This window comes from Parabacteroides provencensis (assembly GCF_900232875.1).
In the GTDB taxonomy this organism is placed as follows: Bacteria; Bacteroidota; Bacteroidia; order Bacteroidales; family Tannerellaceae; genus Parabacteroides; species Parabacteroides chinchillae.
This window is the reverse complement of record NZ_LT960488.1, coordinates 545514-603184: the sequence shown is the minus strand read 5'-3', so window position 1 is coordinate 603184 and position 57671 is coordinate 545514. Positions and strand designations below refer to the sequence as shown.

At 41.6% G+C, this 57671-nt stretch carries 41 protein-coding genes (1 of these 41 only partly in view); 24 read left to right on the top strand and 17 right to left on the bottom strand.

The window, feature by feature from the left end; translation table 11 throughout:
* Positions 1-198: 198 nt before the first annotated feature.
* From CTY47_RS02595 to CTY47_RS02555, 9 genes are all read right to left on the bottom strand, one after another.
* Complete coding sequence (locus CTY47_RS02595) at positions 199-1902, bottom strand: acyl-CoA dehydrogenase family protein (protein WP_099463279.1); 1704 nt, start codon at positions 1900-1902, stop codon at positions 199-201.
* Positions 1903-1905: 3 nt separating this feature from the next.
* Positions 1906-2925, bottom strand: a complete 1020-nt coding sequence (locus CTY47_RS02590; RefSeq protein WP_099463278.1) for an electron transfer flavoprotein subunit alpha/FixB family protein — start codon at positions 2923-2925, stop codon at positions 1906-1908.
* A gap of 4 nt (positions 2926-2929) precedes the next feature.
* Positions 2930-3823, bottom strand: coding sequence for an electron transfer flavoprotein subunit beta/FixA family protein (locus CTY47_RS02585; protein ID WP_099464051.1), 894 nt, complete (start codon positions 3821-3823; stop codon positions 2930-2932).
* A 492-nt stretch (positions 3824-4315) separates the two neighbouring features.
* A complete protein-coding gene (locus CTY47_RS02580; protein ID WP_099463277.1) occupies positions 4316-5704 on the bottom strand; it encodes an MFS transporter in 1389 nt (462 codons plus the stop codon).
* 174 nt (positions 5705-5878) lie between these two features.
* Entirely contained in the window at positions 5879-6985 is a 1107-nt protein-coding gene (locus tag CTY47_RS02575; RefSeq protein ID WP_099463276.1) for a glycoside hydrolase family 10 protein, read from the bottom strand.
* Positions 6986-7091: 106 nt separating this feature from the next.
* Positions 7092-9944 (bottom strand): aminomethyl-transferring glycine dehydrogenase, encoded by a 2853-nt coding sequence (gene gcvP / locus CTY47_RS02570; protein ID WP_099463275.1) that lies wholly within the window; start codon positions 9942-9944, stop codon positions 7092-7094.
* An 11-nt stretch (positions 9945-9955) separates the two neighbouring features.
* Positions 9956-10594: an MBL fold metallo-hydrolase gene (locus tag CTY47_RS02565; RefSeq protein ID WP_099463274.1), complete on the bottom strand. Its 639-nt coding sequence runs from the start codon at positions 10592-10594 to the stop codon at positions 9956-9958.
* Entirely contained in the window at positions 10591-11259 is a 669-nt protein-coding gene (gene rsmG / locus CTY47_RS02560) for a 16S rRNA (guanine(527)-N(7))-methyltransferase RsmG (protein WP_099464050.1), read from the bottom strand. Before rsmG ends, CTY47_RS02565 begins: the two co-directional genes overlap by 4 nt.
* A gap of 28 nt (positions 11260-11287) precedes the next feature.
* Positions 11288-12142: a DUF3298 and DUF4163 domain-containing protein gene (locus tag CTY47_RS02555; RefSeq protein ID WP_099463273.1), complete on the bottom strand. Its 855-nt coding sequence runs from the start codon at positions 12140-12142 to the stop codon at positions 11288-11290.
* Between the two features lie 113 nt (positions 12143-12255).
* Here CTY47_RS02555 and CTY47_RS02550 point away from each other — a divergent pair, with 113 nt between their 5' ends.
* Positions 12256-14274 carry a beta-L-arabinofuranosidase domain-containing protein gene (locus tag CTY47_RS02550; protein ID WP_099463272.1) on the top strand — a complete coding sequence of 673 codons (2019 nt, stop codon included), beginning with the start codon at positions 12256-12258 and terminating at the stop codon, positions 14272-14274.
* A gap of 291 nt (positions 14275-14565) precedes the next feature.
* Here CTY47_RS02550 and CTY47_RS02545 read toward each other — a convergent pair whose 3' ends face one another.
* The gene (locus CTY47_RS02545; protein ID WP_233202077.1) at positions 14566-18600 is read right to left on the bottom strand and encodes a hybrid sensor histidine kinase/response regulator transcription factor; all 4035 of its coding nucleotides are present in this window, start codon (positions 18598-18600) and stop codon (positions 14566-14568) included.
* Positions 18601-18669: 69 nt separating this feature from the next.
* On the opposite strand from CTY47_RS02545, the gene CTY47_RS02540 reads away from it, so the two are divergent.
* From CTY47_RS02540 to CTY47_RS02530, 3 genes are all read left to right on the top strand, one after another.
* Entirely contained in the window at positions 18670-21204 is a 2535-nt protein-coding gene (locus CTY47_RS02540) for a glutaminase domain-containing protein (protein ID WP_099464048.1), read from the top strand.
* A 154-nt stretch (positions 21205-21358) separates the two neighbouring features.
* Positions 21359-23173, top strand: a complete 1815-nt coding sequence (locus CTY47_RS02535) for a glycoside hydrolase family 2 protein (protein ID WP_099463271.1) — start codon at positions 21359-21361, stop codon at positions 23171-23173.
* A gap of 113 nt (positions 23174-23286) precedes the next feature.
* Complete coding sequence (locus CTY47_RS02530; RefSeq protein WP_099463270.1) at positions 23287-24495, top strand: DUF418 domain-containing protein; 1209 nt, start codon at positions 23287-23289, stop codon at positions 24493-24495.
* A 99-nt stretch (positions 24496-24594) separates the two neighbouring features.
* On the opposite strand, the gene CTY47_RS02525 is transcribed toward CTY47_RS02530, so the two are convergent.
* On the bottom strand, positions 24595-27183 hold the full coding sequence (locus CTY47_RS02525; protein ID WP_099463269.1) for a glycoside hydrolase family 2 protein: 2589 nt from the start codon (positions 27181-27183) through the stop codon (positions 24595-24597).
* Between the two features lie 165 nt (positions 27184-27348).
* Here CTY47_RS02525 and CTY47_RS02520 point away from each other — a divergent pair, with 165 nt between their 5' ends.
* The 6 genes from CTY47_RS02520 to rseP are packed head-to-tail and all read left to right on the top strand — an operon-like array spanning position 27349 to position 33196.
* A complete protein-coding gene (locus CTY47_RS02520; protein WP_099463268.1) occupies positions 27349-27951 on the top strand; it encodes a DUF4290 domain-containing protein in 603 nt (200 codons plus the stop codon).
* Complete coding sequence (gene murA, locus CTY47_RS02515) at positions 27948-29252, top strand: UDP-N-acetylglucosamine 1-carboxyvinyltransferase (RefSeq protein WP_099463267.1); 1305 nt, start codon at positions 27948-27950, stop codon at positions 29250-29252. Before CTY47_RS02520 ends, murA begins: the two co-directional genes overlap by 4 nt.
* Before the next feature lie 12 nt (positions 29253-29264).
* On the top strand, positions 29265-29786 hold the full coding sequence (gene rimM / locus CTY47_RS02510) for a ribosome maturation factor RimM (protein WP_099463266.1): 522 nt from the start codon (positions 29265-29267) through the stop codon (positions 29784-29786).
* Between the two features lie 15 nt (positions 29787-29801).
* Entirely contained in the window at positions 29802-30677 is an 876-nt protein-coding gene (locus tag CTY47_RS02505) for a M23 family metallopeptidase (protein ID WP_099463265.1), read from the top strand.
* 6 nt (positions 30678-30683) lie between these two features.
* Entirely contained in the window at positions 30684-31835 is a 1152-nt protein-coding gene (locus CTY47_RS02500; protein WP_099463264.1) for a 1-deoxy-D-xylulose-5-phosphate reductoisomerase, read from the top strand.
* A gap of 32 nt (positions 31836-31867) precedes the next feature.
* Positions 31868-33196, top strand: coding sequence for an RIP metalloprotease RseP (rseP, locus tag CTY47_RS02495; RefSeq protein WP_099463263.1), 1329 nt, complete (start codon positions 31868-31870; stop codon positions 33194-33196).
* A gap of 142 nt (positions 33197-33338) precedes the next feature.
* Here the strand turns inward: rseP and CTY47_RS02490 are convergent, their stop codons facing one another.
* The 6 genes from CTY47_RS02490 to CTY47_RS02465 all read right to left on the bottom strand — a co-directional run bounded on the left by CTY47_RS02490 (position 33339) and on the right by CTY47_RS02465 (position 43125).
* The gene (locus CTY47_RS02490; RefSeq protein ID WP_099463262.1) at positions 33339-34079 is read right to left on the bottom strand and encodes a tetratricopeptide repeat protein; all 741 of its coding nucleotides are present in this window, start codon (positions 34077-34079) and stop codon (positions 33339-33341) included.
* A gap of 241 nt (positions 34080-34320) precedes the next feature.
* Positions 34321-35421, bottom strand: a complete 1101-nt coding sequence (ald, locus tag CTY47_RS02485) for an alanine dehydrogenase (RefSeq protein WP_099463261.1) — start codon at positions 35419-35421, stop codon at positions 34321-34323.
* 177 nt (positions 35422-35598) lie between these two features.
* Positions 35599-38961, bottom strand: a complete 3363-nt coding sequence (secA, locus tag CTY47_RS02480) for a preprotein translocase subunit SecA (protein WP_099463260.1) — start codon at positions 38959-38961, stop codon at positions 35599-35601.
* Positions 38962-39019: 58 nt separating this feature from the next.
* On the bottom strand, positions 39020-40609 hold the full coding sequence (locus CTY47_RS02475; protein WP_099464047.1) for an alkaline phosphatase family protein: 1590 nt from the start codon (positions 40607-40609) through the stop codon (positions 39020-39022).
* Between the two features lie 31 nt (positions 40610-40640).
* A complete protein-coding gene (locus CTY47_RS02470) occupies positions 40641-41831 on the bottom strand; it encodes a lipoprotein N-acyltransferase Lnb domain-containing protein (protein WP_099463259.1) in 1191 nt (396 codons plus the stop codon).
* Between the two features lie 247 nt (positions 41832-42078).
* Complete coding sequence (locus tag CTY47_RS02465; protein ID WP_099463258.1) at positions 42079-43125, bottom strand: DUF2776 family protein; 1047 nt, start codon at positions 43123-43125, stop codon at positions 42079-42081.
* Between the two features lie 135 nt (positions 43126-43260).
* On the opposite strand from CTY47_RS02465, the gene CTY47_RS02460 reads away from it, so the two are divergent.
* From CTY47_RS02460 to CTY47_RS02395, 14 genes are all read left to right on the top strand, one after another.
* Positions 43261-43989 carry a type III pantothenate kinase gene (locus CTY47_RS02460; protein WP_233202076.1) on the top strand — a complete coding sequence of 243 codons (729 nt, stop codon included), beginning with the start codon at positions 43261-43263 and terminating at the stop codon, positions 43987-43989.
* On the top strand, positions 43976-45259 hold the full coding sequence (locus tag CTY47_RS02455) for a hypothetical protein (protein WP_099463256.1): 1284 nt from the start codon (positions 43976-43978) through the stop codon (positions 45257-45259). The genes CTY47_RS02460 and CTY47_RS02455 overlap by 14 nt, the downstream gene beginning before the upstream one ends.
* Before the next feature lie 31 nt (positions 45260-45290).
* A complete protein-coding gene (locus CTY47_RS02450; RefSeq protein ID WP_099463255.1) occupies positions 45291-46655 on the top strand; it encodes a tetratricopeptide repeat protein in 1365 nt (454 codons plus the stop codon).
* 2 nt (positions 46656-46657) lie between these two features.
* Positions 46658-47368 carry an LPS export ABC transporter periplasmic protein LptC gene (gene lptC / locus CTY47_RS02445; protein WP_099463254.1) on the top strand — a complete coding sequence of 237 codons (711 nt, stop codon included), beginning with the start codon at positions 46658-46660 and terminating at the stop codon, positions 47366-47368.
* Positions 47369-48625 carry a hemolysin family protein gene (locus CTY47_RS02440; RefSeq protein WP_099463253.1) on the top strand — a complete coding sequence of 419 codons (1257 nt, stop codon included), beginning with the start codon at positions 47369-47371 and terminating at the stop codon, positions 48623-48625.
* 98 nt (positions 48626-48723) lie between these two features.
* Complete coding sequence (locus CTY47_RS02435; RefSeq protein WP_099463252.1) at positions 48724-50859, top strand: peptidylprolyl isomerase; 2136 nt, start codon at positions 48724-48726, stop codon at positions 50857-50859.
* A gap of 115 nt (positions 50860-50974) precedes the next feature.
* Complete coding sequence (gene rlmN, locus CTY47_RS02430) at positions 50975-52003, top strand: 23S rRNA (adenine(2503)-C(2))-methyltransferase RlmN (RefSeq protein WP_099463251.1); 1029 nt, start codon at positions 50975-50977, stop codon at positions 52001-52003.
* 57 nt (positions 52004-52060) lie between these two features.
* Complete coding sequence (locus tag CTY47_RS02425; RefSeq protein ID WP_099463250.1) at positions 52061-53095, top strand: DUF4837 family protein; 1035 nt, start codon at positions 52061-52063, stop codon at positions 53093-53095.
* A 12-nt stretch (positions 53096-53107) separates the two neighbouring features.
* The gene (gene pdxA / locus CTY47_RS02420) at positions 53108-54217 is read left to right on the top strand and encodes a 4-hydroxythreonine-4-phosphate dehydrogenase PdxA (RefSeq protein ID WP_099463249.1); all 1110 of its coding nucleotides are present in this window, start codon (positions 53108-53110) and stop codon (positions 54215-54217) included.
* A gap of 128 nt (positions 54218-54345) precedes the next feature.
* Entirely contained in the window at positions 54346-54816 is a 471-nt protein-coding gene (locus CTY47_RS02415) for an adenylyltransferase/cytidyltransferase family protein (RefSeq protein ID WP_099463248.1), read from the top strand.
* Positions 54817-54826: 10 nt separating this feature from the next.
* Positions 54827-55555, top strand: a complete 729-nt coding sequence (locus CTY47_RS02410) for an SDR family NAD(P)-dependent oxidoreductase (protein WP_099463247.1) — start codon at positions 54827-54829, stop codon at positions 55553-55555.
* A gap of 7 nt (positions 55556-55562) precedes the next feature.
* The gene (locus CTY47_RS02405; RefSeq protein ID WP_099464046.1) at positions 55563-56447 is read left to right on the top strand and encodes a CDP-alcohol phosphatidyltransferase family protein; all 885 of its coding nucleotides are present in this window, start codon (positions 55563-55565) and stop codon (positions 56445-56447) included.
* An 8-nt stretch (positions 56448-56455) separates the two neighbouring features.
* Entirely contained in the window at positions 56456-57283 is an 828-nt protein-coding gene (locus CTY47_RS02400) for a lysophospholipid acyltransferase family protein (protein ID WP_099464045.1), read from the top strand.
* Positions 57284-57383: 100 nt separating this feature from the next.
* A protein-coding gene (locus tag CTY47_RS02395; protein ID WP_099463246.1) for a sigma-54 interaction domain-containing protein crosses the window boundary here: on the top strand, positions 57384-57671 show its beginning. 903 nt of this gene lie beyond the right edge of the window; 288 of the gene's 1191 nt are visible here — the first part of the coding sequence; its start codon is at positions 57384-57386; its stop codon lies off the right edge, out of view.

Here is a 57671-nt window from a genome sequence, read left to right as displayed (position 1 = left end):
TGCGGTCTTCGTTTTTTATGTAAGAATAGCCTCAATCAAATTTTCTTTAATACGGATGCTGAGGAAAAAAGGATGGCGACTAAATTAATTGGGGTAGGTATGTAAATGCAAAAAGGTAGGCATGTAAAAGAAAAGGCTTTGTCGGCAGTCAATTATGACTCCGGCAAAGCCTTTTTATAAGATGATATCTGGTGGCTATTACTGTTTGTAATAGCCCAGATCTTCGCGGTCGAATTTGCTGATGTAAGAAACGATTTTGTCTACTTCTGCTTGTCCGTAGTTGATATAGACTTCGGCAGAGCGACGGAAGCTTTCGTCCTGGTTTGCATCCTGAAGCAACAGGTATCCGAATATACAATGGGCTGCAGCTTCTACCATCCGGCGAGCTTGGAAGTCGATATACTCGTTGTCTTTGGTATCGATAACCATTGCAACGATCTTTTCGTACTTTTCGGTCATGGCCTGCAGTTTATTCTTCAGGTCTCCTAATTCCGGCTTGTAGTTGATTGCTTCGTATTCGCGAATCTGAGCCAGATAAGTTCCGGTTGTCACGTGGCGGATAGCGGCAACTACCTGCAACTGGGTTGTTCCTTCGTAAATATTCGTAATACGCGCATCACGATATAAACGTTCGCAGGCATAATCTTTCATGAAACCCGAACCGCCGTGTATCTGGATTGCATCGTATGCGTTCTGATTGGCATATTCGGTAGTCATACCTTTTCCCATAGGTGTGAAAGCGTCTGCCAGCTTTGAATACTTTTTCTGTTCCTGACGTTCTTCGGGGGTAAGCTTGCGTTCTTTCGAGATGTCATCCAATGCTTTGTAAACATCTACAAAACGGGCTGTTTCGTAAAGCATAGCACGTGAAGCATCTGCCTTGGCACGCATCAATGCAACCATTTCGTATACGGCTGGAAATTCGATAATAGCTTTGCCGAACTGTTTGCGTTCGGTTGCGTATGCATAGCCTTCGCGGTAAGCCGCTTCACTTAGTCCTACAGCCTGAGCCATAATACCTAAACGGGCACCGTTCATAAGGGCCATTACATATTTGATAAGGCCTAACTTGCGATCTCCACAAAGTTCTGCTTTAGCGTTCTTGAATACCAACTCACAGGTAGGCGAACCTTTAATACCCATTTTGTTCTCAATACGGCGAACGTTTACACCGCCATTGCGCTTGTCATAAATAAACATTGACAAACCGCGGCCGTCTTTTGTCCCTTCTTCCGAGCGGGCAAGAACCAGGTGAATATCTGCATCACCGTTTGTGATGAAACGTTTTACACCGTTCAGGTACCAGTAACCATCTTTCTCGTTGTAAGTGGCCTTCAACATTACGGATTGAAGGTCTGAACCTGCATCCGGTTCGGTTAAGTCCATAGACATTGTCTCGCCGGCACATACGCGTGGGATGAAACGCTGGCGCTGATCTTCGTTACCGAACTCATATAATGTTTCGGCACAGTCCTGCAATCCCCACAGGTTTTCAAAGCCTGCATCGGCGCGTGAGACCAGGTCGGCTGCCATAATGTAAGGAACGATCGGGAAGTTCAACCCGTTATAACGACGTGGCATTGCAATACCCATCAGTCCTGCTTTGCGGACAGCGTTCAGGTTTTCTTGTGTACCTTTTGCATACGTAACCCGTCCGTCTGCAACACTGGGGCCTTCATGGTCTACTGCTTCAGCATTGGGTGCAATGATCTCACCGCATATTTCGCCTACGATTTCCAGTACTTTTTCGTAGCTGTCCATTGCATCTTCAAAATCCTGTGGAGCATAATCGAATTGATCTTTGTCGGCATAACCGCGTTCCTTCAGTTCAACGATGCGCTTCATCAACGGATGATGAAGATGATGCTTCATGCTTGGATTATCTAAATAAAAATTAGCCATAATTTACTTCGTGTTTTGCTTGTAATACTTAATCATCTTCGGAAGCACTTCTTCTACAGTACCGTTGATAACGTAATCTGCGATTGTGTTGATAGGAGCGTTTTCGTCGTTGTTGATAGAGATGATGATACCTGCATCCTGCATACCTGCAATGTGCTGGATCTGTCCGGAAATACCGCATGCTATATATAGCTTGGGACGAACCGTAAGACCGGTTTGCCCGATCTGGCGGTCATGGTCGCAAAAGCCTGCATCTACAGCGGCACGGCTTGCGCCTACTTCTGCATGAAGTTCTTTTGCCAGGTCAAACAGCAGGTCGAAGTTTTCTTTTGAACCAACGCCATAACCTCCGGCTACAACAATGGGAGCGCCTTTCAGGTTATGCTTGGCTTTTTCTACATGACGGTCTATTACTTTTACTACGTAGTCAGTTTCCTGTACATATTTGGCAACGTCATGCTTTTCTACTTTACCTTTATAATGTGCATCTAGAATTTCTTTCTTCATTACACCTTCGCGGACAGTAGCCATTTGTGGGCGATGTTCCGGGTTGATAATCGTAGCAACTATATTGCCACCGAAAGCCGGACGTATCTGGTATAACAGGTTCTCGTATGTAATACCTGCCTTTTTATCTTCGTGGTTACCTATTTCCAGTGAAGTACAGTCGGCTGTCAGACCGCTTGTTAAGGCTGAAGAAACGCGGGGTCCCAGGTCGCGGCCGATAACGGTTGCTCCCATCAGGCAAATCTGAGGTTTTTCTTCTTTGAAGAGGTTTATCAGTATGGAAGAGTGGGGAAGTGATGTGTAGGGGAACAATCCCGGTGCATCAAATACGTGCAGTTTATCTACGCCGTAAGGCAATACTTGTTTTTCCACACCGTCCAGTCCTTTTCCAGCAACGATAGCTTCGAGCTGGCAGTTTAATTGGTTTGCTAACTTCCGGCCTTTGGTCAGAAGTTCGAGGCTTACGTCGGCAACTGTGGTGCCTTCAAGCTCGCAATATACAAATACATTGTTCATAATCTTATCCAATCGTGTGGTTAGCCAACAGTTCAACAATCATATCTTCAATATCTCTGTCCGAGCTGCTCAGCGTTTTGCTTTCCTTTGCCTGGAATACGATGTTTTCAATCGTTTTCACTTTCGTAGGGGAGCCTGACAGGCCGCATTGTGCAACGTCGCCTTCCACGTCGGCAACACTCCATTCTGTGATGTTCAGATATGGATATTTTTCGTAGAGGTCGGCATACGGGATGTATTCTGTTGCCAGGTTGATGGCTGCTTTTTCCTGTGCGCCTAATGCACGTTTATATTTTTGTACCAGTTTTGCATTGCGCGGACGGCAAGGTGCTGCCGATCCGTTAACTGTGATTACGATAGGCAGTGGGCCTTCTGCAGTTTCCACGCCTCCGTCTATATGACGTTTTACAGTGATACGGCGTGCTTTTTCGTCAACGTTCAGAATTTCTTCAGCGTATGTAATTTGTGTCACTCCTAACTTTTCGGCCACTTGCGGACCTACTTGTGCCGTATCTCCGTCGATAGCCTGGCGGCCGCCGATGATGATATCATAATCTTTGATTTTCTTTATAGCCGTAGCCAATGCATACGAAGTAGCCAATGTGTCTGCTCCGGCAAAGGCGCGGTCGGTTAACAAATAGCCGCCGTCTGCTCCGCGGTACAAACCTTCGCGGATTACTTCTGCAGCTCGTCCCGGGCCCATGGTTAACAGCGTCACTGTAGTTCCGGGGTGAGCATCTTTCAGGCGCAATGCCTGTTCCAATGCATTCAGGTCTTCCGGGTTAAAGATAGCCGGAAGGGCAGCGCGGTTTACTGTTCCGTCAGCCTTCATAGCATCCTTCCCCACGTTGCGTGTGTCCGGAACCTGTTTCGCCAATACAATAATTTTTAAACTCATATTTGTTGAAATATTAGATTTTCCAAGAGGAAATATATTATTCTTTCTTTTATAAGTCGCTGAATAGCGGCTTGCAAAATTAATCAAACATTCTTTAACTCAAAGTATTTTCCCCTGAAAAGTGCACACTTAAGGGCGTTTTGAGCATGATGTTTGCCTGTTTTGGAATGTTCGTATTATTTTATTGAAATGATTTAATTTGTTTGATTCGGAATTTGGCGTAACACTTCATACTGATAACTGAAAAAAATCATCCCGATGTTTTTTTGAAATTATCGGGATGATTTTTTCAAATGTTCCCGATGACTTTAGGAACAGATATCTTTAAAAAATTCTTCCAGTACCGCTACCGGTTTTGAGGCCTGGATGTTTGAGGAAAATAATATTAAGATTTTCTTTTTGCTGTTTCTGTCTATACAGGTCTTGTTTAAGGGCTTTAACCGAATTAAAATGGGATTTGAACAAAACTATTATAAAGAAAATCCTAAACTTTTATATAGTTGCTTTTTTCGCATCTAACCGCTTCACTACTTGTCCGTATACGATCAATGCAATGGCTGATACCAGAGCAATGGCTCCGAAGTAGTACCAGATGTAATGTGCATGTGCACTGGCGGCTTGCCATTCGGCATGTGTGCTGAAAAGGGCTGGCTCAGGGCAATATTTGCTCAACAGGAAGCCTGACAGACCGAATCCGAAAATGGACGACAGGAACGAATGCAGGTGGCTGAATCCGAGATAAAGCCCTTCTTCCCCTTTAGGAGCTTGCAGGGAGAAATACTCCAGAAAGCGGGGTGAGATAAACGTTTCGGCCAATCCCTGAAATACAATTCCTATTACCATCATAAAGGCTACCGGGTGCATGCCCAGGATGGTGGTGTTTCCTTCCAGCATATTTCCGTATGCCATGCACAAGGCAGATACAGGCATGATGAACATGCCGACGGTCATGGAAGTGAGTGCCGTTTTCTTTCGCATCATTTGCGTCACGAGGTTTACGGTGAGGACTACCACAAGTGGATTCACATTGGCGTACCAGGATGGCGATGCTCCTTCGCCTGCCAGACGGAGGACGTACTTCGGCATTGTGGCATATAGCTGGTGTTGTACCATCCAGAAACCTGTAATGATGAGGATCAGTATCAGGAGCCGGCCGTTGCTGCATACTTTTATCAGGGCGTTCCATATTTGACGGAACGTTTTTCCTTCGCCGGAGTGCTGGCTGCTTTTGTAGAAGAACCAGATGGCGAGCAGGGCAAGAAATGTCATGCTTGCCGAAAAGTAGTTTAGTGTGATAAGGCCTTCGTTACCTAGTGCTTCACGTAAGGGCTTTACGATGGTTTTGCCTGAAAAGGCGCCAATATTCACCATTGCATAGAAGATGGAGAAACCTTTGGCGCGGGTTTCGGTGGTGGTCTCCTTCGCTACAGTTCCGGAGATAACGCTTTTGATGAAAGCGCCTCCGCATACGATCAGTGCCATGATGGGGATGATTCCGTAGCTGAAGTTACTTTCCAGCAATCCTGTAAAGGTAGTGGTGGTTCCGTATTCTACCAGACCGGCGGATTGAAGCCAGGTGGGATAGAGAGCCAGTCCCAGATAGCCGCAAGTGAGGAGGGTGAAGGCTAGCAGCATGGAGTTGCGGAAGCCTATCTTGTCGGCAAGTGCTCCGGCAAAGGTGGGGAGCAGGTAAAGGCAGGCTGAGAATATGCCGGCGATACCGGCCGCCTGAATGTCGTTGAACCCGAGGATACGGCTCAGGTAAAGGGTTATTACAATAAAAACGCCGTAGTAGGCGGCGCGTTCAAACAGTTCTACGGTATTGGCTACCCAGAATGCTTTGCTGAATTTGATTTTCTCTTTCTTTGTTGTTGTATTCATGTGATAATTGTTATTTGTTTCTTACAGGATGGTGCGGATGAGAAAATAAGAGCTACGCGAAACCTGTATTTATTTATAAGTATTAAAGAACGCAGACAGTGCAGACGGGAGCGTATTTATTTGTTTTTAATAAAATCTGCGTCCCTTTGTGTTGTCTGCGTTCTTTTTTTTCATCTATTTCTTTGTGTAGTTCTGATGGATGGCCTTGTCGAGCGCTTTCCAGTGTTCGTCCGTCATGCTGTTGGGCGTAAAGAGGGCGATTCCTGCAGCACCGTTTTCCATCGAGCCGCGTACGGCTTCTTCTATTTCGGAGGGCAGCAGGCCGTGTCCTTCGGGGTCTTTGATGTTGGCTTTGTTTTGCCAGTCATGGCAGATAAACAGGCCACTGTATACCGGGAATTTACCGCCAACCGTTTCTACTTCTTCCTTTACGATGGGAGCGAGCCAGGAAGCGGGTTCCAGATAAAAATCATTATAGTTCATCGGGAATACGGCATCCAGATTCCATTTGTCCCACTCCTGGCGAACCATCCATTTGGCATGTGAGTCCGGGCCGGGGAATACGGCTGCACTCAGTTTCTTGCCTTTGGCATGAACGGCGTCGGATATTTTGTTTACCAGGTTGGTGATTACGTCGCAACGGAACTGTGCCCATTCCGGACATTTCGACGGATCTTTTACAGTCAGGATATCGATGCCGGTGGCTGCTTTGAAATCGGCTACGCATTTAGGGCAGTAGCAGTAGTCGGCCGTAGGATACTCTTCGTTCATTACCAGTCCGTATTTATCCCACAAGCCTTTGGCCAGGATCACGTCTACATAGCGGATATAGTCGAGGTGTATATAATCTACTTCCGGAATGTCGGCCACGTTGCTGTATTCCTGAACAATGTAATTAATCACACTGTCATTGTTCGGACACATGAATTTGTAATAAGGAACATAGGCCTGTACGTTGTAAGCCGATTCCCCTTTGCGGTTTATGGCATACCATGACGAATCGGCGTTGCCATTCAGCATAGTGGGGATCCATGCGTGATACTCCATGCCGTTAGCTTTTGCTATTTTGGCGGCGCGTTGTATTTTCTCAAGGTTATAGCCTATGTTGTAGCACATGCCGTCTACTCCGTGGGCGTGCCACTTGCTAAAGTCTTCCTGAATGGTTTGTTCGGTTGCGTCTTGTCCTTCGCCTTGCCAGGCGTAGACTTTTACCGTTTTCTCCGGTGCTTTGCTGCAGGCTGTCATGGCAACGGCTGCAAGAGCGAAAAGAAGTGTTTTCATTTAGAGTGATGTTTTAGTGAATAATATTCGGAATAAATAAAAAGGGCGCAGATTATGCAGATGTTTGTTCCGCTTAATCTGCGCCCCGGAAATATGTAATATCAAATTAGATTTCGCAAGAGCAGATCGTCGGAATCAGGTTGCGGTCGCCGTAAGCATTATCCACGCGGGCAACGTTGATCCAGAATTTGCCATCATGCAGCCATTCCAGAGGGAATGCAGCTTTGCTACGTGGGTATTCGTGCTTCCATTCGTCGGCAGCTACTTCGTATTCGGGATGCGGTGCATTCTTTAGTACGTTGTCTTCTTTTGAGGCTTTCCCTTCTTCTACTTCCTTGATCTCTTCCCAAATACATTCCATAACTTCGGCAAAACGATCCAGTTCGGCTTTGCTTTCGCTTTCGGTCGGTTCTATCATCAATGTGCCGTGTACGGGGAATGAGAGAGTGGGTGCGTGGTAGCCAAAGTCCATCAAACGTTTGGCTATGTCGCCTTCGTCGATACCTGAGCGCTCTTTCACTGTGCGGCATTCCAGAATCAGCTCGTGGCCTACGCGTCCGGTGGCCCCGGTGTAAACAATGCCGTAGGTGTCTTTGAATTTTGAAGCCAGATAATTGGCATTCAGGATGGCCGTTTTCGTAACTGTTGTCAAACCTTCTGTCCCCAACATGCGGATGTAGCCGTATGTGATCGGCAGGATTCCTGCACTACCATATGGAGCGGCAGAAACAGTGTTCAGATCGCTTCCCCAAAGGACAGGGTGCTGAGGTAAGAACGGTATCAGATGTTCTGCAACGCATATCGGACCGACGCCCGGACCACCCCCGCCATGAGGAGATGAGAATGTTTTGTGAAGGTTCAGGTGGCAAACGTCTGCGCCGATAGTTCCCGGATTTGTCAAACCTACCTGCGCGTTCATATTTGCACCATCCATATATAGCTGTCCGCCACAAGCATGTACAATGTCGCACATCTCTTTGATATCTGTTTCAAAAATACCGTGGGTAGACGGATAAGTGATCATGCTGGCAGCCAGATTGTCTTTATTTTCTTCTGCTTTGGCACGAAAATCTTCCAGATCGATGTTTCCGTTCTCATCACATTTTACTGTTACGGTTGAGAATCCGCATTGAACAGCGCTGGCCGGATTGGTTCCGTGTGCCGATGCCGGCAAAAGTACGATGTTACGATGTCCTTGCCCAATACTTTCCAGATAAGCACGGATTACGCGCAAACCGGTATATTCTCCGGCTGCTCCTGAGTTGGGTTGCAAAGTTACTCCTTTAAGTCCTGTTATTTCTGCCAGATAAGAGCTCAGGTTTTCTATCAGTTCTTTGTAACCTTCAACCTGTTCTCCCGGAGCATAAGGGTGAATATTCATAAATTCGGCACGGCTTAGCGGCAGCATGGTTGATGCCGGATTCAGCTTCATCGTACACGAACCTAGTGAAATCATTGAATGTGCCAATGATACATCCTTACGTCCCAGACGGGTGATATAACGCATCAGTTCCGTTTCTGTATGGTACTTCTTGAATACATCCTGTTGCAGGAATTCGGAAGTACGTGCGAACTTATCGTCAAAGTAGCGTTTTGCAGGAACAGATTCATTCAACATATAGTCTTTGCCTGCTGCGCCAGAGAAGATATACAACAGAACGCCTATATCGGTAGGCTGGGTTGTTTCGTCAACACTGATACCAACTTGTCCGCCTTCGAAGTAACGCAGGTTTACTTTGCATTCCAATGCAATTTCGCGAAGAACATTGATTGAAACGTTGGCAGGAAGTTCGATCATCAATGTATCGAAATAATTCTTGTTTAATTGCTTATATCCCAGTTTTTCCAACTCTCCGGCAAGGAATCCTGCAGAAGAATGGATGCGTCCTGCTATGTCTTTCAGGCCTTCGGCTCCATGGTAAACGGCATAGAATCCGGCCATTGTTGCAAGTAAAGCCTGAGCGGTGCAAATATTGGAGGTTGCTTTTTCGCGTTTGATATGTTGTTCGCGGGTCTGCAAAGCCAAGCGGTAGGCAGGGTGTCCGTATGCATCTTTGGAGATACCGATGATACGTCCGGGGATAGTACGTTTGTACTCCTCTTTCGTAGCAAAATAAGCTGCCGACGGACCTCCGTAAAACATAGGGATACCGAAGCGTTGGGTAGTACCGAATACTGCATCAGCACCCCATTCTCCCGGAGGAGTGAGTAATACAAGACTCATCAGGTCGGCAGCAACGCCAACTTTGGTATCGTTAGCATTGGCACGGGCAACAAATTCTTTGTAGTCTTCTATAGAGCCGTTTGCATTCGGGTATTGTACAATGGCACCGAACACGTCGGGAGTTAGTTCGAATTTCTTATAATCACCTACGACAACTTTGATGCCTTGTGGTATCATGCGTGTATGGATCACTGCCAGAGTGGACGCAAATACACACTCGTCAACAAACACTGTGTTGGCTTCCGCTTTTACTTGTGCGCGGCTGCGGGCGCCATGGAACATGGTTACGGCTTCGGCTGCTGCCGTAGCTTCGTCAAGCAATGAACAGTTGGTCAGAGGTAAACCTGTTAATTCGCTGACAACTGTCTGGAAATTTATTAGAGCTTCCAGTCGTCCCTGAGAGACTTCTGCTTGATAAGGAGTATAAGATGTATACCAAACCGGATTCTCGAATACATTACGTTGGATAGGAGCGGGACAAATAGTATCGTACCATCCCATTCCGATATAAGATGTGAATATTTCGTTCTTGGATGCCAATTCGGCAATATGCTCGGCATATTCCCGTTCGGTCATTGATTCGGGAAGGTTCAGGGGGGCTTTAAGACGGATGTTGGCCGGAATTGTCTGGTCGATCAATTCGTCAAGCGAGTTTACACCAATAGCCTGCAGCATAGATGGAACGTCTTCCGTAGAAATGCCTACATGGCGGTTTACAAATTTGTTCGTGTCCATAATATTTGATCTTATAAATAAGGATTATTTAATTTCTCGTTGATAATGGTTGTCTCCGTACCGTGACCCGGATAAACAACTGTTTCATCCGGCAATGTTAACAGCTTGTTTTTTATGGCTGCAATCAGTACATCCTGATTGCCGCCCCAGAGATCTGTCCGTCCTATACTTCCCGAAAACAAGGCATCGCCTGCAATAATAAAACCGTTTTTGGAGTTATAGAAACATACACTTCCCGGGGAGTGCCCGGGTACTGTAATTACCTGTAATTCGGATTTGCCGAATTTAATAATTTCTCCTCCTACCAGGTATTTTTCTACAGGAACATCTTGTATGCCGGCAGGTAAACCGAATTGTTTTGCTTGTTCTTCGGAAGAGGGCAGGCCTTCTACGTCTGCTTTATGGGCTTCTGGCTTGAGGCCGTATGTTTTATATACAAACATATTGCCGAATATATGGTCTAAGTGTAAATGTGTGCACAGGTAACGTTTAATTGTCAGTCCGTTTTGAGCAACAAAATCACTTATTTCTTTTTCTTCGTTTCGGCGTATGCATCCGCAATCAATGAGGACTGCTTCTTTTGTCTCATCATACAAAAGGTATGTGTTTTCTGAGAAGTAATTTACTTCAAATGCTTTTATTGAAATCATAGAGGGATATATACTACTTTTTTAGTTTCAAAAAATTCTTCTTTAAAATGAGCTTTCAGATCAATTGTAACTGCCTGATTGCGGAAAGGTAAAACCTCATGTTGCAGTTCGCCGCCTTTAAGGCAAATAAGTCCGTTAGGCAATGCATTCATTTGTTCTTTCCGTATGTTTTTACGTACAATCTTAGCAAGGTCAGCCAGCGGCATTACGGCACGGCTTACTACGAAATCGAAAAGCTGCTTTTCTTCCTCTCCCCGGCAATGACGAAAGGTTACGTTTGTAAGCCCGATGCTTTCGGCAACAGCTTGTCCTACTTTTATTTTTTTACCGATACTGTCCACCAGGTGGAATTGTACTTCCGGGAAAAAAATTGCTAACGGAATCCCGGGAAAACCTCCGCCGGTGCCTAGGTCCATCACCGACGAACCATTCTTGAAATGGAGCATCCTGGTAATTCCCAGCGAATGCAGTACGTGGTGGAGATATAAATTGTCAATATCTTTCCTTGATATGACATTTATTTTAGAATTCCAGTCTGTGTATAAATCAAAAAGAGCCACAATTTGTTCTTTTTGCTTTATGGTTAGTGACGGGAAATAAGTACTGATAGCTGATAATTGATAACTGATAATTGATAATTTGTCATCCGGTTGATTTTGCTCCATCTCCATTTTGTTTGTAAGTTTTTGACTATTAATCTTCAATTAATCCGGCAATAGGACTTTCCTTCTTGAGTAGATGTTTTATTTCGTCAAAAGGAAGGTGTACATTGATTGTTCCTACAACATAAGCGGCGATTTCATATTCATTGAATGTGTAAGTAATGCCGGTCGAGTCGATCAGGAAATTACCGTTGGGGAAGATTTCTTCGATACTGAAAAATCCTGCATTTTCTAATTCCTTGGGGTTTTCGGCATTGTTCTGTTTGGTAATTTTGTCTACAATGATTTGGCTTAAATTGTCCTGGAAATTTTCAACAAATATATCTTCTTCTGTGACGGGTTCGCCTGTCTTCAGGTTTAACACATGATTCATGTGCGAATGTGATCCATGAGCGCCGCCCGTATAGCTTTCCATGTTAACGGTGTAGCTTATTATGTCGTTTTCGTTATAAACAATATCATTGGATGCCATTTCGTAATAAGAGAACCAGGAAGCGACAGGTTGGTTTTTGTCTTTTTCCAGCTCTTGTTTAAAATCAGTTTCCAGGTCTTTGTATGCACTTAAGTAATCTTGCGTATAACGTTCGATTGCTTCTTGCGGGGTTGCATTTTCATACGTGTCACCGAAACACGAAAGAACAAATTGCTTTTGTATTTTTTGAAGTATTTCTTTGTTTGAATATTTTACGGGGAAAGTAAAACTGATTTGCAGGTTGCAATTCGGGTTATCAGGATTTTTCAGTAAATGATAGGTTCTGTCTACACTGATGGAATCGAACTGGATATTGTTTTCTGCAGTTTTTTTAGTTCCGGGCTTACAGCCGGTTATCATAAAACTCAGGAAAAAAAGTACACACAGGCCATTAATATATGATTGCGCTTTCATAGGATAACAGATTTAATATTGCGATGCAAATGTACGTCATTTATTTTATAGTTTGCCGAAACAAATGTATTTTTACCCCGTTTTTAATAATCAATTTAATTCTCAAAGAGACCATGAAGAAGACATTAGTGTTTATGTCCGTTGTTTTGTCTGCCTGCTCCATTACTGACAGTACTACGGTGGAAGTTATGGACAGATTGGCGACAACTACTCAGAACGAGTTCTATGTGAGTAACAAAGCTCCTTTACAACCTCAACAGTTTATTAAATTACCGGTAGGCAGTATTGAACCGGAAGGATGGCTCCTGAAACAGCTCGAATTACAAAAAGATGGCTTGAACGGACATTTGGGGGAAATCAGTGCCTGGCTGCAAAAAGGCGATAATGCCTGGTTGACAAACGGAGGGCAGTGGGGATGGGAGGAAGTTCCCTACTGGTTGCGTGGTTACAGCAATCTTTCTTATATTATGAAGGATGAAGCAATGCTGAAAGAAACAAAGTTTTGGATTGAAGGTATACTGAAAAGCCAGCGGGCAGACGGTAATTTTGGTCCGGTTCATCAGAATGATGGCAAACAGGATTTTTGGCCGAATATGATCGTTCTGTGGATTGTGCAATCATATTATGAATATTCCGGTGATCAACGGATTATTGATTTTATGTCCAACTATTGTAATTATTTGCTGACTGTTCCGGACGAAGATTTTCTGTATAGTTACTGGGAGAACAGCCGTGGCGGGGATAATCTGTGGAGTGTAGTATGGCTTTATAACCGTACCGGAGACAAAAAACTGTTGGCTCTGGCAGAAAAGTTACATAAAAATACAGCCGACTGGACTAAATCCACCGAGTTGCCCAACTGGCATAATGTGAACATTGCCCAGTGTTTCCGCGAACCAGCAACTTACTTCTTGTTTAATAAAGATTCGGCTATGTTGGAGGCTAGTTATAATGTGCAGAGTTTGATACGCCGGGCTTTCGGCCAGGTGCCGGGGGGTATGTTCGGAGCAGACGAGAATGCGCGGACAGGTTTCTTTGACCCTAGACAAGGAACGGAGACTTGCGGTTTTGTAGAACAGATGGCTTCAGATGAAATTATGCTTCTGATTACCGGCGATCCGTATTGGGCTGAAAACTGTGAAGATGTTGCATTCAACAGTTATCCTGCTTCTATGATGCCCGATTATAAATCATTGCGCTATATAACCTGCCCTAATCATGTGATAAGTGATTCCAAAAACCATCATCCGGGTATTGATAACCGTGGCCCGTTCCTGGCTATGAATCCGTTCAGTAGCCGTTGTTGCCAACATAATCACGGTTTTGGCTGGCCTTATTATACAGAGCATTTGGTTCTGGCTACTCCTGATAATGGTATTGCTGCCGTACTTTATAATGCATGCCGTGCCAAAATAAAAGTGGGTGACGGAACGGAAATTACCCTGCATGAACAAACTAATTATCCGTTTGAGGAAACCGTCCGTTTCTCAATAGAAACACCGGAGGCGGTAACATTTCCTCTTTATTTGCGTATTCCGTCCTGGTGTAAAAATGCTTCCGTTTTGGTGAATGGTAAACCTGTAAATGCCGGCTTGAGTGCAGGAAAGTATATCCGGATCAATCGTGAATGGAATGCAAACGATGAAGTAATACTGAATATCCCGATGGATTACTCCGTACGTAACTGGCAGGTTAATAAAAATAGTGTCAGTGTGAATTACGGCCCGCTTACATTGTCATTGAAGATAGACGAAGATTATAAAAAACTGGATAGCCGTGCTACGGCAATAGGCGACTCCAGATGGCAGGAAGGGGCAGATGCAGAGGCTTGGCCTACTTATGAGATTTATCCGGGAAGTAACTGGAATTATGCGCTCTTAACGAACTCGCCGATCACGTTGCTACGTAAAGATTGGCCGGAAGACGGTAATCCGTTTACTTTTGATAAAGTACCTATGGAATTTAAAGCTAAAGGACGTCTTGTACCCGGATGGAAGGTAGACGAATATGGCCTTTGTGGTGTTTTGCCTTATGAAAATGCGAAAAAGTCTGATACGGTTGACGATATAACCCTTATCCCTATGGGAGCGGCACGCCTTAGAATAACTTCATTTCCTACGTCGGAAAAGTAATCTTGGTATCTGCTACGATAACTTTGAATTTAACGAGTTAATATTAGGTTGAAAATTGAGAAATCCGGTCTGTAAAGCCTCTGTAGGCCTACGAAGGTATCACCGGAGCTCCGGCGAAGGTTTTGTAGGGGTACGAAATGGTTGCCGGGGCGTCTGTAATGGTTTTGTAGGCCTACAAAATGGCCGCAGCTACTCCGGTAATGGTTTTGTAGGGGTACGGAGCTTTCGCCGGAGCTCCGGTAATACTTTTGTAGGTATACGCATCCTTTCCTGCCTGAGTTTCAGATTTTATTACCTGGATTTTATAAATTCCGACGGCGATTTGCCGTATTGTTTCTGGAAACAGGTTGAGAAGTAAGCAGGTGAGGAAAAGCCTACCTGAAAGGCTATTTCGTTCATCCGGGTTTCTCCGTTTTGCATCAGTAGGACTGCTTTTTTCAGACGTGAAATCTTTATAAAGTCTACCGGCGACATTCCGGAAAGCCCTTTTACCTTTCGGTATAAACTGGAGGTACTCATACCCATTTCGGCAGCCAGCATTTCCACATTCAAGGCTTCATCAGTGATGTGTTCATCCAGGTAAGCGTTGAATTTGCTTAAGAAAATATCGTCTACGGGTGATACGGCCAATGATGAGGCCGGCGCCAGAGGCTTTTCCAGGTACGTTTTATTTAGTATTTCCCGGCTTTTTAATAGGTTTTGTATCTGTGCAATCAGTAATTCGATGGAGAATGGTTTCTCCATATAAGCGTCTGCACCTTTGTTTAAACCTTCCAGACGGGATTGGAGGTTATGTTGTGCTGTTAAAAGTATAAACGGGATATGGCTGTAGTCTACGTCGTTTTTTACCGTATTACATAGTTCAAAGCCATCCATTACCGGCATCATGACATCGCTTATGATCAGGTTTACATTATTTTCTTTCAGTTGGCCGAGTGCGGATTTCCCATTATCAGCTTCCAGTACCTGATAGTTGGTAGAAAGTTCTTGTGCAATAAACTTACGCATATCGGCTTGGTCTTCCACGATCAGGACAACAGGTTTGCCGGCTTGCGGAATGGAAATCGTTTCACTTGGATAGGTTTCAGGGGTTTCGTCGGCCACCATTGTGTAGCCGTCTGCTTGTTCCGTGGGTAGTGTGAGGCAGAACAAGTTCAGGCCATCGGTTGTGTGCCTGTAAGTCAAATTGCCGCTGTGAAATTCGGCCAGCGAGCGTGCCAAAGACAAACCTATACCGCTTCCTTGTTTGTTTTCTGTTTCTTTCAGACGATAGAAAGGTGTAAAGATATTTTCTTTTTCTTCTTCAGGAATAAGGAAGCCATCGTTGGTGACAGAGACGGTAAAAGTTTTCTTTTCGTTATCAGTTGTCAGGGTCAGGCAAACCGTTTTATCGGAGTATTTGATGGCATTCGCAATCAGATTACTGATGATTTTAGAGAAAGCTTCGCGGTCGATATAAGCAGCGATATATTCCTCAGGAATATGGGTGGTGAACTTTTTTTCCTCCTTCTCAAGTATGGGCATGAAAGGTTGCAAAATGTTTTCAATCCAAAGTTTTACATCCGTTTTCACGTAATTGAGACGGAAACCTTTACTTTCGGTTTTCCGGAAATCAAGCAATTGGTTGCTGAGATTAAGTAAGCGCTGGGTATTCTTTTCGATGATTTCGAGGTTTGCTTTGGTAGAGGCGTTTCCGTCGTTGGATTTTAATATCTTTTCCAGCGGTGCTTTTATAAGAGTCAGCGGGGTACGTATTTCATGTGTGATAAAGGTGAAAAATTGTATTTTGGCATTGTAAAGTTCTTTTTCTTTTTTGCTTTCGAATATTTCTTGGTTGATGCGGTGTTTTTCTATCAACTTCGCTTTTTTATAATAATAAAAGATAGCTATACAGGCAATTATTAAAATAAAATATAACAGCATAGCCCAGCCGGTTGCCCAGAAAGGAGGGGTTATGATTATTTGCAGTGTCTGTTCGTTTTCTTGCCACACACTGCCGCTGTTGGTCGATTTTACTTTGAACAGATAGCTGCCGGGAGAAAGATTTGCAAAAGTAACCTCTTTGTTTTGATTCATATATATCCAGTCTTTGTCTACACCTTCCAGTTTATAGGCATATTCGATTGCTTCCGGAGAAGTAAAGCTCAAAGCTATATATGAAACCGTAAATGTAGATATGTTGTATGGCAGTTTTAATTGGTAAGTGCTTTCAATCGGAGACATTTTAGCCTTGTATTTCCGCTTTTGATCACCTGGAATGTTGATATTCGTAATGTAAATGGGAGGGGTATAAGTATCTGCCCTGAAATGCTTCGGGTTGAAGGCCAGCATACCGTCAATTGTTCCCATATAGATTGTTCCGTCCGGAGCTTTGAAAGAGGAGCTGAAATTAAACTGCATTTCCTGTAAACCGTCCGTATAGGTATAAGTACGCATTACAAATGTTTCGGGGTCAAATTTTACTAACCCGTTGGCCGTTGAAATCCAGAAGAAATGTTCGTCGTCTTCAACTATGCGATAGATAATGTTGCTGGGCAGACCGTTTTCGGAAGTGATCCGGTTGAACGAATCGGTTTGGTCGTCATAGCGTGAGAAACCGTTGCTTGTGGTTATCCATATCCTGCCTCTGCTGTCTTCATAAACTGAGTTTCCGTTATTGCTGCCTAATCCCTGGGATTTGGATAAATCGGATGTATAACGAACAACCTTGTCTTCTTTGGGAAGATATCGGTATACGCCGTCGTTTGTAATGATCCAGATCGTCCTTTTTTTATCTTCATATATCTGGCGGACTAATGATCTGATATTTTTCCACGGCTGGAAACTGTCTGTCGATTTATTGTAGAAAACCGTACCGGAAGAAGTTCCTATGAGCATGTTCCCGTTGTCCAGTTTATGGAAACAAAGGACAAAATCGCTTATTAACCCTTTTTGTGTATTTGAACGGGTGTAACGTTTTATTATTTTGCCCGACGGAATGTCCAGTACGTCTATTCCGTTATTGAACGTACCAACCCATAGTTTATTCTCATCTGCCAGCAGACCGTGAATGTTTGTTGCCGATAAAGGGTGATTGGGGTTGTTTAGGGAAAAATTAACCATCTCGTTGGTTTGCAGATCATAGCGATTGATACCGTTATCTTCTGTGCCTACCCATAAATGGCCGTATTTGTCAGGGCATATTTCGCGAACAGCATTTCCCAGCATACCCGGATGTGTTTTCCCTCCGATGAAATACCGGAACCCTGTGTATTCTTTAGGAAGGTAATTTATTCCTCCGAAGAATGTGCCTACCCACATGCCTCCTTCATTGTCTTTTGTTAATGCATAAACAGCGTTATCGGCAATTGTGTATTCGTTAGTAAGCGATTTCTGCAGATGTTGTATTTTTTTATCTATTATGTTATAAATGTATATCCCCGATTCGGATGCAATCCAGAAGGTGTTTTTATTGAATGCGGTAATGGCTCTGACTTGTATTTTGGGAATAATTGTTTCGATCTTTTGCGTTTGGTAATGAAATAGCATAAGTCCGGCTTTGTCTGTTCCTATTAAAATGCCGGTTTCAGGAATCTGGCAGATGACGGAAAGATGAATCTGCTGGTTCTTTTCTTCTTCTTCCAGAATCGGGGTCATATCAAAACTGTTGGTTTCGTTCCTGTATGAATATATGTTGCTGTCGTCACAAAAGATAGGATAGCCGTCTTCCGACAGAATCATATTGTTAGGGTGAAAATATTTTTCAGCGGGATAAACTTGTATGGATTTTTCGGTTGGAGAATATTTTACAATATAATTGTATTCCATGCACCACAAATTGCTTCGCTTGTCTTCCAGCACGGATTGAAAGTATTCGGTTTGGTTGTTCCTACCGGGGAAGGTCAGGGGATGAAATGAGTTTGTATGATAATCGTAGTAACAGGTACCCTGGTTTGTGCAGACCCATATTTTCCCGTCTGTTCCTTCGGATAAAGAAATAATATGATCGCCCGGAATGCTGGATTCTTCCCACGAATTATATCTGTAAATTTTAAATGTATATCCGTCAAAGCGGTTTAAGCCGTCGTCTGTTCCGAACCACATGAATCCTTTTTGGTCTTGCAAAGAGCAAAAAACAGAGTTGTGCGACAATCCGTGTTTGTTATTATAATGCTTGAAATAGAGTTCGCGGGCCGTACTGCTTTGGCAATACAGAATACAAATCATATTTATAACAACAAGGATGAAAGATTTCATAAATATTGGAAAATAAGTGCTTTTCAGGGGCAAATCTACTACAAATGAATGATGTTTGAAAGCTTTTGAATGATTTCTGAAAGCATTCATCTTGTTAAAACTGTTCTTTTGCTATCGGAAAAACAGAGATGAATTTAAGTTGTGTATTATATATATATCATGAAAAAGCATTTTTATTTGTTTTTATTTTTGGTTGGACTGTTGTTTAGCAGTTGTTCGGGCCCGGGAGTTTCTTTTCAACCTGAAAAGAAAAACGATCTGCGGGCTCCGGCATATCCACTGATTACAATAGACCCTTATACCAGTGCCTGGTCTTTTTCGGATCATTTGTATGATGATTGTGTACGTCACTGGACAGGGAAGAAGCATCCTTTAATAGGGGCAGTTCGTGTGGATGGCAAGGCTTATCGTTTTATGGGCAAAGAGGATATGGCTTTAAAGGCTATATTGCCTACAGCTGCCAGAGAAAAATGGGATGCTGCTTATACTGAAAGAGAACCTGCTTCTGGCTGGTTGTCGATGGATTTTAATGATGCATCATGGACAAAAGGAAAAGCAGCCTTCGGAACATCTGAAATGCCTAACCTCTCTACTTCCTGGATAAGCCCTGATATTTGGATTAGAAGAACTTTTGATTTACCGGAAGATGATTATAACGGACAGACAATCTTCCTTGAATATTCTCATGATGATGTTTTTGAACTTTATGTGAATGGGATAGAAGTTGTGAATACCGGAAATACATGGAAAAACAACGTGATAATAGAACTTCCGGCCGAAGTGAAAGCAACGCTGAAACCGGGAAAAAATATAATAACAGCACATTGTCATAATACAGTTGGCGGTGCTTACGTGGATTTCGGTTTATATAGGAAAGAAGATAGAGGCAGTAGTTTTGATTTAGTGGCCAGGCAAACGTCTGCCAACGTATTGCCTACTCAAACGTATTATACATTTGAATGTGGTCCTGTTCAACTGGATATGATCTTTACTTCTCCGTTATTATTGAACGATTTGGATCTGATGACTACTCCGGTCAATTATATCTCTTATCAAGTACAATCTTTAGACGGAAAGGAACATGACGTACAGTTATATGTTGAAGCAACGCCCCATTGGGCAGTAGACAATGAAGGACAGCCCGTTTCGTATGAAAGGGAGGAACGGGACGGTATCACTTATTTGAAAACCGGTACGATAGAACAACCCGTATTGGCAAAGAAAGGGGATGATGTGCGTATAGACTGGGGATATTTCTATATGGCTGCAAATGATGCTGAAAATACATCCCTTGCCATAGGCGATTATCATAAGATGAAGAGTGATTTTATTAAAGTTGGTGAATTATCGGCCAACACGTTCAATCCTGATATGGCTCCGGAATCTGAAGATATGAATGTTTTAGCTTTTAACCGGAATCTGGGACATGTTGTTTCTCCGGTCGGCGGATATGTTATGCTAGGATATGATGACGGGTATGCTATCCAGTATTTTAAGGATAATCGCATGGCATATTGGAAACATGACGGCCAGGTGAATATTTATAATGCTTTTGAAAAAGCAGGCAAAGACTATGCTTCTGTCATGAAACGTTGTGCCGGGTTTGATACCCGTATGATGAATGATGCAGAAAATGCCGGAGGGAAAAAATATGCCGATTTGTGTGCATTGGCTTACCGTCAGGCTATAGCAGCCCATAAACTGATACAGGATAAGGAAGGCAATCTGTTGTTTTTCTCTAAAGAAAACTTCAGCAATGGTTCTATAGGCACTGTGGATATTACTTATCCTTCTGCTCCTTTGTTCTTACTTTATAATCCTGAATTATTGAAAGGTATGATGAATCCGATTTTCTATTACAGCGAAAGCGGAAAATGGAACAAGCCTTTTGCAGCCCATGATGTTGGAACTTATCCGTTGGCTAACGGGCAAACTTACGGAGGGGATATGCCTGTTGAGGAAAGTGGCAATATGTTGATATTAACTACAGCTATTGCTGTACGTGAAGGAAATGCCGGCTATGCAAAAAAACATTGGGATGTGCTGACGGTTTGGGCTAACTATTTGATGAAAGAAGGCTTGGACCCCGAAAACCAATTATGCACTGACGACTTTGCAGGACACTTTGCCCATAATACTAACCTGTCGATCAAAGCTATCATTGGTATAGCCGGCTATGGTAAACTGGCTGAAATGCTGGGCGAAAAAGAGGTGGCCGATAAGTACACCAATGCAGCCAGGGAGATGGCGAAAAAATGGGTAAACATGGCGGACGATGGAGACCATTACCGTCTCACGTTTGATCAGCCCGGAACCTGGAGCCAAAAGTATAATTTGGTGTGGGATAAATTGCTGGGCTTGCATGTCTTTCCTGAAGAAATTGCAACAGAGGAAATGGCTTATTATCTGACAAAACAGAATAAATATGGCCTGCCTCTGGATATCCGTAAGACATATACCAAGTCCGACTGGATTCTTTGGACAGCTTGTCTTACCAATAACATGGATGATTTTAACAGCCTGGTTGATCCGGTATATAAATATGCGAATGAAACAACAACCCGTATGCCTTTGAGTGACTGGCATGAGACAACGGACGGTAATTCGGTTGGTTTCCGTGCCCGTTCGGTAGTGGGTGGTTATTTTATGAAGATGTTGGAGCAAGCAATGGCTAAAGATATTTCTTCAATGTAAAAATACCCAAGTGGAAAACGCCAAAATTGGGTACATACGATTAATTTGATTTACATTATTGATGGATTCTTCCGTTCCCCGCCTGAGAAGGTCGGGAACTGGAAGTTTATTTAAAATGAAATTTTTAATTACTAACTTATAAATCTGAATTAGCATGAGAAAGAATGTATTAATTGGCTGTGCCTTGGTTTTGGCAATGTGCGTACAAGCACAATGGAAACCAGTAGGTGATAAAATCAAGACACAATGGGCGGAGCAAATCAATCCGAAAAATGTGCTGCCCGAGTATCCGCGTCCTCAAATGGAACGGGCCGATTGGGTGAACTTGAATGGCGAATGGGATTATGCTATAAAACCAAAAGGTGAAGTGGAGCCTGCTTTATTTGATGGAAAAATATTAGTACCGTTTGCAGTGGAGTCTTCCTTGTCCGGTGTGCAGAAAGAGGTCGGTGAAAATAATGAATTATGGTATAAACGTTCGTTTACAGTTCCTTCTTCCTGGAAGAATAAAGACGTGATGATAAACTTCGGGGCAGTGGATTGGAAAGCCGATGTTTATGTAAATGATATTTTGATAGGTTCACATAAAGGAGGATTTACTCCGTTTTCTTTCAATATTACTCCTTACCTGAATGGCACAAGCAATCAGAAACTGGTGGTTCGCGTTTGGGACCCGAGCGATAAAGGTTACCAGCCTCGCGGCAAACAAGTGTCAAACCCCGAAAGTATCTGGTATACTCCGGTAACCGGTATCTGGCAAACCGTATGGTTGGAACCGGTTGCAACAAATCATATCCAGTCGATCAAGGCTATTCCGAATATTGATACGAAGACTATGTCTGTAACGGTTGCTACTTCTGTAGAGTGTCCGGCCGGTATTGTGGAAGTTAAATTGATGGATAAAGGAAATGTAGTTGCTACAGCTAAAGGTGTGCAAGGAAAAGAATTGCGTTTAACAGTGCAGAATCCTACTTTGTGGAGTCCTGCGAATCCATATTTGTATGATATGAAAGTTTCTTTGTCTAAGAACGGTAAAGTGATAGACGAAGTAAAATCTTATACCGCCTTCCGTAAAATCTCTGCAAAGAGAGATGCAAACGGCATCATGCGTATGCAGCTGAATAATGAAGATTTATTCCATTTTGGTCCGTTGGATCAGGGTTGGTGGCCTGATGGTTTATATACGGCTCCTACGGATGAAGCTCTTCTTTATGATATTATCAAAACAAAAGACTGGGGCTTTAATATGATCCGGAAGCACGTAAAGGTAGAACCTGCACGTTGGTATTACCATTGTGATAAGGAAGGTATCTTGGTTTGGCAGGATATGCCTAGCGGTGATCATGGCTCTTATATGTGGGAACATCATGTGTATAATGGTGGGAAAGACCATGAACGTACCACCGAATCGAAAGACAATTATTATCAGGAGTGGAAAGAAATCATGGATCTCTGTATGTCTAATCCATCTGTAGTTGTATGGGTGCCTTTCAATGAGGCATGGGGACAGTTCGATACTGAAAAAGTGGTTGACTGGACTAAATCTTACGATCCTTCCCGTTTGGTGAATCCGGCAAGTGGCGGCAACCATCGTCCTTGTGGTGATATACTGGATTTGCATAACTATCCTGCACCCGATATGTTCCTGTTCGATCCGCAACGTGTGACTGTGTTAGGCGAATACGGTGGAATCGGCCTTCCGATAGAAAATCATTTATGGTGGAATAAACGTAACTGGGGTTATGTACAGTTTAAGAACAGTGACGAAGTAACTGCCGAATATGTAAAATATGCAGATCAATTGAAAAATTTGGTTCCGAGAGGATTCTCTGCTGCTGTATATACACAAACAACAGATGTGGAAGGCGAAGTGAACGGTTTGATGACTTATGACCGTAAGGTTATTAAGATTAATGAAGCTGCCGTGAAGAAAGCTAATGAAGCTGTTATTAATTCTCTGTCCAAGTAAATAATGCGAATCAGTAGTTAAAGTAGTTATCTCTCGTTTCACTCGTTAGAAGTTAAGTAGTTAAGAGTTTTTCTATTTGACTACTTTTACTACTGATTCACATAAATAATGAAATGACTCATATATCATCTCCTGTGATACCTGTCAAACGGATCACTTCAATTGATGCACTGCGCGGTTTTGCCCTTATGGGAATTATGTTGCTTCATTGTATGGAGCGTTTTGATCTGACGTTGGTTCCGGTTGTAGAAAATCCATTCTGGCAGCAGGCGGATACGTTTGTGTTTGATGCTCTTAATTTCCTTTTTTCGGGAAAGTCGTATGCCATGTTTTCCCTTTTGTTCGGACTGAGTTTCTTTATGCAGATGGACTCTCAGGCATCGAAAGGAGTTGATTTCAGAGGACGCTTTTTGTGGCGCTTGGCATTATTGCTTGTTTTCGGATATATTAACGGCCTTATCTATCTCGGGGAATTTTTTGCAGTTTATGCCATATTGGGCGTTTTGCTTATTCCGCTTTATAAGGTTCCGACACGTTGGCTGATTGTATTGGCGGTATTGCTGTTTTTGCAGATTCCGGCTATTGTTAGTTTTGTTTCCCTACTTGAAAACAATGTGCCGAATGAACCAACTCATGCTGTTGCGTATATGAATCATTTGTATGAGGTTTGTGCCGGTATTTTCATTGACGGATCATTATGTGATGTGATAGACTTCAATCTTTGGAAAGGTCAATATGCCAAAATCCTGTGGGTCTTTAATAACTTCCGTTATTTACAGTTGCTCGGACTATTTATTGTAGGTATGCTCATTGGCCGTGCAGGAATCCATAAGAGTGAAGAAAAGATGATTAAATATAGTCGTTTATTGCTTCCTTATGCTGTTGTATGGTTTGCCATGTTTTACACGATTGCTTATTCTTTACAGAAAATGGGAGTAGACGGCTTTGCTTTGCAGGTTGGAAAAACGATGTTTAAAACATATGGAAACCTGGGGCAGATGATGATTTATTTTTGCGGGCTTACTTTAATATATTACCAATATGGAGGTCGTAAAGTGCTGGATTATATAGCTCCTGTTGGCCGTATGAGTGTGACAAACTATATGGCGCAAAGTATGGTTGGAGTCGTTATATTTTATGGTTTTGGCTTGAATGGTGCTGTGGAATTGAACTATTTGCAAAGTGCTCTTGTTGGGATTGTTTTTTGTATGGTACAGGTATTTTATAGTAACTGGTGGATTAAGCATTTTTATTATGGTCCGATAGAATGGATTTGGAGAGTACTTACCTGGCTCCGCCCTGTACCGTTGCGTCGGAAATAGCATAAACTGTTTTTACCGGATCATCCCGGGCATTTATAAAAAAGATCCCGATGGTTTTTCAAAATCATCGGGATCTTTTTTTATTCTCATTTTACGATTTTAATTAATGAATGGATTACCTTCCAGATTCCAACAATCTGTTTTTATTTCTTTGGACAGGTTTACATCTACCGTTTTCGATTCTCCCGGATTTAACCAGAAGAAGTTTTCCGAAACAATCAAACGGTATTCATTTTCCGGACATTGGATATTTACGCCTACAGCCGGAAGTTTACCAGTGTTAGTTATTGTTATCCGGTTACCTGAACGTTCGGTAGCAAGAGTTGTGCGGGGAAGATTGAACAGGCTGCCTTTTTGTACTTCAAAGTTCATAAAGTAAAAGGTGCGAAACAGCAGTTTGTCTTCTGACCTGACTTCGGAAACGAATAACAGGGCAGGCGAACGGGTTTGATCCGTATCCAGGTTGAGTGATCCTAATTGATTGACTTCTTTTTGATTATCCTTTCCTTGGAATGACTCTTGTTTAATCAATGCCAGTGTATGATTATAACAGGATATGTTTATTTCCCAGCTTTTTCCTTTTAAATCGAGATTGTCGTCTAACAGAAATACAGGGAGGGATACAGCTTGGCTGGACATATTTGTTTGATTAAACAGAATAACAGAAGCCAAAGGTGCAAAAGAATTCTGCACAAAATAATGAATCGGTTTAATCGCTCCGAACCAGTCTACAGCAGCCCATGAGGCGGCAGGGTAATTATCGTTTAGTTTATAATATAAAGCGCCTGACGATTCAGGCCAACGTGTACGGGCTCGTTCTAATGTATGACGGACAGCAACTACTTGGGCGAGCTGCGAGCCGGTAATGAAATGATCTATTGTGTTATCGGGCATCAGATAGCCGGAATACTGGGCTAGTCTCTGTAAATCGCTTGCTATACCGAAAATAGGGGTATGGTGGACAAAATCGCTCTTTTGTCCGAGAGGCCATACGTTCTTTTCCGAATCGGAAAGATATTTCATTACACTTTCTTTTTGAGGTAGAGAGGCAATACCAAATTCACCCCAGAAGGGCGATGTCATGTTCAAGGCATGGTTCAGGTGTGCCCTTTCCCACCAACAATAATAATTGTGTGTACTTCCTCCCCAGGGTTCTCCCCGGTGGAAAGGCCGTGTGCCGTCAAGTTCTATACTTGTTCTTCCAATCATGTCTATTGCTTCTCCGAATGGTGCCGGCGATTCGTTCCCTCCGCCGTACATAACAAGACAAGGATTGTTGCGAATGCGTAAAGTGTTTAGTTCGACAGTTTCTTTCAGTACATTGTATGGTTGGGTGAGGTGACTGTCCCAAGCTGTTGGCCATTCTTGGATTATCATGATTCCGTATCTGTTGCACAGGTCATAAAAATCGTCTGTTTCGGGAATACCACCGCCCCAGGCTCGAAGCATCTGTATATTTTGCTGTTTGGCAATAGAAAGCAGGTGATCGTATTTTTCTCTGGGGAAGTCCATAAGTTGGTCCATGGTACACCATCCGGTACCTTTTACAAACATAGGTTTATCGTTGATGACGAAAGTCCAGTTGTATCTGTCCGGTGATACGCCCTCGGGGGATGGAGCCATTTTGATTGTCCGGATACCGAAAGAAGTCTCAGCATAATCTGCAGTCCCCTGGTTGTCGGGTACGAAAGATATTTTTAATTTATAAAGATTAGGATCTCCTTTTCCGTTGGGCCACCATAGGCGGGGATTCTTGATCTTAAAATCAAAACAAACTGTTTCTTCTTTTCGGGACGAAGCTATTTTGTAGTCAAAGGATGTTTCTTCTCCTTCAAAATTGTCAGGAAGAACGGAAACTTTTAAAGTACCTTTGGGCTTATCTGATGCACTTCTGAGAGTTAGCTGAAGTGACATGTCTCCATCCAGGCTACGGGTGGCAATAAAAGGATGCTCTATTTCTACACTGGCATGGTTCTTTATATAGACAGGGCGCCATATCCCTAAAGACGGAATTCGCGAGTAATGCCATCCGTATACACAGTTAAATACGACGGTGTTTCTCCAGCTTGTGTTAGATAGCGTACTGTCGTTCTCTTCAAATATGCGGGGGATAGGCTCCAGTTTGACGATAAGCGTGTTTTTTTCTTTTAATAACTTATTGACATCAAAGAATGGACCACCAAACATACCTTCGTGATTGCCTAATTTTACTCCATTCAGCCAGACCGTACATTTATTTGCAATGCCGTCGAATATCAGACGGGGAGCATTTAGTTTATCCGTGATGGAAAATTCTTTTTTATACCACCAGGCCGCTTCATAGCTTTGTCGTGTGGCAATAGAATCATTTTGCCTGAGGTAAGGATCCGGTATTATCCCCGCTTTCCATAGGCTTCCATGCACACTGCCCGGTACTGAGGCTGTGATGGCATCGGACCAGTTTCCTCCCAGCCTTTCTTTTTCATTACCGCCTTTTGCTAATTGCCAGTTACCGTTAAGCATCAGGTCTTTTGTGGGCTGGCTGTGTATAATTGCCTGAGGCTTGAGGGTGACAGATATACCTGCTTTTTGAAAAGGTTTATACTGTGCATTGAAGCTTTCCCTGTCTATCTCATCCATTGACTTCTGGGCTTGTACAGATAGTACTGTTGCACAGAGCAACATGAGTATTACATTCGGTTTTTTCATTATGTGCGTGGTCTATAATGTTCGGTAAATGAAATGAATGACGAAGGTATATTTTCTAATTTAAAAAACAAATAGTTAAAGAGTTATTAAGAAGTTTTTTATTAGCGCTCTTCCTTATAAGTCAATTATAATGTGTAAATTTGCAAACTAAACAATATTGAAGGAATGAAATACAATACAGAAGAAAAGAGATTGGCGTTGCCGGAATATGGACGTAATATCCAAAATATGGTGGACTACTGTGTCTCTATTCAGGATAGGGAAGAACGTAAACGTTGCGCTAATACGATTATAAATATTATGGGAAATATGTTCCCGCACCTACGTGATGTAAATGACTTTAAGCATATTCTTTGGGATCATCTGGCAATTATGGCCGATTTTAAGCTGGATATTGATTATCCGTATGAAATCGTGAAGAAGGAAAATCTTTATTCACGTCCTCCACGTATTCCGTATGGCAATTCACGTATTCGCTACCGTCATTACGGAAAGACATTGGAACTGATGATTCGCAAAGCGACTGAATTTGAGAATGGAGTAGAGCGTGACCAGCTTATAAAATTGCTGGCAAACCAGATGAAGAAATCTTTCCTTACCTGGAATAAAGAATCAGTTGATGATCGTAAGATTTTTAAAGATCTCGATGAGTTGTCCAGTGGTGAGATTGTTTTGGATGAAGAGGTGCATAAACTAACAGAGAGCCGTGATATTCTGGCTCGTAACTCTAATAATAGTAAGAAAAACTATACGCGCAAAAGCCGATGAGCTCATTTGTTATAGAAGGAGGCTATAAACTATCCGGAGAAATTACTCCCCAAGGTGCTAAAAATGAGGCTTTGGAGGTGATTTGTGCAGTCTTGCTTACCTCGGAAAAGGTGACTATTCATAACATTCCTGATATATTGGATGTAAATAACCTGATACAACTTTTACGGGATATGAATGTGAAAGTGGAGCATCCAAGTGCAGATACTTACACTTTCCAGGCAGATGATATTGATCTGGATTATTTGAAGACGGATGACTTTTTGCGTAAAAGCGCCTCTCTTCGTGGTTCGGTTATGATTGTTGGTCCGCTGGTTGCCCGTTTTGGCAAGGCTATGATTCCGAAGCCGGGCGGCGATAAAATAGGCCGTCGTCGTTTGGATACGCATTTTGTAGGTATTCAGAAATTGGGGGCTTGCTTTAGTTATGATGCCGAACGTCAATTGTACGAAATAGAGGCATGCCGTTTGAAGGGTGCTTATATGCTTCTGGACGAAGCTTCTGTAACCGGAACTGCAAATATCCTTATGGCAGCAGTGCTGGCAGAAGGAGTGACCACTATTTATAATGCAGCCTGCGAGCCCTATCTTCAGCAACTTTCGGCTATGCTTAACCGCATGGGAGCCCGTATATCGGGGGTTGGATCCAATCTGTTGACTGTTGAGGGCGTAGAGTCTTTAGGTGGAACTGAACACCGCATACTGCCCGATATGATTGAAGTTGGCAGTTTTATTGGTATGGCTGCCATGACAGGGTCTGACATTACAATAAAAAATACAGGATATGATAAATTAGGAATTATCCCCGAATCTTTTCGCCGTTTAGGTATTCAGGTTGAACAGCAGGGTGATGATATTTATGTTCCTACACATGATTCGTATGAAATTGATACATTTATAGATGGTTCTATCATGACAATTGCAGATGCTCCCTGGCCTGGCCTTACGCCGGACTTGCTGAGTGTTTTTCTTGTTGTGGCGACGCAGGCGGTAGGCAGTGTGCTTATCCACCAGAAGATGTTTGAGAGCCGTTTGTTTTTTGTAGATAAACTGATCGATATGGGAGCACAAATTATATTATGCGATCCTCACCGGGCGACGGTAATCGGGCTGGGAAACCGTTTTAAGTTGCGTGCTGCAACAATGGTATCTCCAGATATTCGCGCGGGTATTGCATTGCTGATTGCTGCCATGAGTGCGGAAGGAACTAGTCGTATTCATAATATCGACCAGATAGACCGTGGATATCAGAATATAGATAAACGATTGAATAACATAGGTGCCCGGATTACCCGGCTTTAAAGATAACATGCCATGATAAGGGAAGAAGAGGTTTTTAAGATAGGACAGTTTGCTAAACCGCATGGTATTAAAGGGGAACTGGCCTTGGTTACAAACAGTGATGTCTTTGATGATGCAGACGATCCTTATATTGTTTGTGATATTGACGGCATTCTGGTTCCTTTCTTTATCGAGGAATTTCGCTACAAAAGTGATAATGTGGTTTTGTTGAAGTTGGAATGCGTCGACAATGAAGATGCTGCCCGGGAGTTTGTCAACAGGGATGTTTATTATCCGTTGGATGCGGTAGGCGATGACGATCTGGCCGGAAATATGACGTGGGATAGTTTTATCGGTTATACCGTGGCAGATGAACATCTGGGAGAACTGGGGGAGATATCGGATGTTGATGAAAGTACGGTTAATGTACTTTTCAAAGTGGACTATAAAGGGAGAGAACTTCTTTTCCCGGCTGTGGAAGAATTGATAACAAGTATAAATCATGCGGATAAACACATCGTTGTTTCTCTTCCTGAGGGCTTGTTGGATTTGTAAAGTGAAGAAAAGGACATGGCATCAAAAAAACAAAAGAAGAAAAATACTAAATCATTCTGGCACCGGATTCGTTTCAAATACAAACTTTCCTTTTTCAATGAAGGTACATTGGAGGAAGTTTGGTCTTTCCGGCTGTCTCAGCTTTCTGCATTTATGACATTAGGAGTGTTTGCATTTTTTCTTGTAAGTGTGACAGCACTGATTATCATTAAAACGCCTATTCGAAATTATCTTCCGGGCTATCTGGATGTAGAGGTTCGTAAAGAAATTATGCAGAATGCTTTGCGTGCGGATTCTTTGGAACGGATGATGGCTATACAATCCCTGTATTTAAAAAATGTAGTAGGTATTCTAACAGGAACTGCTCCTATTGATTCTATCCGTGAGATTGATTCGTTGGCACATGCCAATGCCGATTATAATATTCCCCGTAGTAAAGAAGAAGAAAAGTTTGTCAAGAATTTTGAGGAAGAAGAAAAATATAACCTGGCAGTGCTTAATCCGAATCCCGTTCCTACGGACGGAATCTTTTTTTATAAACCGGCAAACGGAATTGTCTCTTCTCATTATGAGACGGATATCCGGCATTTTGGGGTGGATATTGCATCATCCCCAAAAGAAAGTGTATTATCCACACTGGACGGAACGGTTGTTTTTACCGGGTATGATCCCAATTACGGAAATGTAATACAAGTACAACATAAGAATGGATTTCTTTCCATTTATAAGCATAATGAACTTCTTTTAAAGGAAACAGGAGATCATGTCGTAGCAGGCGAAGCCATTGCTTTGGTGGGGAATACTGGTAAATTATCAACAGGACCCCATTTGCATTTTGAGCTATGGTATAAAGGGAATCCGGTCAATCCTGAAGAATATATAGCATTTTAATTATCCATGAAAAGACAATTAGCAATATTGGGTTCCACGGGATCTATCGGAACCCAGGCTTTGGAAGTAGTGAGCGAGCATGCCGATCTGTTTGAGGTATATGCCCTGACTGCTAATAATCAGGTGGACTTATTGATTAATCAGGCACGTAAGTTTATGCCTGAAGTGGTAGTAATAGCTAATGAACAAAAATATCCGGAACTGAAAGAGGCGCTTGAAGACTTGCCTATCAAAGTATGGGCAGGATCGGAAGCAATAGCACAAGTTGTACAGGCAGAACCTATAGATATGGTTCTTACAGCTATGGTGGGATATTCGGGTTTGAAACCTACAATTGCCGCTATTAAAGCCGGTAAAGCCATTGCTTTGGCTAATAAAGAAACTCTGGTTGTTGCCGGCGAATTGATTAACAGTCTGGCTACCGAGCATAAAGTACCTATCTTGCCGGTCGATTCCGAACATTCAGCTATTTTCCAGTGTTTAGCTTGTGGGTATGATAATCCGCTGGAGAAGATACTTCTGACAGCATCGGGCGGACCATTCAGAACAAAGACATTGGATGAATTGGCCCATGTTACTAAAGCACAGGCCTTAAAACATCCTAACTGGACAATGGGGGCAAAGATAACCATTGATTCTGCTTCAATGATGAATAAAGGCTTCGAGATGATTGAAGCGAAATGGCTGTTTGGTGTGTCGCCGGATCAGATACAGGTTGTTGTTCATCCGCAGTCTGTTATTCATTCAATGATACAGTTTGAGGATGGGGCGGTTATTGCACAGTTGGGCACTCCGGATATGAAGTTGCCTATTGCTTATGCATTTTCTTTTCCGAAGCGCATGAAAAGTATGGCTCCGCGTCTGGATTTCAGCCAATATTCGACACTTACATTTGAAGAACCGGATATGAAGCGTTTTCGTAATCTGGCGTTTGCTTTTGAGGCTGTCGGAAAAGGTGGAAATATGCCTTGTATATTGAATGCGGCAAACGAAGTGGTTGTTGCTTCTTTTTTGCGGGATGAAATAGGTTTTCTTCAGATGAGTGATATAATTGAAAAGACAATGGAGCGGGCTACTTTCGTTGCAGCACCTTCTTATGAAGATTATGTAGCAACAGATGAAGAAGCCCGGCGTCTTACGGCTTCTATGATAAAATAACAAGAACAATTTAATAACAGAACAGATAATAGATGGAAACATTTTTGATTAAGGCGTTGCAACTGATTCTGAGCTTGTCGATTTTAGTGTTGGTACACGAGTTCGGGCATTTTATTTTTGCCCGGATATTCAAGGTGCGTGTGGAAAAGTTCTACTTGTTCTTTGATCCGTGGTTCTCACTCTTCAAATTTAAGCCAAAGAACAGTGATACGGAATATGGTATCGGTTGGTTGCCGTTGGGAGGGTATTGTAAAATATCCGGTATGATTGATGAAAGTATGGATAAAGAGGCGATGGCCCAGCCGGCAAAACCGTATGAGTTTCGTTCCAAATCAGCCGGACAGAGATTGATGATTATGGTAGCCGGAGTGCTATTCAACTTTTTGTTAGCGTTGTTCATCTACTCGATGGTTCTTTTCACATGGGGAGATACCTACTTGCCATTAAAGAACATGAAAATGGGTATGAACTACAGCGAAACTTTCCAGGAGATAGGTTTTCGTGATGGTGATATTTTATTAAAAGCCGATGATGTTGATCTGGAACGATATGACGAAGCGGCTTTCCGTGCGGTGGTAAATGCAAAAAATGTAACTGTTTTGCGTGATGGCGTGGAAACTGTTATTGCTATGCCGGAAGATATGATACAGCGTGTTATGCATGATAAAAAGGGGTTTGCAGATCCATTCCGTATACCTATGATTGTCCGCGAAGTGGAATCTGGAAATACTCCTGCCGCAATTGCAGGCCTGCAGCCAAAAGATAGCATCGTTTCTATTAATGGAACGTCTGTCCCTACTTTTGATGATGCATCTAAAATATTGGCTCAGAATAAAAATAAGGAGATAGAACTGGGCTTTTTCCGTAACGGTCAACTCCAAAACCTTACGCTAACAACGGATTCGGCAGGCAAATTAGGTGTGTTCATTATGCTTCCGCAAGATCTTTATCAGACGGTAACACGTAAATATGGTTTCTTCGAATCTTTCCCTGCCGGTATTATGTTGGGTGTTAATACGCTGAAAGGGTATATAAGCGATATGAAGTATGTCTTTACAAAAGAAGGTGCTTCTAACCTGGGCGGATTCGGTACAATAGGTGGACTGTTTCCTTCCGAATGGAACTGGCGTTTGTTCTGGGAACGTACTGCATTTCTTTCAATTATTCTGGCATTTATGAATATCCTGCCTATTCCGGCTTTGGATGGAGGACATGTGATGTTCCTTCTTTATGAGGTAATCGCACGTCGTAAGCCAAGTGATAAATTCCTGGAATATGCGCAGATGACAGGTATGGCTATTTTGTTTGCTTTGCTGCTCTATGCAAACGGAAATGATATATTCCGGTTCTTTATAAAGTAGAATAATATATTAGCGTGCCCTGAATACCGTCTCTGTGTGCCACAAATAAATACAGTAGACGGGATAATTTAAAACAACAAGCCTGCCAGTTTATCATCACCGGCAGGCTTGTTGTTTTAAAAAAGAGATATAGTCTGTTTATTTATTTAGTTGCATTGATAGCATCTAGTATTTTCTTAGAGTTTGCATCGCCGGGAGTAATGGCCAGAGCTTGCTGGATAAAATCTTTGGCTTTTGCCATATCTGCATCGGCTGCTGCTTTGGCTGTCTTATATTTATCCGGTTCCGAGGTTGCTAGGGGAGTTGCTTCCTGCAGGGCTTTTGCAGCTTTGTTGTAATACATAACTCCTGCACTGTAAAGGGCATTTGTCTTGTATTTTTTGTTTGACACGGTCAATACATCTTTGAATAGTTCTTCTGCCTGGTCATATTTACCGGCTTTTTGTGCTGCTTGACCCGATTTAATGCAATATACATACAATAATTTTTCCAGATTGCCACGCTTGGGATTGTTTTCAGGTATGGCTTTCATGCCCTCTTCTACGGTAGCTGTGAATTCGGCAGCTTTGTTTTGGTCGCGTAAAGCCATCGCTTTTCCCAGATAAGCATCGTCAATATTGTATTTGTATTTAATGGCCATGTCAAAGAATTTGGCTGCTTCTGCCGGTTTCTTTGCCTGGGTAGCAGCAAAGCCGCAGTTGTAAATACGTACTGTATCCTGGTAATTGGTTGCTTCCAGATACTTGCTGTAGTTTGTCACTACATTTGCATAATCTTTAGCTTTTAAGGCAGCATCACCTGCTTCTCTGAATTTGTCGGCATCTTGTGCAAACATATGTCCGGCACTAAGGCATAGAGCCAATAATAAAACAATTTTCTTCATGATAATAAAATATAGTTTGAAATGTTAACGTAGGCTAAGGTACTTAGTGCAGGTAGAGGAACAAAATATTTTGCTATTTTTTAAAATTCTATAAAGATAATTGAGATTATCGAATACGCGTTTGCCAGATTGGTTATGGTAATATGCAATTATCCCTGCATATCTCTTTCTATGGTAATATGCAGGGATAATAAATAAGGTTGAATGAGAATAAATATGCTTTTTATTTGCTATAGCTTAGTTAGACAGGATGATAAGGCAAACCGAATGTTTCGGCTACGGCTGGGTAAACAACTTTGCCGTTTACGATATTAAGTCCTAACTTAAGTCCCGGGTCTTCCGCGCAGGCTGCAGCCCATCCCTTGTCTGCTAACTTAATGACGTATGGCAAGGTTGTATTCGTAAGAGCCAGTGTGGATGTTTGAGGTACAGCTCCCGGAATGTTGGCCACACAGTAATGAATGATGCCGTCCACCTCGTAGATAGGTTCTGCATGGGTGGTAGGGTGTGAAGTCTCAAAGCAACCGCCCTGATCGATGGCTACATCTACCAGAACACTCCCTTTTTTTAGCAGCGATAACATTTTACGTGTGATAAGATGAGGCGCTTTGGCTCCGGGGATCAATACGGCACCGATTACTAAATCAGTAGCTGGTAATTCCTGTTCAATATTATGAGCTGAAGAATATAATGTCTTGATATTTGCCGGCATCGTTTCACTTAGATAGCGGAGACGGGGCAATGAAATATCTGCAATCGTAACGTCGGCTCCCAGGCCAGCGGCCATCAAGGCGGCATTCTGGCCTACAACTCCTCCTCCTAACACTAATACTTTGGCGGGTTTTACACCGGGCACGCCTCCCAGTAAGACTCCTTTGCCTCCCTGAGGCTTTTCAAGGAAGCGGGCGCCTTCCTGGATAGACATCCGTCCGGCTACTTCGCTCATAGGGATCAGCAGGGGAAGTGTCCGGTCCGGATTTTCCACCGTTTCGTAGGCCAGGCATATGGAACCGCTGTCAATCATGGCGCGTGTGAGTATTTCTTCGGAAGCAAAATGGAAATAGGTAAATACCAGCTGCCCGTCCCTGACAAGTGGATATTCCGAGGCGATAGGTTCCTTCACCTTTACAATCATTTCCGCGCTCCGGTAGACATCTTCGATGGCAGGAAGTATTTTCGCTCCCGCCTGCTCGTAGGCCGCGTCCGGAAAACCGCTGTTTTCTCCCGCCGTATGCTGTACATAGACAGTATGGCCTCTTTTTACTAGTTCTTTTGTTCCGGCAGGTGTAAGAGCCACGCGATTCTCGTTGTTCTTAATCTCTTTGGGTACTCCGATGATCATAGTGATAGTTTTAAAGGTTTATTTGCCGGCAATATACAGAAATATCTGACATTGTGTTATCTCCTGATTCCACTATTTTATATATGTTTAGAAACAGAAAAAGAGGAAATCCTTTGTTGGGAATTTCCTCTTTTTATCGGAACAAAAGCAATAGCCTTTGTTTAAATTACATTGTCTTTATAAACCCTGTCCGTGACAGTTCTTGTATTTTTTGCCGCTTCCGCAGGGACAAGGATCGTTGCGTCCTACACGCTTTTCGGCACGAACCGGTTCCTTGCGGGGTTGTTGCGGAGCACGTTCTTCAGGGTTGTTGTTGCCACTGATATCCGTTTTTTCCGTACGGTATCGGCTCATATCCTGACGCTGTTCGGGTGTAGCCTGTTGAACGGCGATGCGTTGGCGGGCAGCTTCTGCAGCAGCCTGGCGAGCCATCATAGCCTGCTTTTCTTCTTCGGTCGGTTCTTCGCGAACAGGTATCTGACCACGCATCAAAACAGCAGCCGTTTTACGGTTCATTGCGTCTACCATACCTTTGAACAGGTTGTATGATTCCAGCTTGTAGATCAACAACGGATCTTTGTTTTCGTAGCTGGCATTCTGTACGGAGTGGCGCAGTTCGTCCATTTCACGGAGATGTTCTTTCCATGATTCGTCGATGGTATGCAGCACGATTGATTTCTGGAATGCCTTGGCGATGACCTTACTTTCTGTTTCGTAAGCTTCTTTCAGATTACATGAAACGTTGTACATGCGTTTGCCGTCTGTAATAGGAATCATGATGTTTTCGTACATTGCACCCTGGTTCTCATATACCTGCTTGATGACCGGATTGGCAACCTGGGCCATACGTTCCATGCGGCGTTTGAACAGGGCTAATGCGGCTTCAAATAGTTTCTCTGTCAACTGGGCAGGCTTTGTACTCTTGAATTCTTCTTCGGTGAATGGGCTCTCCATAGCAAATGTCTTGAACAATTCCAGCTTGAAGCCTTCATAATCCTGGAATTCTGCATGCTGTTCTACGATAGCAGTAGCCGTATCATAGATTGTATTCAATACGTCCAGACCGATACGTTCTCCCATTAATGCGTGACGACGACGGGTATAAACTACGTTACGTTGTGAGTTCATTACGTCATCATATTCCAGCAAACGTTTACGGATACCAAAGTTGTTTTCTTCCACTTTCTTCTGTGCACGTTCTACCGACTTGCTCAGCATATTGTGTTCAAGCACTTCACCTTCTTTGAATCCTAACTTATCCATCAGCCCGGCAATCTTTTCGGAAGCGAACAGACGCATTAGGTCGTCTTCTAACGATACGAAGAATACGGATGAACCCGGATCACCCTGACGTCCGGCACGACCACGCAACTGGCGGTCTACACGACGGCTTTCGTGGCGTTCCGTTCCGATGATAGCCAAACCTCCCGCAGCTTTTACTTCGGGTGAGAGTTTGATGTCGGTACCACGACCAGCCATGTTGGTGGCAATGGTAACGGCAGCTGTCTGTCCGGCGGTAGCAACGATCTCGGCTTCCTTCTGGTGCAACTTCGCGTTCAGTACGCTGTGTTTGATCTTACGCATGGTAAGCATACGGCTCAGCAGCTCGGAAATTTCTACAGATGTAGTACCAACCAATACCGGGCGTCCTATTTCCGTCAAATGTACGATCTCTTCGATCACGGCGTTGTATTTTTCGCGCTTGGTCTTGTAGATACGGTCATTCATGTCATTACGGGCGATAGGGCGGTTGGTAGGTATTACGACAACATCCAGTTTGTAGATGTCCCATAATTCGCCGGCTTCCGTTTCGGCCGTACCGGTCATACCGGATAGCTTATGATACATACGGAAGTAGTTCTGCAACGTAATAGTTGCGAATGTCTGCGTAGCAGCTTCCACCTTTACGCCTTCCTTTGCTTCGATAGCCTGATGCAAACCGTCCGAATAGCGGCGTCCATCCATAATACGTCCTGTTTGTTCGTCTACGATCAATACTTTGTTGTCCATAACAACGTATTCGTCATCCTTCTCAAACAAGGTATAGGCTTTCAGCAATTGGTTGATCGTATGTACGCGTTCGCTTTTTACAGAATAGTTGGCCAGTATCTCGTCTTTCTTTGCCTGTTTCTCTTCCTCTGATCCTTTGAAATTCTCCAACTGGGATAGTTCGGAAGTGATGTCGGGCAATACGAAGAAGTGAGGGTCATCGGTTTTACCTGTCAGTAGGTCGATCCCCTTATCGGTAAGTTCGATACTATTGTTTTTCTCGTCGATTACGAAGTACAGTTCGTCTGTAGCCTCATGCATATGGCGCATGTTCTCAGACATGAAATATTCTTCGGTCTTCAGCATCTGCGCTTTGATACCTTGTTCGCTCAGGTATTTGATCAAAGCTTTGTTGCGGGGATAGCCTTTGAAGGAACGATACAATTGGATGCTTCCTTCTTCCACTTCCTTCTGATCGTTGCTCGCCATCTTTTTCTTTGCCTCGATAAGCAACTTCGAACAAAGCTCCTTCTGTGTATTCACAACTACTTCCACATTCGGGCGGAACTGTTCAAACAGTTGTTCTTCGCCTTTTGGAATGGGACCTGATATAATCAGCGGCGTACGGGCGTCGTCAATCAATACGGAGTCTACCTCATCGACAATTGCATAGTTATGCTTGCGTTGTACGAGGTCGCTCGGACTGATAGCCATGTTGTCGCGCAGGTAGTCAAAACCGAATTCGTTGTTGGTACCGAATGTGATATCGGCATTATAAGCGGCACGGCGCGCGTCGGAGTTTGGTTGATGCTTGTCTATACAATCTACGGAAAGCCCGTGGAACATGTAAAGCGGTCCCATCCATTCCGAGTCACGTTTTGACAGATAGTCATTCACGGTTACTACATGCACTCCGTTGCGGGTTAAGGCGTTCAGGAATACAGGAAGTGTTGCTACCAATGTTTTACCTTCACCGGTTGCCATTTCGGCAATTTTACCTTTATGCAGAACCACGCCACCAAACAACTGTACATCGTAGTGTACCATGTCCCAAACGATTTCGTTACCTCCTGCTTTCCAATGGTTCTGATAGATCGCTTTGTCTCCTTCGATACGAACGAAATCGTGTTTGGTAGCCAGATCACGGTCGAACTGAGTTGCAGTAACTTCAATTTCTTCGTTTTCGGTAAAGCGGCGTGCCGTATCTTTCATAATAGAGAATACTTCGGGAAGAGATTCTTCCAGGACGATCTCCATCTTATCGGTGATACTTTTTTCAATCTTATCTACTTCCGCCCATATAGCTTCACGTTCTTCCAGTTCTTTATCGTCAATGCCTTTGCGAAGTTCTTCTACTTTGGCACGTTCTTCGGTTACATAATCCTGGATGCGTTGTTTTATCTCTTCCGTTTTAGCACGCAATTCGTCGTTTGAAAGTGCTTTGATAGACGGATATACGGCCTTAACCTTCTCTACGTAAGGTGTGATTTCTTTAAGGTCTCGCTGCGACTTGTTGCCGAACAGCTTCGTCATGAATTCATTAAATCCCATGTGTGTATTGTTGTTTTGTTATTTACTAAAATAGTTATCTGCAGAGTTGACTGCTGCGTTATTTGTCGACTGTCAGCTCTTTTAACGGTAAGCTGAGTGTTGCATTTGGCGGCCTGATCCTCAGCACATGGGTTACCGTTGGGGCTACCTCCGTGGCTTTTATTTCTCGGTAGATATGTTGCGGCTTGAGGCCGTTGCCCATAAATACCAATGGAGTAATAACAGCGTTATTTCGTATTACTTTTACTTTTTCTTTCGGATTGTCGTAGTTTACTTTCCATCCGGGTTGCAATTCGATAATCAGATCGCCGCGTCCAAGATGATGGGTTCCCTGGCGGAATTTTGCCGTTCCTTCGTTCCAATCGCCCGAACGTAAAGCATAATCGGTAGTAACATGCTGCACACCGCTGAATTCGAGAAGGAAGTCGGCCGATTTCTCCTGTATCTCCTTCAAGTTCAGTTTTGCATCTTCAATTGCTTTATGGTTTAGATATATCTGATTGTTATAATAGCCTTTTACCCAATTGTGCTGTTGTCCGTAAACAGCCATCAGGTACATATTGAGTAGGGCTACGCAACGCTTCGGATGAAAATCTCCTCCGTTCACCATTAAACCGTCGGGGTATTCTTCTTCGCTTCTGTAATACCCTGAGCCTGTAAATACGATTAATGTATTGTTAAGGCCGACTTTCTTGTCGATTGCATCCAGCAGTTTGGAAATATCATCGTCTAGCTGATAATACGTATCTTGTATTTCACGTGTGTATTCTTTGTTTAATATTCCGCGGTAATTGCCGGCATAATAAGTAATAGCCAGCATATCAGGGCAACTGCGTGTACCGAATGCTCCGTATTCGAGGAATTGAAGGGCAAGGCGGTTTATCTCTTTATTGATAAACGGAGAAGTTTTAAAATTAGGATAACAGTTTGCCGTATTCTCCTTAAATGTGTAACGAAACGGCAGGTCGTCTAGTACGTATGGAAAGGCATTGTACTTTTCCAGTGGCAGGGATGGAGTCCATACCATTGTTTCCAAACGGGCAGAAAGGGCTTCCGGGCCGTTGTTGTAACGGTCTACATACCATGGAACGCCTTTATAATAAGTGGTTGTTGCCCATTTGCCGTTCAGATTGTCCATCCAGAAGGCACCGTTTGCCGCATGTCCGGCTGATATAATGGCTCCTTCGGCATCGGGGGCAATGGCATATACATCACTTCTGCCTTTGGATGCGATCTTTAATTCGTCACCTATAGTAGAACTGAACAGTTTTTTGGGTGAATAGTTGTCTTTTGTATAGTTACCCAGATATTCCGGATCGTTCAGGATTGAGATTTCTTGTTCTTTCTCAAAATTAAATGTCTTGTTACCCGTTATTCCGCTGAAACACGGATTGCTTCCCGTAAACAGCGTTGCGAAAGCACTGGCCTGGTCTATATCCGAAAATTCAAAACGAATATTGTTGTAAACAACTCCTTCGTTTAGCAGGCGTTTGAAACCCCGTTCGCCGAAAGTGTTGTAAAAATATTCTATATAATCGCCTCTTAACTGGTCTACTGTGATACAGACTACCAATTTGGGAGCATGCTGTTGTGCCTCCATGTTAGTAACCACTAGTATCGCAATAAGCGACGATAAAAATTTCCTCATTCTATTTTCCATATTCAAATTGGGCTTCAACCTATCGTTTTATAGGTTTGTCCTTTAGTCTGTAAATACCAAATCCAGAGCGTAGCCATAAGGTTGCTACCAAAGGAATGAACGCCATATTCATATGTTGCGGGATGAAATGCCATCCCAGCAGCATTAGTGTAAGCGCCGCAAAGTTAATAAAATGATAGTAATATGCAGCTTTCTTGAGTTTTTTTACAGAAAACAATATGACAGCAATCAAATCCAAAGGCTGTAGCCATATCATCGACCAGTTAGGCCATGTGCACGGATGAACGGATATGAAACTGAGGAAAAACAGAATCACTCCTCCTAGTCCGGCTGCCAGAAACAAAAGACAGTCAACAATAAGAAAATATTTCTTTTTACGCCATTCTATATATGTCGATAATGCAACCAGCAAAAAAAGTGCCAAACTGCAAACGATGGGTGTAAAGAAGCCGTCGTCGTTTATTTCGGCGTTTCCGTCAGCTGTTGTAATCTGGATTGTGTCAGATATTAGTTTGCGTGTTGTACTGTCCGGGTTCTGTACTGTAGCTTTGGCAAATTCGTCTTTTAAATACTCTGGCAAAAACATCATTTCGTGGGCAGTTGCTTTTCGGTCGGTTGGACTGCCAAGGGCTAAATCGCAACCAAATGTCAGCCAGGCATGGTTGCGCGTACAATAATTTATCATGTCGCGGAATGTTTTCGGTGCCGGCGGATCATTATATATTATTTTGCCATCTATGTATTTTTCTATGATGGCAACGGGACGTGTTGCACAGTTATCAAAAAAGAAATTATAACGGTAAACTCTGTTTTCCGGTTTATAGTTTTCGAGTAAAGCTTGCAGGATATGGTCTTTTTCTTTGGGGGTGAGATTTAAAATTTGTTCGGTTACTTCGCTGCCCCGCATCTGATATTCTATTACGTAACTTTGGAAATCTATTGCACCTAGTTTATAATCCGTCTCTCCTTTGGCAAAACGATAAATAAAGTTTGGTTTGGAAAAGTCGAATATTCCATAGTTAAAGATTATATCCTGCTTTTGATCCGGGTCAAATACCCGTATGGCAGCGTGCCCGTATACGGTAAATACTTCATCATCATACGGCGAGCTTGTTAATATGCTTATCCGGGCATTGTCGCTTAATTTGAATTGAGCATATCCCGAAGTGTATATAAGCAGGGAAAGTAGCAGATATGTTATTTTTCTCATTCCTTTGTTTATTACGTTACAAAGGTAGATTTATTTTTTTAATTAGGTGATATTACTGTTTCAGGATAGGGACTTTTGTTTTTTAGTGTGGCAGTTTTTAAGAAAAACATCCCGTATAAATAATCTTTTGGGCAGCTGAAAATTAATTTTGACCTGGGGCAAAATTAAATTCTACCTGCCCAAAAGAATAATTTGTTCCGATCTTTTTTATAAATATACGGATAAGAAAAGATAGGATGTTCCGGCTTTATTTGGAAGATGTACCACTCTCCAATATACTAACGATAGAGAACAGTGTAAAACAAATTCCTCCTAAACTGGCCAGTACTCTGGCCGGGACAAAATAATTGCTGCTCAGTTCGGCTAAATCAAATAAGTATGATGATAGAAAAAAACAAGCTAGTGCCGTGAATATGGGTATTAAAGGGATACGGTTGGCTAATTTGAATTCCCGTTTCCATATTTTGGCTAAAAGGATAACTTTACTGGATATACTGTAACAAACCAATCCGAGTCCAACCATGATATATCCGGTAGTTGCTTCAGCCGGGTCATATGTCCCCATGATAATTAATCCCCAGAAAATACTTAATGTGCCGAAAAACAGTACGAATCCGGGCCACCAGTTCCGCTCAAAGTCGGAATAAGTGTTTCTTATCTGTCTGACAATGGTACTTACCAGAGCTACCAGGCTTGTACATATACAGGCCAATCCAACCATTACATGACCTGCTACAGAATATTGCGAATGTTGTCCGCTTCCGGATAATAGTTGAAATGCCCATATCCAGGCAACTAAAGCTATAATAACAGCAACCAAAATAAGCGATACTGCTTGTTTCTTTGAAAAAGCGGCCTTAGGAATACGCGGGTCATCTGTCTTTGCATTTACCTGAATTAAGGTAAAACGGGTAGATGAGGTTGCAGTTGTAGCTACACAGGCAGTAATCAGTCCAACTCCGCATATTACATGTCCGGCAACAAACAAAGATGGATCCGGAGATGATGATAAAAGAAATATACCTCCCAGAATCGTAACTACAGCTGCCAGATAACCGGTTATGGGAAGCGCGTATTTGACTACAATATTATATGTATGTATAATCTGTCTGATAATTGTGGCGGCAGTTGCAAAAAGTGCAATACAAATCATACCTAATGAGAATATAACCGGGCCAGCAATAAATTTACCGGTTTCTGTCCCGAACTCAAGTATGAATAATCCGTAACTAAAGCAAAAAAGTGCCATTAATAACGGAATAGCCCTGAATAATATACTAATACCGTAATTCATACCAATTTTATATTAATAATTTTCGGTTTAAACAGTTTTTGTTACGGTTTAGTTTTGGAATTGAATGTAATGTTTTTATTTGTTCTTGTTGTTATCTCGTCATTTTTATGTTTCTTTGCGGAAAATATCAGCGAAGTGAATCTTATCATAGAACAAGGGAACACGTCATCGAAGGTTGCTATATATAATAAAGGGAAGATGGAAGCATCTTTTGTGTATAAAGAGTTCGGTGTTTCGGTTATAGCTCCGCTTATGGAGGCATACGACTTGACGCAAGGTATCTTATCTACAGTAGTCGATACGGATGAAGAATTGCTTGCTTTTTTGAGAAGTAAGTTGCGTTATTTTGTGTTTTTGAATGAAGATGTAGCCCTGCCTGTCTCTGTGCAATATGAAACTCCGGCTACTTTGGGCAAAGACCGTTTAGCTGCAGTTGTAGGAGCAAATTATCTGCAGCCGGGAAAAGATATACTGGTAATAGATGCAGGGACAGCTATTACTTACGAATTAATTGAAGCTTCCGGTATTTATCTGGGGGGGAACATATCTCCGGGGATGACGACTCGTTTTAAAGCCTTGAACTTTTTTACGAAGAAGTTGCCTTTAGTTATCGAGCAAGACAATGTTCCTATGCTGGGAACCTCTACTGAAACGGCAATACAGGCCGGAGTTGTGAAAGGAATTGTTTACGAGATGGACGGATACATTGAAGAGTTACGAGTGAAATATCCTGAACTTTTGGTTTTTTTAACAGGCGGTCATTCGTTTTATTTTGAAAGAAGACTAAAAAACTCCATCTTTGCAGACATTAATTTAGTGTTGACAGGATTAAATAGAATCTTAGAGTATAATGTTGAAAATTAATAAGGTCGTAATAACAAGCATTCTTATATTTACTCAGTTGTCTTTAATGGCACAGAACAATACTAATTCACCTTATACTCGTTTTGGGTATGGTGAACTGGCCGACCGCTCGTTTGGCGCCGGACGTGCAATGGGTGGTATTGGTTATGGGTTACGTTCATCAAAACAGATAAATCCTATGAATCCTGCTTCTTACAGTAGTATGGATTCACTTACTTTTTTGTTTGACTTTGGTGCATCCGCGCAATTATCCTGGTATAATGACGGAACAAACAGGCAGAAAAATGTAAATGGTAACGTGGAGTACATTGCAATGCAATTCCCTATTTCCAGGCGTATTGCTATGAGTGTAGGTATGCTGCCTTATTCTTATGTAGGATATAAATACGGAAGTAAAATCAATAATAAAGATAATGGTTTGGATGCCGTAGCCTCTTATGTGGGAAAAGGAGGTTTGACAGAAGCATATGGAGGTATTTCTGTCGATCTGTGGAAGAAAAGACTGGCTGTCGGTTTAAATGCCGGATATTTATTTGGAAACATTACGCATGAACAAAATGTTACTTTTCCAAGTCCGGGATATAATATAGTCCGTACGCAAGAGGTGCAGGTACGGGATTATAAATTGGATTTTGGTATTCAATATACTCATCCGATAAGTGCAACCGAAAATATTACAGTGGGTTTTGCTTATTCGCCGAATAACCATTTGAATGCAAAATCTTATAATACTTTGCAAAAGGTAACATCCAGCGGAGGCGTGGTTGATAATGTTGCTGATACGATAACGAATCAGGCATTTGATTTACCTAATTCGTACGGAGCGGGTATTTCGTATGTAAAACAAAATAAATTAACTTTGGCGGCTGATTTCTTATACGAAGAATGGGGGAAAGCCCGTTTTTTTGATAGTAAAGACGATTTTAAAAATCGTATCCGTGTAGCTGTAGGTGGCGAATTTATACCGGATGTGCAAAATCATAATTTCCTGGCAAAGGTGAGATATCGCGCAGGTTTCCATTATAGTAATTCTTATCTGAAGATTAATCAGACTGAAGATAATGGATATGCCAGCGGTAGCTATGGCGAATATGGGGCAAGTGTCGGTTTTGGACTGCCATTAGTGGATTCCCGTTCATTTGTGAACGTATCTTTTGAATATGTAAAGATTCGTCCCGAAGTGAAGACTATGATTAATGAACAGTATTTCCGGTTTACAGTGAACTATACATTTAATGAATTATGGTTCTTTAAACGAAAAGTCGATTAATTAAATAGTTAACTTTAATATAAAAATAGATATGAAGATCAAAGTATTATTGCTTGCAATCGGATGCTCGATAGGAGCATTGGGTGCATATGCACAGAAAGGTGTGGATAATGGTACACGGTTCGGATCAGGTGAGGATAGTGTTCGATGCATAACCAATATCAGTTTATTTGTTCCTTATGCTAAAGGAGGAAACTATAAGGATGCATTGGAGTCATGGAAAATTGCGTATAATGAATGTCCTGCTGCAACAAAGGATATTTATTTATATGGTGTGAGAATTGTAGGATGGCAGATTGAAAACGAAAAAGATCCTGCAAAAAGACAGGCTCTTATCAATGATTTGATGGCTGTCTATGATAAGCGCGTTAAATATTTCGGGAACGACAAGCGTTATGGCAAGGACTGGATTATTTCGCGTAAGGCTCAGGATTATTTGCAGTATATGGGCGAAAATGCCGATTTTAATACTGTTTATAACTGGTTGAATGAAATTATTAATGAAAAAGGCGACGATACGGAGATTCTGGGTGTTTCGTTATTTGCTTTTTCTGCGTTAAAGAAATTGATGGCAGATCCGAATTTCAAGGAACAATATATTCAGGATTATCTGAAAGTTTCAAAAATATTGGAAACACAATTGAATGCTGCCCAAGCTGCAAATAATGCAAAAGAAATTGCGGCGATTACTACGATAAAAGGTGGCGTTGATAACGGTTTTGCAAGTAGCGGTGCTGCCGATTGTGAAACACTGCAGAATCTGTATGCAGCTAAGATTGATGAAAACAAAGAAAATCTTCCTTTCCTGAAAGAGACTATCGCTTTATTAAGACGTGTTCGCTGTCAGGAGATTGATGCTTACTTTGCTGCTTCTGCTTATGCCTATAAACTGGAACCAAGTGCTGAAGCTGCTATAGGTATTGCCAAGCAGGCTGTTAAGGCAAAAGATTACGATAAAGCTATCAAGTATTTTGAAGAAGCTGCTAATATGGAAACTGATAATTCAGCAAAGGCAGACGATTATTATATGATTGCTTTGTTGTGTTTTGAACAGAATAGCTATTCAAAGTCCAGACAATATTGTCAGAAGGCTTTGGAATTGAATCCTAATTCAGGAGCTCCTTTAATGTTGATAGGTAAAATGTATGCGGCAACAGCTAAGTCTGTTTATCCGGATGACCCTGTAATGGTAAGAGCCGTGTATTATGCTGCAATTGACAAGTTTGAAAGGGCAAAACAGGTTGATCCCAGTGTGGCTGATGAAGCTAATACATTGATTAATACTTACCGTGCTCACTTGCCGTCTACCGAAGAAATTTTCATGCATCCTGATTTGGAAAAAGGAAAGAGCATTACAATCGGCGGCTGGATCGGTGAGCGTACAACTGTCAGATAATTATGGTTGGATCACGTTTTCTTAGTAAAACGAATAAAGATAAAGGCATAGCAACTATCCCGGTGATAGTTGTTATGCTTCTTTTATTTTCGGCATCTTGTTCAAAAGAAAATAAAGAGGTTGTAGATGTGGAGTTTGATCCGAATCAAACATATACAATGAAGACAACGGAAGTGGCAAGCCTTATATCGGATTCCGGAATAACCCGGTATAGCGTGAAAGCTAAAGAGTGGCTGATGTTTGACAAGGCGGTCGAACCTTATTGGTATTTCCCTGAAGGTTTGTATATAGAAAAGTTTGATACGACTTTCCATACGGAGGCAAGTGTACAGGCTGATACGGCTTATTATTATAATAAAAAAGGGTTGTGGAAATTAATTGGCAATGTTGAAATAGAGAATTTAGAAGGTGAGTACTTTCAAACGTCATTGCTATATTGGGATGAAAAGCAAGGAAAGGTATATTCTGATAAATATATCCGGATAGAACAGGTGGATAAGGTAATTACAGGTGTCGGTTTTGAGTCTAATCAGGATATGACTAAATATAAAATATTTAATTCGACAGGCATTTTCCCAGTGAAAGAAGCGCCGGCTGATAGTATTCGGACAAACCAGCCTTTACAGGAAACACCTTTGGAAGAAAAATTAGAAGAAAAAACACAGGAAGAGGATATGCCAATGTCTACAATGACCCCTTTAAAAAGTAAGTAAATGAATGCTTTACCGTATATACTAATATCATTAGCATTTTCTGCTTTTTTTTCAGGTATGGAAATCGCTTTTATTTCTTCCAACAAGTTACGGTATGAACTTGATAAACGGAATAAAAGTTTTATAAGTAAGATCTTAGATATTTTTTATAATAATCCGAACCAGTTTATTTCTACAATGCTGGTTGGCAATAATATTGCTTTGGTTGTATATGGTCTGCAAATGGCCATGTTGCTTGAACCTTATATCGCAAAAGTTGTTGATAACGAAGCTTTGATTGTACTTATACAATCTGTTATTTCTACGGTGTTGATTTTGTTTACTGGAGAGTTTATTCCGAAAACCATATTTAAGCTAAATCCGAATTTGTCATTAAAGATATTCTCGGTGCCGCTTTTTGTTATATATGTAATTCTATATCCGGTTTCTAAATTTTCTTCTTTGCTATCTTTTGCCTTTTTGAAATTGGGAGGAGTGAAAAATCTGAAAGATTCATCCGACCGTACGCTAGGTAAAGTTGACTTGGATTATTTTATTCAGCAAAGCATAGAAGATGCTCCGCAAAATTCTGATATGGATACGGAGGTGAAGATATTTCAGAATGCGTTGGATTTTTCGAATGTCCGTTTAAGGGATTGTATCGTGCCTCGTACGGAAATTGTAGCATGTGATACGTCTGCTACTATAGATGAACTGCGCTCAAAATTTATAGAAACCGGACTTTCCAAAATATTAATTTATAACGAAAATATTGACGATATTATAGGCTATATCCATTCATCCGAATTGTTTAAACACCCGGAAGACTGGACAGAAAGTATTCGTAGTGTGTCAATTGTTCCAGAAACAATGGCCGCCAATAAGTTGATGAAGGTTTTGATGCAAGATAAGAAAAGCCTGGCTGTCGTTGTGGATGAGTTTGGTGGAACCTCGGGTATTGTGACCTTGGAAGACTTGGTAGAAGAAATTTTTGGTGAAATAGAGGATGAGCATGATATGAAATCTCATGTCGCTAAAAAAGTAGGAGAGGACGAATATCTTTTATCCGGTAGAATTGAAATTGATACTTTGAACGAAATGTTTGGATTGGAGCTGCCGGAATCGGACGATTATGTCACTATTGCGGGTTTTATTCTTCATTTTTATCAGAGATTTCCGAAATTGAACGAATCGGTGGTTATTGATAAATACACATTCAAAATCATAAAGGTTACGGCAACTAAAATAGAACTTGTGCGTATGAAAGTGGCTGAATGATGAAAAAAAAAGGATTAAATGATGTGACAAATTCTTTTTTTCGTATCTTCGTGCCCTTAAATGAGAAATAATAAACTTTAAAAAATAAATAAAGATAAATGGCTACGCTGGAGAAAATTAGAAGCAAAGCAGGTTTGTTGGTCCTTGTTGTGGGATTGGCATTGTTTGCTTTTATTATTGGAGACTTTTTGAACTCTGGTTCTACTTATTTCAGACAAACTCAGGAAAGAGTTGCGGAAGTTGACGGAGAAGTTGTTAAGATTCAGGATTATCAGGCACGTGTAGACGAAATGGCCGAGATGTATAAAATGCAGACTGGTTCGAATAGTTTGCCTGAAGAATATATGTCGCAGATTCGTCAGTCTGTATTTGATGCTATTGTTCAGGAAATCGTTCTGGATGAAGCTACAGCTAAATTAGGCATGGTCGTGACTCCTGAAGAATTATTTGATATGGTTCAGGGTGAAAATATTTCTCCACTGATTCAACAAATGCAGATGTTTACAAATCCCCAGACAGGAGCATTTGATAAAACAGCATTGTTGAATTTCCTGAAAACGATCAGTGATGACAATTTGGCTAACTATCCGGCTGATCAGCAAGCTCAGATAGTTAAGGCTAAAAATTTCTGGTTGTTCTGGGAAAAGAATATTAAACGTCAACGTTTGGAAGATAAATACACTACCTTGTTGAGTAAGGCGATTTCTGCTAATATGCTGGATGCAAAAGAAGCATTTAATGAAAATGCAGAAAGTTCGGATATTGTATATGCAATGCAATCTTATGCAACAATTCCTGATTCTGCAGTACAGGTAAGTAAGAGTGAAATTGAAAAACTGTATAACCAGCGTAAGGAAATGTTTAAACAGAAAGAAGGCAAAGTTGTTAAATACATTGCTGTAGACATTCGTCCTAGTAAAGAAGATTATGACAAAGCTCAGGCTGATATTGAAAGCTTGAAGGAGGAATTAATTTCTTCTGCAAAAGTTGCCGATTTGGTAAACGAAAACTCAGAGGTGCCTTATATGGATGCATTCTTTACGGCTTCTGCTTTTGATCCTGAGTTGAAACAATTTGCAACAACAGCCGAAGTAGGTGCTGTATATGGACCAGTATTTGAAAATGACAAGTACAGAATGTTTAAGTTGGTTGACAAAACAAATGCACCTGATTCTGTAAAAGTAAGCCATATCATGTTAGCAGGTAAAGCAGAGAAGGAAACAGTTGCTTTGGCAGATAGTTTGATGAATGTATTGAAGAATGGTGGAAACTTTGAAGAATTGGCAAAACAATTCTCTGCAGATCAGGCTGCCGAAAAGGGTGGCGAACTTGGCTGGTTTACAGAAGCTACTGCTTTGAGAGGTGTAAATGAGGAATTTAAGAATGCTGTTTTTTCAACTCCGGTAAATAATGTTGCGTTGGTTAAGTCTTTATATGGTACACATATTGTTAAAGTAACAGACAAAACTGCTAATGTGAATAAATATAAAGTTGCAGATATAGATATGTCTGTATCTCCAAGTTCAAAGACTTACAGCAATATCTATAATGAATTGAATCAATTTATTTCAAAGAACAGTGATATTGCTAAATTGGATGATGCTGCTAAAGAAGCCGGTTATAGTATTATTTCAGATGTAACGGTAACAGCTGACAATCAAATGTTGGGAACAATCAAGAATTCTCGTCCGGTTATCCGTTGGGCATTCCAGAATGATAAAGGTAAGGTTTCTGAAATTTTTGAATGTGACAATAAATTTGTAATTGCTGCAGTTCAGGGTTCGCTGCCTGAAGGATATCGTCCTGTTGATATGGTTGCTCCTGTATTGAAAGCAGAGTTGATCAATCAGAAGAAAGGCGAAAAGATTGTTAGTGATTTGATTGCTAAAAATCTGACATCTTTGGATGCATATGCTCAGACTATGGGAACTTCTGTTGACTCTGTTAAATTTATTAGCTTTGGAACACGTCGTATTGCCGGTATGGGTGTAGAACCTAAGTTGAATGCAATGGTCTCTTTAACTCCGGAAGGTAAATTGAGTGCTCCGGTTGCAGGAAACAACGGTGTATATGTATTTGATGTTTTTGCGAAGAATAAGGAAAATAAAGAATATAATGAAGTAAGTGAAGTTCGTGCTTTAGATGCAGCAAACTCATACAGAATCGGATTCCAGGCTATACAGGCTTTGGTAAATAAAGCAAAAATAGAAGATAACCGTATCCGTTTTTATTAATACCGGATGAAGATATAAGGCTTAAGTATATGGCCTGTGATAAAGCTGCCGTACTCTATATGAGCACGGCAGCTTTTTTATATCTTTGCAAAATAAAATAATAGATTAATACGGAATGAACGGAAAAAAACGTTTGCTGGGTATGACTCTGGATGAATTGAAAGAGGTTGCTTCGGAAGCAGGATTGCCTGGATATGCGGCAAAGCAAATGGCTGATTGGTTGTATAAGAAGAAAGTTGTTTCAATAGCTGAAATGACAAATATTGCTGCAGCTAAACGTTCTTGGCTTGAAAATCATTATGAAGTTGGAGCAATGGCTCCATCGGATTTTATGAAGTCGGTAGATGGTACTATAAAATATCTTTTTCAGGTAGGGGAGGGACGTTTTGTTGAATCTGTGTATATACCTACGGAAGATAGGGCAACATTGTGCGTGTCGTCTCAGGTTGGATGTAAAATGAATTGCCTTTTTTGTATGACAGGAAAGCAAGGTTTTACTGCCGATTTGACTTCGAATCAAATATTGAATCAGATACAGTCATTGCCGGAAAACGAACAATTGACAAATATCGTTTTTATGGGAATGGGAGAGCCGTTGGACAATGTAGGTGAGTTATTTAAAGTGCTGGAAATATTAACAGCCCCTTATGGATATGCTTGGAGTCCGAAACGTATTACCGTATCTACAATCGGAGCAAAGGGACTGAAACGCTTTTTAGATGAAAGTGATTGTCACTTGGCGGTTAGTTTACATTCCCCTTATTCTGCAGAACGTTTGTCTTTAATGCCTGTAGAGAAAGCTTTTCCGGCTCATGATGTGCTGGAATTGATAAAGCAATATGATTTTACGCATCAAAGACGTGTCTCTTTTGAATATATTGTTTTTAAAGATTTGAACGATAGCCTGAAACATGCGGAAGCGTTGGCTTGTTTATTAAAAGAAATACCTTGTCGGGTGAACCTGATCCGTTTTCATGCAATACCGGATGTACCGTTGGAAAGTTCGGACATGGGTAAAATGGAATTGTTCAGGGATATGTTGAACTCCAAAGGCATTATCTGTACTATCCGTGCTTCCAGGGGAGAGGATATTTTTGCTGCTTGCGGGATGTTGTCTACTGCAAAAAACAAGCAAAAAGATTAAACAGGCGGTATTTTGACAGAAAAGGATTACATTTGTATTATATAAAACATAACGGGTATGAAAACACATTTATTTATTGCCAGTTTGTTGCTCCTGGTATTATTAGGGGCTTGTAGTTCCGGTCCGGTGATGACACAGGCTACTGGGCTTGCTTATGAAGTTGTTGTCGTAATGGACCAAAAGGATTGGAAAGGGGAAGCAGGTGAGATAATCAAGGCTGACCTGGAATCTCCGGTGCCTGGCCTTCCTCAGTCGGAGCCATCTCTTAAAATTACATATGCTCAGCCTAAAGATTTTAACGGATTGCTTAAGCTTGTACGTAATATATTGATTGTTAAAATTAATCCGTCTACTTATACGAAAGTTTCATTAAGCTATGAAAATAATCCTTGGGCAAAAGGACAAGTTGTGCTGACTTTAAAAGCTCCGGATGCACAAAGTATTGTTGAATATTTGACCGCTAATAAAAATAAACTGGCCAATTTCTTTGTTGAAGCAGAAATGAACCGTGCGATTGCTCAGTTGGAAAAGAATTATAGTTCTGTTGTAATGGAGCATTTGAAGAAAGATTTTGACGTAATGTTGAATGCACCAGAAAATATGACTTATTATAAGGATACGACAAACTTTTTCTGGGCATCTAATAACGCAAATACAGGACGCACAGATTTAGTCGTTTACACATTCCCCTATACGGATCCGGATACATTTACAGCCGATTATCTGGTAGCAAAGCGTGATTCTGTGTTGAAGGCTAATCTGCCGGGTGCATTCCCTGGTTCTTATATGGCAACAGAAACCCTTGGAGGCGTTCATTATGAGCCAATTACTGTTAATGGTAAATATTGCGGAGTGTTACGCGGTTTATGGAAAATGCGAGGTGATATGATGGGAGGGCCGTTTGTAAGCCATATCCGTTTGGATGAAAAGAATAATAGGGTTGTGGTTGCTGAAGGTTTTGTTTTTGCACCTGAGACAAGTAAGCGTAATTTTATACGTCGTATAGAAGCGGCATTATATACTTTACGTTTACCAGGGGAATTTGACAAGCCGGTAAGTGATCCGCTTGATGTTCCTGAACAAAAGAAATAAACATACTAATATATGGAAGAACGATTGATTAAAGTGGGGATTACTCACGGAGATATAAATGGTATCGGATATGAAGTGATACTGAAAACATTCTCGGACGCCCGTGTTGCTGAACTTTGTACACCTGTTATTTATGGTTCTTCAAAGATCGCGGCATACCATAGGAAAGCTTTAGAGCTTCCTCCTGTTAATATGAATATTATTACCAAGGCGGAAGAAGCAGGTGCAAATCGCGTAAATATCATCAATTGTGTGGATGATGAGACAAAGGTTGAGCTTGCTCAGTCAACTGCTGTGGCAGGAGAAGCTGCATTTAAGTCATTGGAAGCTGCTGTAATGGATCTGAAGCGAGGTGTTGTTGATGTGTTACTGACGGCTCCGATTAACAAGCATAATATTCAGAATGATGATTTCCATTTCCCCGGACATACGGAATATTTGGAAGAGTGTTTTGGCGGTTTAGGAAAGAAAGCTTTGATGATATTGATGAATGATACTCTTCGTGTTGCATTGGTTACCGGACATATACCTTTGTCAAAGGTTTCTTCATCCATAACTCAGGAAGATATTGTAAGTAAACTCCGTATATTTAATCAGTCATTAAAGCAAGACTTTGGAATAGTAAAACCCAGAATTGCTGTATTGTCATTGAATCCGCACGCCGGAGATGCTGGTTTGCTGGGAAATGAAGAAGAAACGATTATTATACCGGCTATGCAAGAGGCCGAAAAAAGAGGTGTGATGTCTTTTGGACCCTATGCCGCCGATGGCTTCTTTGGTTCTTGTATGTATGATAAATTTGATGGTGTTTTAGCTATGTATCATGATCAGGGACTGGCTCCGTTTAAGACTTTGGCAATGGAGGACGGTGTAAATTATACTGCCGGTTTACCAATTATCCGTACTTCTCCTGCACATGGCACGGCTTATGATATAGCAGGGCAGAACCTAGCTTCTGAAGAATCGTTTCGTCAGGCTTTGTATGTGGCTTTGGATATATATCGTAATCGAATACGATATTTTGAAGCGACAGCAAACCCTCTCCGTAAGCAATACTTTGACAAGGGAGGCGATAATGAAAAACTTGATTTGACGAAGGATGAAGAATCCGGTGATATTTAAAAGAAAAGAAGCATGGATAGAATGAAATCCATGCTTTTTTTAAGTCCTGAAACGTATGCTTTTTCCTATTATACTTTTTAGATAGGAAAAGTTTGTGTAAGTTTGCGGTTCAAAATTAAAATAGCGACATGTTTAAGGATAAAACGATAGTATATACTTCCGGGACATTTGATATGTTTCATTACAATCATCTTCGGATGATTAATTATGCCCGTAGCCTGGCGGATATTTTGATTGTAGGTGTAAGTACGGATGAATTAGTATCTTCTTACAAGGCATGTCCGATAATCCCGTTTAATGAACGTCTTCAGATTATAGAAGCCTTGAAAACACCGGATATCGTAATTCCCCAACATTCGTTGGATCATTCGGAAATTGTCAAAAAATTAAATATCGATGCATTTGTTGTTGGTGATGATTGGTATGGTAAATATGACTATTTGAAAGATTTGGGAGTTCAAGTTTTTTATTTTCCTTATGGAACAGGCGTTTCCTCTTCAAATCTGAAAAAGACCATTCATGATTCATACGAAGCTAATCTTAAATCTCAACGTAATGCGAAGCCTCAATCCGTAAAAGGCTTTAGCGAAAAAGAATAGAATACACTTCATGGAGAAATATGCTTTAATTACCGGAGGTACAAAGGGTATTGGTAAGGCGGTTGCTTCTTGTTTAGCCAAATCGGGTTATAATCTTTTGTTGACTTATGCCTCGGATTGTATAAAAGCTGCGCAGGTTTGTGAGGAACTTTCGGCGATTTATGATGTAAAAGTCAGCAGTTTGAAAGCTGATATTTCCGATTGTAATTCCATAGAAAGCATATATCTGTATTTGACAGACCAATCCATTCAGTTAGATGCCATTGTATTTAATGCAGGCATGACTTGCCGTGATCCGTTTGAAGAATTGTCGGTGCCGGAATGGGAGCGGGTATTTTTTGCGAATGTTCATTTTCCTGTATTTCTTCTACAGCGTATTGTTGGTTTAATGAATAAAAGAGGATCGATAGTTTTTACCGGTTCTTTAATGGGTATTGAACCTCATTCCGTATCTCTGGCATATGGTGTGACTAAAAGTGCGATTCACGCTTTAGTGAAAAATTTAGTTAAGTTTTTAGCTCCATATGACTTACGGATAAATGCTGTGGCTCCCGGCTTTGTTGATACGGAATGGCAGAAAACGAAACCAGTGGAGATACGGCGGAATATAGAAAATAAGATCGCTTTAGGGCGTTTTTGTGATCCCGACGAGTTGGCTGAAGTCTATAAAATGTTGATAGAAAATAGTTACTTTAATGGCGAAATAGTTGTTGTTGATGGTGGCTACTCATATAAATAATGAACAAATGAGTAATTTGGATAAAGAATACGAGGCTTCGTTAAAATCAATAGAGACTGAAAATGTAATTGACAGGATATTTTATCGTCCTATTGGTTTTCGTATTGCCAAGATGCTTCGTGGTACAAGGATTACACCGAATATGGTAACAGTCGTTTCTATTTTTGTAGGGGCTGGTACCGGATTTATGTTTTACCACGATAATTTGACGTATAATATTATAGGAATTTTATTGCTTGTATTTGCTAATATATTGGACTGTGTAGATGGGCAGCTGGCACGTCTTACTGGCATTAAATCGGCAATTGGACGTATTTTGGATGGTTTTGCCGGAGATATCTGGTTTACTTGTATATATGTGGGTTTCGCTTTGCGGTTGGCGCACGATTATGGTACTTACTGGTTTTTTGCTTTGGCCGTATTATCCGGACTCTCTCATCTGATACAAGCGAATATTACTGACTATTACAAAACACTTCATCTTTATTTTATAAGTAAGGATAAAGGAGCCGAATTTCAATCTTTAGAACAGGTGAAGGCCAAGCACAAAGAAATGAAATATGGTATTAATAAGGCTTTTTATTTCTTATATCGCTGGTATACCCTGCTGCAAGTAAAAGCAACTCCGACTTTGCAACAAATGCTATGTCGTTTACATGCTGAATATGGAGATAATATTCCTGAAGATATCAGGATTAATTTTCGTAAGCAGAGCCGTGAACTTATGCGTCTTATAGATTTGCTAACATTTAACGGACGTACTATAGTCATGTTTATTATAGTGCTGACCGGACAGGTTTGGGCTTATTATTTGTATGAACTAATCGTGCTGAATATTGTTTTGGCTATTGCAATGAAGAAGCACGAAAAGATGTGCGCATCTTTCTTGTAATAGGAATTATGAAAAAAAGTGTAGTTGATATATATGACCTACAGGAAATGGTCCCGTTTTTTAAAGGACCTGTTGGAACTTTCTTAGGGAAATTGGTCATCAAGTTGCTTTGTGTGGACAAAGTTAATAAAGTACATGCTAATAATTGTGCATTACGTGGGGCTAAGTTTACAACATCTTTGTTGGGCGATCCGCTGATTGATATTAAATATAATGTTCATAATGCAGAGCTTTTAGATCATTTGCCGGAAGGTGCTTTTTGTACAGTTTCCAATCATCCGATCGGATCGTTGGACGGTATTATGTTGATTGATATATTCGCTGCTCGCCGCCCGGATTTTAAAGTGATGGTAAACGGCATTCTTTCCAAGATCGGAGCGATGGATGACAATTTCGTATCGGTAGTACCGGATTCCAATAACCAAGGAGCAAATCCAGCTAATGTTAATGGAGTCCGTGTCTCTTTACAGCGTTTGAAAGAAGGGCATCCGATGGGTTTCTTTCCGGCCGGAGCAATTTCCTTTTATAATAAAGATACAAAAAGAATACAAGATTTGCCTTGGACTCATAGTGTCATACGTTTGATTCGTAAATCAAATGTTCCGGTTTATCCTGTATATTTTGATTTTCTGAATTCAAAATTCTTTTATTGGCTGGGAAATATCAGTTGGAAAATAAGGACATTGCGTATACCAGCAGAAGCGTTTAATAAACGTGGTAAGACGGCTGATGTTTATATAGGTGAACCAATTTCTCCAGAGGAGATAAAAAATATTTCAGACGATAAGGAGCTAGCCGAATTTTTGTATAACCGTACTTACGGTGCTAAAAAATAAGAAACGACTATTAGATTCTGCTTTCTGTTGTGGAAGTTTGGATTAAGATTTGTAATTTTGGCAGATAAACTGAAATAATTACAGATATCTAATAAATATGATGTTAAAAATAGACGTGCAACAGATAAAGCAGCGTTTTGGAATTATTGGTAATAGCCCGGCCTTGAATCGTGCGATTGATGTGGCTTTGCAGGTTGCTCCGACCGATTTATCTGTTTTGATTACAGGTGAAAGTGGTGTGGGAAAAGAAACATTCCCTCAAATCATACACCAGAATAGTCCCCGTAAGCACGGACAATATATTGCAGTAAATTGTGGCGCAATTCCTGAAGGTACTATTGACTCCGAATTGTTTGGTCATGAAAAAGGTTCTTTTACAGGGGCGTTG

Coding starts and splice junctions, on each gene's coding strand:
- CTY47_RS02595 (WP_099463279.1), bottom strand. CDS start 1,902: ATGGCTAATTTTTATTTAGATAATCCAAGCATGAAGCATCATCTTCAT.
- CTY47_RS02590 (WP_099463278.1), bottom strand. CDS start 2,925: ATGAACAATGTATTTGTATATTGCGAGCTTGAAGGCACCACAGTTGCC.
- CTY47_RS02585 (WP_099464051.1), bottom strand. CDS start 3,823: ATGAGTTTAAAAATTATTGTATTGGCGAAACAGGTTCCGGACACACGC.
- CTY47_RS02580 (WP_099463277.1), bottom strand. CDS start 5,704: ATGAATACAACAACAAAGAAAGAGAAAATCAAATTCAGCAAAGCATTC.
- CTY47_RS02575 (WP_099463276.1), bottom strand. CDS start 6,985: ATGAAAACACTTCTTTTCGCTCTTGCAGCCGTTGCCATGACAGCCTGC.
- gcvP (WP_099463275.1), bottom strand. CDS start 9,944: ATGGACACGAACAAATTTGTAAACCGCCATGTAGGCATTTCTACGGAA.
- CTY47_RS02565 (WP_099463274.1), bottom strand. CDS start 10,594: ATGATTTCAATAAAAGCATTTGAAGTAAATTACTTCTCAGAAAACACA.
- rsmG (WP_099464050.1), bottom strand. CDS start 11,259: ATGGAGCAAAATCAACCGGATGACAAATTATCAATTATCAGTTATCAA.
- CTY47_RS02555 (WP_099463273.1), bottom strand. CDS start 12,142: ATGAAAGCGCAATCATATATTAATGGCCTGTGTGTACTTTTTTTCCTG.
- CTY47_RS02550 (WP_099463272.1), top strand. CDS start 12,256: ATGAAGAAGACATTAGTGTTTATGTCCGTTGTTTTGTCTGCCTGCTCC.
- CTY47_RS02545 (WP_233202077.1), bottom strand. CDS start 18,600: ATGAATGCTTTCAGAAATCATTCAAAAGCTTTCAAACATCATTCATTT.
- CTY47_RS02540 (WP_099464048.1), top strand. CDS start 18,670: ATGAAAAAGCATTTTTATTTGTTTTTATTTTTGGTTGGACTGTTGTTT.
- CTY47_RS02535 (WP_099463271.1), top strand. CDS start 21,359: ATGAGAAAGAATGTATTAATTGGCTGTGCCTTGGTTTTGGCAATGTGC.
- CTY47_RS02530 (WP_099463270.1), top strand. CDS start 23,287: ATGACTCATATATCATCTCCTGTGATACCTGTCAAACGGATCACTTCA.
- CTY47_RS02525 (WP_099463269.1), bottom strand. CDS start 27,183: ATGAAAAAACCGAATGTAATACTCATGTTGCTCTGTGCAACAGTACTA.
- CTY47_RS02520 (WP_099463268.1), top strand. CDS start 27,349: ATGAAATACAATACAGAAGAAAAGAGATTGGCGTTGCCGGAATATGGA.
- murA (WP_099463267.1), top strand. CDS start 27,948: ATGAGCTCATTTGTTATAGAAGGAGGCTATAAACTATCCGGAGAAATT.
- rimM (WP_099463266.1), top strand. CDS start 29,265: ATGATAAGGGAAGAAGAGGTTTTTAAGATAGGACAGTTTGCTAAACCG.
- CTY47_RS02505 (WP_099463265.1), top strand. CDS start 29,802: ATGGCATCAAAAAAACAAAAGAAGAAAAATACTAAATCATTCTGGCAC.
- CTY47_RS02500 (WP_099463264.1), top strand. CDS start 30,684: ATGAAAAGACAATTAGCAATATTGGGTTCCACGGGATCTATCGGAACC.
- rseP (WP_099463263.1), top strand. CDS start 31,868: ATGGAAACATTTTTGATTAAGGCGTTGCAACTGATTCTGAGCTTGTCG.
- CTY47_RS02490 (WP_099463262.1), bottom strand. CDS start 34,079: ATGAAGAAAATTGTTTTATTATTGGCTCTATGCCTTAGTGCCGGACAT.
- ald (WP_099463261.1), bottom strand. CDS start 35,421: ATGATCATCGGAGTACCCAAAGAGATTAAGAACAACGAGAATCGCGTG.
- secA (WP_099463260.1), bottom strand. CDS start 38,961: ATGGGATTTAATGAATTCATGACGAAGCTGTTCGGCAACAAGTCGCAG.
- CTY47_RS02475 (WP_099464047.1), bottom strand. CDS start 40,609: ATGAGGAAATTTTTATCGTCGCTTATTGCGATACTAGTGGTTACTAAC.
- CTY47_RS02470 (WP_099463259.1), bottom strand. CDS start 41,831: ATGAGAAAAATAACATATCTGCTACTTTCCCTGCTTATATACACTTCG.
- CTY47_RS02465 (WP_099463258.1), bottom strand. CDS start 43,125: ATGAATTACGGTATTAGTATATTATTCAGGGCTATTCCGTTATTAATG.
- CTY47_RS02455 (WP_099463256.1), top strand. CDS start 43,976: ATGTTGAAAATTAATAAGGTCGTAATAACAAGCATTCTTATATTTACT.
- CTY47_RS02450 (WP_099463255.1), top strand. CDS start 45,291: ATGAAGATCAAAGTATTATTGCTTGCAATCGGATGCTCGATAGGAGCA.
- lptC (WP_099463254.1), top strand. CDS start 46,658: ATGGTTGGATCACGTTTTCTTAGTAAAACGAATAAAGATAAAGGCATA.
- CTY47_RS02440 (WP_099463253.1), top strand. CDS start 47,369: ATGAATGCTTTACCGTATATACTAATATCATTAGCATTTTCTGCTTTT.
- CTY47_RS02435 (WP_099463252.1), top strand. CDS start 48,724: ATGGCTACGCTGGAGAAAATTAGAAGCAAAGCAGGTTTGTTGGTCCTT.
- rlmN (WP_099463251.1), top strand. CDS start 50,975: ATGAACGGAAAAAAACGTTTGCTGGGTATGACTCTGGATGAATTGAAA.
- CTY47_RS02425 (WP_099463250.1), top strand. CDS start 52,061: ATGAAAACACATTTATTTATTGCCAGTTTGTTGCTCCTGGTATTATTA.
- pdxA (WP_099463249.1), top strand. CDS start 53,108: ATGGAAGAACGATTGATTAAAGTGGGGATTACTCACGGAGATATAAAT.
- CTY47_RS02415 (WP_099463248.1), top strand. CDS start 54,346: ATGTTTAAGGATAAAACGATAGTATATACTTCCGGGACATTTGATATG.
- CTY47_RS02410 (WP_099463247.1), top strand. CDS start 54,827: ATGGAGAAATATGCTTTAATTACCGGAGGTACAAAGGGTATTGGTAAG.
- CTY47_RS02405 (WP_099464046.1), top strand. CDS start 55,563: ATGAGTAATTTGGATAAAGAATACGAGGCTTCGTTAAAATCAATAGAG.
- CTY47_RS02400 (WP_099464045.1), top strand. CDS start 56,456: ATGAAAAAAAGTGTAGTTGATATATATGACCTACAGGAAATGGTCCCG.